42 protein-coding genes and 2 pseudogenes (2 of these 44 running past the window's edge) are annotated in these 57671 nt (G+C 70.7%); 15 read left to right on the forward strand and 29 right to left on the reverse strand.

All coding sequences use genetic code 11. The features are described from left to right. The 5 genes and pseudogenes from ACIRVF_RS05130 to ACIRVF_RS05150 all read right to left on the reverse strand — a co-directional run. A protein-coding gene (locus ACIRVF_RS05130; RefSeq protein ID WP_402813873.1) for a lanthionine synthetase C family protein crosses the window boundary here: on the reverse strand, positions 1–1340 show its 5' portion. 4 nt of this gene lie to the left of the window's left edge; the window shows 1340 of its 1344 coding nt (coding positions 1–1340); its start codon is at positions 1338–1340; its stop codon lies beyond the left edge, outside the window. 1102 nt (positions 1341–2442) lie between these two features. After that, a pseudogene (locus ACIRVF_RS05135) lies at positions 2443–2573 on the reverse strand (IS481 family transposase); the annotation flags it as partial. An 841-nt stretch (positions 2574–3414) separates the two neighbouring features. Beyond that, positions 3415–6546, reverse strand: a complete 3132-nt coding sequence (locus ACIRVF_RS05140) for a lantibiotic dehydratase (RefSeq protein WP_402813876.1) — start codon at positions 6544–6546, stop codon at positions 3415–3417. Then, a complete protein-coding gene (locus ACIRVF_RS05145) occupies positions 6543–7889 on the reverse strand; it encodes a lanthionine synthetase C family protein (protein ID WP_402813879.1) in 1347 nt (448 codons plus the stop codon). Before ACIRVF_RS05145 ends, ACIRVF_RS05140 begins: the two co-directional genes overlap by 4 nt. A 979-nt stretch (positions 7890–8868) precedes the next feature. Next, on the reverse strand, positions 8869–9147 hold the full coding sequence (locus ACIRVF_RS05150) for a hypothetical protein (RefSeq protein ID WP_402813881.1): 279 nt from the start codon (positions 9145–9147) through the stop codon (positions 8869–8871). A 316-nt stretch (positions 9148–9463) separates the two neighbouring features. Between ACIRVF_RS05150 and ACIRVF_RS05155 the strand changes: the two are divergent. From ACIRVF_RS05155 to ACIRVF_RS05170, 4 genes and pseudogenes are all read left to right on the forward strand, one after another. Beyond that, a pseudogene (locus tag ACIRVF_RS05155) lies at positions 9464–10727 on the forward strand (APC family permease). A 204-nt stretch (positions 10728–10931) separates the two neighbouring features. After that, the gene (ppsA, locus tag ACIRVF_RS05160) at positions 10932–13295 is read left to right on the forward strand and encodes a phosphoenolpyruvate synthase (RefSeq protein ID WP_402813883.1); all 2364 of its coding nucleotides are present in this window, start codon (positions 10932–10934) and stop codon (positions 13293–13295) included. Positions 13296–13552: 257 nt separating this feature from the next. Beyond that, positions 13553–13834: a dsRBD fold-containing protein gene (locus ACIRVF_RS05165; protein ID WP_402813886.1), complete on the forward strand. Its 282-nt coding sequence runs from the start codon at positions 13553–13555 to the stop codon at positions 13832–13834. Between the two features lie 200 nt (positions 13835–14034). Continuing rightward, entirely contained in the window at positions 14035–15075 is a 1041-nt protein-coding gene (locus ACIRVF_RS05170; RefSeq protein WP_402813888.1) for a zinc-dependent alcohol dehydrogenase family protein, read from the forward strand. A gap of 418 nt (positions 15076–15493) precedes the next feature. On the opposite strand, the gene ACIRVF_RS05175 is transcribed toward ACIRVF_RS05170, so the two are convergent. The 8 genes from ACIRVF_RS05175 to chvE all read right to left on the reverse strand — a co-directional run bounded on the left by ACIRVF_RS05175 (position 15494) and on the right by chvE (position 22919). Further along, positions 15494–16267 carry a hypothetical protein gene (locus tag ACIRVF_RS05175; RefSeq protein ID WP_402813890.1) on the reverse strand — a complete coding sequence of 258 codons (774 nt, stop codon included), beginning with the start codon at positions 16265–16267 and terminating at the stop codon, positions 15494–15496. Then, positions 16264–16806 (reverse strand): SigE family RNA polymerase sigma factor, encoded by a 543-nt coding sequence (locus ACIRVF_RS05180; protein WP_402813892.1) that lies wholly within the window; start codon positions 16804–16806, stop codon positions 16264–16266. The genes ACIRVF_RS05175 and ACIRVF_RS05180 overlap by 4 nt, the downstream gene beginning before the upstream one ends. Before the next feature lie 128 nt (positions 16807–16934). Further along, positions 16935–17876, reverse strand: coding sequence for an expansin EXLX1 family cellulose-binding protein (locus ACIRVF_RS05185; RefSeq protein WP_402813895.1), 942 nt, complete (start codon positions 17874–17876; stop codon positions 16935–16937). 165 nt (positions 17877–18041) lie between these two features. Continuing rightward, positions 18042–18188, reverse strand: coding sequence for a hypothetical protein (locus ACIRVF_RS05190; protein ID WP_402813896.1), 147 nt, complete (start codon positions 18186–18188; stop codon positions 18042–18044). Positions 18189–18369: 181 nt separating this feature from the next. Further along, the gene (locus tag ACIRVF_RS05195; protein WP_402813898.1) at positions 18370–18732 is read right to left on the reverse strand and encodes a DUF1304 domain-containing protein; all 363 of its coding nucleotides are present in this window, start codon (positions 18730–18732) and stop codon (positions 18370–18372) included. Between the two features lie 185 nt (positions 18733–18917). Continuing rightward, complete coding sequence (mmsB, locus tag ACIRVF_RS05200; RefSeq protein ID WP_402813901.1) at positions 18918–20153, reverse strand: multiple monosaccharide ABC transporter permease; 1236 nt, start codon at positions 20151–20153, stop codon at positions 18918–18920. Between the two features lie 3 nt (positions 20154–20156). Beyond that, positions 20157–21704, reverse strand: coding sequence for a multiple monosaccharide ABC transporter ATP-binding protein (gene mmsA, locus ACIRVF_RS05205; protein ID WP_402813903.1), 1548 nt, complete (start codon positions 21702–21704; stop codon positions 20157–20159). Positions 21705–21824: 120 nt separating this feature from the next. Next, complete coding sequence (gene chvE, locus ACIRVF_RS05210; protein ID WP_402813906.1) at positions 21825–22919, reverse strand: multiple monosaccharide ABC transporter substrate-binding protein; 1095 nt, start codon at positions 22917–22919, stop codon at positions 21825–21827. Positions 22920–23701: 782 nt separating this feature from the next. Between chvE and ACIRVF_RS05215 the strand changes: the two genes are divergently transcribed. From ACIRVF_RS05215 to ACIRVF_RS05240, 6 genes are all read left to right on the forward strand, one after another. Then, positions 23702–25186, forward strand: a complete 1485-nt coding sequence (locus ACIRVF_RS05215; protein ID WP_402813909.1) for an arabinofuranosidase catalytic domain-containing protein — start codon at positions 23702–23704, stop codon at positions 25184–25186. 417 nt (positions 25187–25603) lie between these two features. Then, on the forward strand, positions 25604–26635 hold the full coding sequence (locus ACIRVF_RS05220; protein WP_402813911.1) for a LacI family DNA-binding transcriptional regulator: 1032 nt from the start codon (positions 25604–25606) through the stop codon (positions 26633–26635). A 325-nt stretch (positions 26636–26960) separates the two neighbouring features. Then, positions 26961–28667, forward strand: coding sequence for a ribulokinase (locus tag ACIRVF_RS05225; RefSeq protein WP_402813914.1), 1707 nt, complete (start codon positions 26961–26963; stop codon positions 28665–28667). Beyond that, positions 28664–29332 (forward strand): L-ribulose-5-phosphate 4-epimerase, encoded by a 669-nt coding sequence (locus tag ACIRVF_RS05230; RefSeq protein WP_402813916.1) that lies wholly within the window; start codon positions 28664–28666, stop codon positions 29330–29332. The genes ACIRVF_RS05225 and ACIRVF_RS05230 overlap by 4 nt, the downstream gene beginning before the upstream one ends. Before the next feature lie 11 nt (positions 29333–29343). Next, a complete protein-coding gene (araA, locus tag ACIRVF_RS05235) occupies positions 29344–30852 on the forward strand; it encodes an L-arabinose isomerase (RefSeq protein WP_402813918.1) in 1509 nt (502 codons plus the stop codon). A 204-nt stretch (positions 30853–31056) separates the two neighbouring features. After that, positions 31057–32145: an aldose epimerase family protein gene (locus ACIRVF_RS05240; protein WP_402813921.1), complete on the forward strand. Its 1089-nt coding sequence runs from the start codon at positions 31057–31059 to the stop codon at positions 32143–32145. 231 nt (positions 32146–32376) lie between these two features. Here ACIRVF_RS05240 and ACIRVF_RS05245 read toward each other — a convergent pair whose 3' ends face one another. Next, entirely contained in the window at positions 32377–33405 is a 1029-nt protein-coding gene (locus ACIRVF_RS05245; protein WP_402813923.1) for a LacI family DNA-binding transcriptional regulator, read from the reverse strand. A gap of 627 nt (positions 33406–34032) precedes the next feature. Between ACIRVF_RS05245 and ACIRVF_RS05250 the strand changes: the two genes are divergently transcribed. From ACIRVF_RS05250 to ACIRVF_RS05260, 3 genes are all read left to right on the forward strand, one after another. Next, positions 34033–35457, forward strand: a complete 1425-nt coding sequence (locus ACIRVF_RS05250) for a GH1 family beta-glucosidase (RefSeq protein WP_402813926.1) — start codon at positions 34033–34035, stop codon at positions 35455–35457. A gap of 192 nt (positions 35458–35649) precedes the next feature. Beyond that, positions 35650–36639: a phosphotransferase family protein gene (locus ACIRVF_RS05255; protein ID WP_402813928.1), complete on the forward strand. Its 990-nt coding sequence runs from the start codon at positions 35650–35652 to the stop codon at positions 36637–36639. 66 nt (positions 36640–36705) lie between these two features. After that, positions 36706–38700, forward strand: coding sequence for a TIM-barrel domain-containing protein (locus tag ACIRVF_RS05260; protein WP_402813931.1), 1995 nt, complete (start codon positions 36706–36708; stop codon positions 38698–38700). Positions 38701–38808: 108 nt separating this feature from the next. Here ACIRVF_RS05260 and ACIRVF_RS05265 read toward each other — a convergent pair whose 3' ends face one another. Next, positions 38809–39117: a hypothetical protein gene (locus ACIRVF_RS05265; protein ID WP_402813934.1), complete on the reverse strand. Its 309-nt coding sequence runs from the start codon at positions 39115–39117 to the stop codon at positions 38809–38811. Then, positions 39114–39929: a phytanoyl-CoA dioxygenase family protein gene (locus ACIRVF_RS05270; RefSeq protein WP_402813937.1), complete on the reverse strand. Its 816-nt coding sequence runs from the start codon at positions 39927–39929 to the stop codon at positions 39114–39116. The genes ACIRVF_RS05265 and ACIRVF_RS05270 overlap by 4 nt, the downstream gene beginning before the upstream one ends. A gap of 143 nt (positions 39930–40072) precedes the next feature. On the opposite strand from ACIRVF_RS05270, the gene ACIRVF_RS05275 reads away from it, so the two are divergent. Further along, positions 40073–40855: a helix-turn-helix transcriptional regulator gene (locus ACIRVF_RS05275; RefSeq protein ID WP_402813940.1), complete on the forward strand. Its 783-nt coding sequence runs from the start codon at positions 40073–40075 to the stop codon at positions 40853–40855. A gap of 509 nt (positions 40856–41364) precedes the next feature. On the opposite strand, the gene ACIRVF_RS05280 is transcribed toward ACIRVF_RS05275, so the two are convergent. The 9 genes from ACIRVF_RS05280 to ACIRVF_RS05320 form a co-directional block, all read right to left on the reverse strand. Continuing rightward, positions 41365–41523 (reverse strand): hypothetical protein, encoded by a 159-nt coding sequence (locus tag ACIRVF_RS05280; RefSeq protein ID WP_402813943.1) that lies wholly within the window; start codon positions 41521–41523, stop codon positions 41365–41367. Beyond that, a complete protein-coding gene (locus ACIRVF_RS05285; protein WP_402813945.1) occupies positions 41520–42281 on the reverse strand; it encodes an SDR family oxidoreductase in 762 nt (253 codons plus the stop codon). The genes ACIRVF_RS05280 and ACIRVF_RS05285 overlap by 4 nt, the downstream gene beginning before the upstream one ends. Continuing rightward, complete coding sequence (locus ACIRVF_RS05290) at positions 42278–43321, reverse strand: zinc-binding dehydrogenase (protein WP_402813947.1); 1044 nt, start codon at positions 43319–43321, stop codon at positions 42278–42280. Before ACIRVF_RS05290 ends, ACIRVF_RS05285 begins: the two co-directional genes overlap by 4 nt. Further along, positions 43318–43755 carry an RbsD/FucU domain-containing protein gene (locus ACIRVF_RS05295; protein ID WP_402813950.1) on the reverse strand — a complete coding sequence of 146 codons (438 nt, stop codon included), beginning with the start codon at positions 43753–43755 and terminating at the stop codon, positions 43318–43320. Before ACIRVF_RS05295 ends, ACIRVF_RS05290 begins: the two co-directional genes overlap by 4 nt. Continuing rightward, the gene (locus ACIRVF_RS05300) at positions 43746–43907 is read right to left on the reverse strand and encodes a hypothetical protein (RefSeq protein WP_402813953.1); all 162 of its coding nucleotides are present in this window, start codon (positions 43905–43907) and stop codon (positions 43746–43748) included. The genes ACIRVF_RS05295 and ACIRVF_RS05300 overlap by 10 nt, the downstream gene beginning before the upstream one ends. Further along, a complete protein-coding gene (locus ACIRVF_RS05305; RefSeq protein ID WP_402813955.1) occupies positions 43900–45225 on the reverse strand; it encodes an enolase C-terminal domain-like protein in 1326 nt (441 codons plus the stop codon). The genes ACIRVF_RS05300 and ACIRVF_RS05305 overlap by 8 nt, the downstream gene beginning before the upstream one ends. 93 nt (positions 45226–45318) lie before the next feature. Next, positions 45319–46359, reverse strand: a complete 1041-nt coding sequence (locus ACIRVF_RS05310; RefSeq protein ID WP_402813958.1) for an ABC transporter permease — start codon at positions 46357–46359, stop codon at positions 45319–45321. Beyond that, complete coding sequence (locus ACIRVF_RS05315; protein ID WP_402813961.1) at positions 46352–47917, reverse strand: sugar ABC transporter ATP-binding protein; 1566 nt, start codon at positions 47915–47917, stop codon at positions 46352–46354. The genes ACIRVF_RS05310 and ACIRVF_RS05315 overlap by 8 nt, the downstream gene beginning before the upstream one ends. A 47-nt stretch (positions 47918–47964) precedes the next feature. Continuing rightward, on the reverse strand, positions 47965–49029 hold the full coding sequence (locus tag ACIRVF_RS05320) for a sugar ABC transporter substrate-binding protein (protein WP_402813964.1): 1065 nt from the start codon (positions 49027–49029) through the stop codon (positions 47965–47967). Between the two features lie 562 nt (positions 49030–49591). On the opposite strand from ACIRVF_RS05320, the gene ACIRVF_RS05325 reads away from it, so the two are divergent. Then, the gene (locus tag ACIRVF_RS05325; RefSeq protein WP_402813967.1) at positions 49592–51013 is read left to right on the forward strand and encodes a non-reducing end alpha-L-arabinofuranosidase family hydrolase; all 1422 of its coding nucleotides are present in this window, start codon (positions 49592–49594) and stop codon (positions 51011–51013) included. Between the two features lie 179 nt (positions 51014–51192). On the opposite strand, the gene ACIRVF_RS05330 is transcribed toward ACIRVF_RS05325, so the two are convergent. The 4 genes from ACIRVF_RS05330 to ACIRVF_RS05345 all read right to left on the reverse strand — a co-directional run. Then, the gene (locus ACIRVF_RS05330; protein WP_402813970.1) at positions 51193–52944 is read right to left on the reverse strand and encodes a cellulase family glycosylhydrolase; all 1752 of its coding nucleotides are present in this window, start codon (positions 52942–52944) and stop codon (positions 51193–51195) included. A 47-nt stretch (positions 52945–52991) separates the two neighbouring features. Next, on the reverse strand, positions 52992–54503 hold the full coding sequence (locus tag ACIRVF_RS05335; protein ID WP_402813973.1) for a glycoside hydrolase family 43 protein: 1512 nt from the start codon (positions 54501–54503) through the stop codon (positions 52992–52994). 91 nt (positions 54504–54594) lie between these two features. Continuing rightward, a complete protein-coding gene (locus ACIRVF_RS05340; RefSeq protein ID WP_402813976.1) occupies positions 54595–56358 on the reverse strand; it encodes a cellulose binding domain-containing protein in 1764 nt (587 codons plus the stop codon). A 171-nt stretch (positions 56359–56529) separates the two neighbouring features. Further along, a protein-coding gene (locus tag ACIRVF_RS05345) for a glycoside hydrolase family 36 protein (protein WP_402813979.1) crosses the window boundary here: on the reverse strand, positions 56530–57671 show its 3' portion. Its footprint extends 1003 nt past the window's final position; only the last 1142 of its 2145 coding nucleotides appear in the window; its start codon lies beyond the right edge, outside the window; it ends in the stop codon at positions 56530–56532.

Here is a 57671-nt window from a genome sequence, read left to right on the forward strand (position 1 = left end):
GACAGTGCCAACACCCTGTCCCACGCCGGTTCACGGTGCGTCGCGGCGGAGAGCAGGACGAGAGCGACTCCGGCCGCCCCGTCGAGGAGTCCCGGCTGGTCGACGAGGTTGCCCCCCGGCTCGACGGCCGCGATGCCCATCGGCCGGTTCGGGTCGACGTGTGCCAGGATCTGCTCGGTGAGGTCGACGGCGGCGTCCCTGAAGATCGCCAGACCCGTGTCGTGCGCGAAGCGGAGTGTGACCTGGAGGAGCCCGGCGACACCGTGGCAAAGGGTCGGTGATCCGATCCGGCGCTCGTGGACGGGCCGCCGGTAGACGGCTTCCAAGGTCCGCACCGCCGTGCGGCACCACTCGTCCTCGGAGAGCGCGCGACCAGCCAGCCACAGGGCCCGGGCGATCCCCGGGCTGCCGTAGCACCATGCGCTGCGGGTGCACTCGCCGGCTGGCCCTTCGGTCACCCCTTGCCCGTCATCGACCAGGGGGATGAGAGCGGGCCAGTTGGGCCCGGCGGCGTCGTCATGCCGGTGGGACAGCAGCCACCGGACCAGTGCCCGGATGGCCTGCGCCAGCCCCTCGACCTCGACACCCCGCGCGGACGACAGAGCCATGATCGCCAACGGCCCCGGGATGCCGTGCGCCAGTCCACAGTTGAGGTTGCCCAACGGGTAGATGCGTGCCTGCTCCTCGTCGTACATCAACGGGGGCGGGGTGTGCCAGGCTGGCGGCCGTCCCGGGGCCAGCACCAGACCGACCAGCGCTCGCAGGACGTACGGCAGAGCCGGGTGCACACGTCGCTCCGTAACGGAGGGGAGGAGGTAGGCAGCGACGCCGCTCAGACCCGAGATGAGGTCGAACGCCGACACTGGCACACCCCTGCGTCCGCGCACCGCCGCCGACTCGGTCAGGCACTCCAGCGCAATCCGTCCGTCCAGGGTCCGGCTCAGGCTCCGGTAGTGGCGGCCGCGTCCCAGCAGCTCTGCGGAGAGCGCCACTCCGCTCAACCCGGTGAAGATGCTCGGCGGAGCGCCTCCACGTCGCTCGATGGCCGCCACCGAGCGTGTCAGATGAGCGTGTCCGAGGCGGTCCCACCCCTCTTCGGGGAAGCAGTCGTGCAGCTGGGCGCAGAGGATCGCCTGGCCGGTGTTGCCCTGCGCGAGCGACATCGCGTCCCAGTGCACCGACTGAGGGAAGCGTGTCTGTCCGGCAGCCAGTACGACGGCGGCCTCGACCAGTCCGGGATCGGTCGCACGGGACGCGATGAGACGGGCCGCCTCCAGGGCCCGCGCCCCAAGGGCCGAGCCCAGTTGACGCGCCCACGGCCGTCCGCTTTCCGGTGTCATATCCGGCACAGCGGGTTGGCGGGTTGGCAGGTGGGGAATTGGGGGCCGCACGTCTCGCAGGTACGACACGTGTCGTTGCCGCAGGTGTTGCAAGTAGCACATGTGGCACATGTGGCACGAGCGTCACAGGTGTTGCAAGTAGCACATGTGGCACATGTGGCACCAGCATCACAGGTGTTGGCACACGTGTTGGCGCAGGTGTCGCGGCAGGTGTTGTGGCAGGTAGCGAGCGTAAGCGGACAACCACACGTGGCGGAGTGCAGTGTGTGGCAGTCGCTGTCAGTGTCGCACCCGTTGGCCAGCGTCCCGACCCCTCCGGGTATGGGGGACGGGCGACTCGATCCCAGTCTGAGGTCGAGATCGAAGGAGTCAACGGGCACGGCCGACTCAACGTGTGTGAAGCGCAGAGTCGCTTCACGTCTCAAAGTGACCTTCGTTGCCTCCAGGCCGACGAACGGCGGCTGGTCGGTGCCGACCGTGGCCACCGACAAGACATCCGCCGACGCGAACTCCGCGTAGTAGTCCAACTCTTTGCTGAAGTACAGCCGGCGGTGCCCCGGACGGTCACTGTCGCCCAGCAGGCCGTTAAGAGTGATGGTTCGGACCGGCTTTTCGGAAGGACCGGATAGGTGTTCTGATACGAACTCGTCTTGCGGGCGCCCTTCTATACCGCTCGTATCGCTGGAGCCCGCGCTACTGTCAGTCATGACAGGCTCGCAATTTCTCTCGTCGGGAAACTTTTTCAACGGCGCGAACTGGGCTGCACACGGGCTCTGAGTACCTTGCGGATAGCCACATGGCGGTCCCGGCATCGCTGATGGGGTCGGCTGACTCCTGCATGAGTCCTTTGAGTGTCTACAAATAGGATCCCTCGTTTTTCGGCCCGATGCACGCGCGACCGTCTCGGCCCGATCCCACGATGTCTCTCCGTAACGTGCTACGCCATCGCCCCTGCGGTCGCCACGGCGTCACGACGGTGCAGCAGCATGATGTGACGCCCCAGGGAACCTGATGCCGGTGCGAAGCCGCAGCGATAATCTGGGAACGGAGGTATCAGTTCGACATCTTCCGGTTCGATTAGGGGAGCGATGCCCTCGGCAATGAGGGCATCGCTTCTAGTGTGAGAGCGGTAGCAGCCGCTGTCGGTCAACACCGCGGGAACATGAACCCGGCCCGGACGAAGAATTCGTTCACCCGGGCCCAGAAAGCGGCTGCAGTCTCCTTGCGCTCATCAAACCCTTCTACTGGCAGACGAATTTGCGCCGCCGAACCGAAGAAGGTCCGCTGTTCGCTGATGCACGCCGCCGCCCGCACCACCCGCACAGCCCTCCGCCGGCACGTACGGATCGCCGCTACCTGTCCCTGGCACACGGACCTTGGGAACACCGGACACCGTGCCGGGCCCTCGGCATGCCTCGCGACCACACACGGCCAGCAACACCGCACCAACATGATCAAATCAGCTCAGCCGAACCCAACTCAAAGGCGGAGGCCAGGCCTCCTCTCAGGAGAGGGTCGGCCCGTCTACGATCTGCCCGAGCGTCAGGAGTTGGTTTCGCACAGCGCAACTGCTTGAATTTGGACGTGACTTCTAGTGCTCCAGGCGCTGACTGCCCAAGTGTTCTTTTGGCTGGTCGAGGGCGCGTTCGATACGACATGGTCTAGGATCGCGCCCGTCTCGTTGTCGAAGAGCGGGCTGCCCATGTTGTACCCACCCCCGATTAGATGGGTACCGGCCGGGCAGGTTGCCTTCGAATCGTCATTCGCCATGGGCCCCGCAACGACCGTGGTGGTCGCAGCCTCGGCTCCAGAAGCCGTTGCAATCGCGACCGGCACAGTGGCTAGCAGGGCGCCTGTCAAAGCGGCCCAGACGCGCGACGTCTTGCTGGTCAATCGAATCATGGGATCAACCTTCCTGGGAAATTTCCCCACATGGACCAAGGTAGGCTTGCTAGCACCTACTCGGATCTCGGGGATCACTCAGTGTGATGCCCCAGCCGGTGAACACCGCTGTTGGGATTCACGCTTGAGGACATGGCTGGGATCATCGTTCTGTCTATGGGCTGGACCAAAGCTAAGATGCCGGCCAAACCGCAGACGTAGTAGCCAGAGGGGCTCTGGCCAATCCGGCCCTTGTGCGTCGCAGCAGCTCCAGAGCCAACGACTCGGTCGAGGTATCGGTGCCGAGAAGGCGATTCAGATGCAGGTGCACATAAGTGCGGCACAGTTGGTCGCCGGAGCGCCAAAGAACCCCGTCACGGCGCAGTGAGTCGATCAGATTGACGGCTGGAGCAAGTGCCAGGCGCCGTTTGGTCAACAGGCAGTTCACTTCCCCTTCGAGGGTAAGGGCACCACCCAGGGCTTGACGCAGGGCTCGTTGATGCTTTCGGTATTCCGAGCCCCCGAGCCGTGGCGGTAGCGGCCTGCCATAGGAGAAAGCTGCTCTCTCCTCGGGGGACACGCCCAGACAGGCGAGCAGGTCGTCGATGCTGATCACGGCCAGCTCCAGAAGGTCGATGGGGGCAAGTCGGTTTAGGGTGCTTGCTCGCAGCATGTCGGCGACGCTCGGGCTGTCGGCCATGAAGAGGGCCTCGGCAGCCGCTGTTCCTTCCTCGCCTCCGTACCGTTCGACTTCACGCTCGTACGTGTCGAACGAGAATCTCGTACAGAAGCCGTCCGCTCGCAGCCTGGTTGCCCAGGCACAAGCGTGCTCCATCAGCGGTCCGATGAGCGTGGACGAGTCTCCATGGAAGCGGAGGCGTATGTGGCGCTCGGGGTCCGCGTAACGCAGGAAGAACCAACCGTCAGAGAGGCCGGACTGAGTGGCGTACTCGGCGAAACTGCGCAGTGGGCCGCCGATCAGGTCATCCTCGTTCCGAGTGGGGCAGTAGAGCTTCAGATACAGCCAGTCGCTGCCCGGTGGGCGCAGTCTCGCCTTTGACTCGACTACATGCACGGCGGCGGGCGAGTTCCCGCCGCCACGTTCGCCTTTCCGGCGGATAAGGGGTATGACGATCTCGCACATATGGCCACCGTCCGCTCCCGGCAACCAGGCGTGCTCCGGTCCCGGTAGGGCTTCCTGCAGCAGAGCGGACTGTCCGGCCGGGACCGTCTTGAGTTCCTCCCGGAGTAGCTCGATGTGCTCTGCGTCGTCGAGGTCAAGCAGAAGGCGGTTGTCGCTGACGGCCAGGTAAACGTGGCGTGGAACGTCCCAGCTTCTCCGCCACGTTGACAGTGCCAGCGGGAATCGGTCGTGGGAGCTGGGCCGGAGGTCGCCCGCGAGGTCGAGCCGCCACTGCGCAAGTGCGAGCACGGTCCGGCCCCTGTACACCCGGGGCAGGAACCCGAGGCCGGCCGCTGGCCCCCAGGAGAACGGGGTGAATTGGCGGCGACCGTCATGAGCGGCTTCGAGCAGAAACCTGGCGGGGGCGGGCGCCCTCGCGGCGTTGAGCATGTGGCCCTGAACCCCGACGACGTCGACTCCGCCCGCGGGCCAAGTGATCACGAAGCGACCGGATCTGAGACCGACGACGAGTTCGTTAACGGGTATGAGGTCCTGGGCCGGCACGCCAGGCCAGGCATTGATGAGAACCTCTTGAGCTCGGATCGCGGGCCTCAGCGCCACATTCGCGGATCTTGGCGGATTGGGTGCATAGACCACCTCGGCGATCAGCGCATCCTGTTCGTGCCCCTGTTCAGCATGTGCCAGCTCCATCAGTGCGTTGCGGGCGGGTGCCCCGAGGAGTCCGGCGAACCGGCCGAGATTGCGGCCAGCAGCGGGCGCGCCGAGATTGGGCCCGACAACGAGCTGGAAGTCTCCTCTGTCGATGGCCGCCGGGGACGTGGCCGCAAGGAGGAACGACAGGTCGAGTGAGCGCGGTGCGTTCTCTGCGGCAGGATCCGACGTTGAGAGCTGAGCGATGGTCTCGTCGCTGAGCTCCACTACCGTGCGGCGTTCGCGGTTCGCCTCCAGAGCGAGGTCGAGCAGAAGCTGGTCACGCTGGTGGTGACTGGTGGTTCCTTCGCCGTGTGCACCGTACGCAAAAGGTGCCCCCAGGCCCATCGAGGGATCGATGAGCTCCAGCAGAGGAACCCGACGGTGAGATCCGTAGCGGGTTTCGAAGGCACGGCGGTAGGCCTCCATGTGTGGCATTCCTGTCGGGAAGGCGCTCAGGCGCAGGAGCAGCTCAGCGGCCGAGGCGGCTTCGGCGGCCACCGAGTCGTGGAGAGCGGTAGCTCGGAGCGTGAGCGCTGTATCGATCTGAAGGTGCCTCGGGGTGCTCGCCGAGCCGGGGTGCAGGTCGCTCATGCGCTTGAGCAGGGTCGGCAAGCGCTCTGTCCTTTGGTGGAGAGGGAGCTGATCCCACTCGTTGAAGTCCTGGGTCAGCCGGGCCATCCCACGTGCCATGGCGTGAGCTCGGGGAGACGGAGTTGCCTCCAGACAGGTGCGCAAGCGGGTCATGGGCTCACCACCGGTCAGTGCCGGGTCGAACTCCGAGATCAGAAAGCCCTGGGCCCTCAGATCGTTCACCAGTCGTCCGGCCTTGTCCGGGGTTGCTCCGGGCACGTCCCGCACAGCCGCTTCCAGGTCGGCCCGAGTGGTGGGTACCCGTGTCAGGGCGAGTACGCGGCGTACGGCGGCGGTGGCTCGGACAGAGGTCTCCGCTCCCGTGCCGGCAGAGAGGACGGCACGGCTGCCCCAAAGGAAAACCGCGGGATTGGCCATGAGACGAATGTGTTGGCTGATGTCTGGATCGCTGTCCAGTTGTTCCGCGAGATCGTGCAGCCACCCCATGTCGGCCCGTGTGAGCGTGCGCGATGCGGCCGGGATGAGCGCGAGGTCAGTGACGGGAGCCCACCGCACCAGCCCGACCCCGGCGAACAGGCCAAAGGGTGTTGGTCTCGTGCTCATCCTGATCACGTACCGCCTGAGCTTGCGGATCAGTCGGGGTGCGGACCGGTCCTTGGAAGCGGTTCGGTCGAGTGCCGCGGCCAGATCAGGGCTCGCCACCTGCACTGCGAGGCATAGCAGTGGATCACGTGGCATCAGGGAGACGTCGGACTCGGTTGCCAGGGGCGCCAGTCGTGCGTCTGCAGGGAACAGCGGGGCCCGCACCATGGCCCATTCGAGCGGCTCGTAAAGCGGAGGGCGACCGCCAGGCTGTCCCGTGTGCAGGGGAAGAGGTCCGGCGTGAGGTCCGGTCATGACAGCAGGAACATCCGGTCCCAGGCCGGGTCCACTCCAGTGGCAGCGGCAAGGAGGGTCATGGCGACGCCGGACGCACCGTTGAGCAGCCCCGCCCGGTCCACCGCGGCATTCTCCGCCTCCAAAGATGCGAAGCCGAACGGCCGATCGGGCTCGTAGGCGGCCAGGAGCTGATCGACGAGGTCGGTCGAAGCCTTCATGAAACAGTCCGATGCGGTGTCGTAAGCGAATCGCAGAACGATGTGGAGTAGTCCGGCAATTCCATGGCAGAACGTGGGCGAGTCGATGTACCGCAGTTCCACGGGACGGCGCAGGACACTGGTCATCCCCTTGACCGCCGTGCGGCGAAGGTCCTCGTCGTTGAGAGCCTCGCCGGCGTGCCACAGGGAGCGGGCCACCCCCGGAGTGCCGTAACACCAGGCACTTCTGGTTGCGGCTGACGCCATTTGCGACGCCGGCTGGCCTGCTGGTGTCAGCGCGTCGGGCCATCCCACCCCCCATGCGTCGTCGACGCCATGTGATGCCAGCCAGTGAGCGAGGGCGTTCACCGCCTCCGCCTGCCCGGGGACTTCGTGGCCTGCGCGCAGTGCCAGAGATAGGAGGGCCAGCGGCCCGGGTATGCCATGGGCCAATCCACAGTTAAGATTTCCCGACGGATAGAGCTGACGCATCGACTCAGATGTCAGAAGCTCGGGCGGGGTCACCCAGCGTGGTATCCCATCTGTCGGCTCTACAAGGCGAACGAGTGCCGTAAGGATTCCCGGAAGCACTCCATGCGGATCGCGCTCCAGCAGGGATGCCGCTACTCCGCTCGCTCCGGACACGAGATCGAAAGCACTCACCGGAACACCGGGCGGGCCCGTGCCCAGCCGTGCCGCCGCCGCTGATGCTTGTGGTGCGAGCATCTCGTCGACACCCGTAAGTAGCCGCTGATAGCGGTTGCCGTCCCGGCTCAGTGATCCGAGGGCGAACGCAAAACCGCTGAATCCAGAGAAAAGGCCGGATTGTATGGGCCTGCTCGAATCTAAAGCGGTCACTCCCTCGGCGAGGAAACCGTGGCCGATCGCATCCCATCCCTCGCCTGGGAGGCACCGGTCGAAGTAGGAGCACATCACGGCAATCCCGGAATTCCCCTCGGCGAGTCCGTATGGGGTCCATTTGATGAACTCCGGATATCGCGTCTGTCGGCGTGCAAGTGGGAGGCACTGTCTGATGCGCGCCCGATCGGCGACGCGCACGGCCACGTCACGTGCGACGAACAGTGTCGTGCTCCGTCGGCTCGCGTCGAGGGCACTGGCCCACGGAGACGTAGGTTCGCGGTGACCCGTTGTGGACCCTGGCATCTGGCCTTCTCGGGGGTTCTGTGGCGTACGGGCAATCGTGATTTCAGGGGGTGGCAAATGGAAAAATCGCTAGCAGTTGCCGACGCATGCCGTTTCGATGCAGCTGGGGCTACAGGTTTGATCATCCGTTGGGCACGGGTGACTACAGGTGGGTTGGCCGCATGTCCAATCACCGCCACATGTCGGAATGTCACATTGGGTGTCATAGCACGTTTGGCAGGACATGCTTCCACAGGTGCAGGTGAACCAACCCTGTGTCCAGCACTGATCCTGGGTGTCGCACGGACCACCCTCGTAGGTTTCTGTGTCGTCCTCGTTCGCCGCCCCGCCGGCATCTCCAAATCGGGAGAATTTGCACGAGCCCAGTCGGAAATCAAGATCGAATTCATCCGGCGGGTGCGATTTCATGGCGTGAGTGTAGTCAATATCGGCACCCTTCCTCAGTGTGATCTGAGTAGTTTCTATCCCAGAGGGAACTGCCTTGCTGGAAGGAATCGGGCCGTAGATAATATCCGCGACAGGGAATTCAATGAAGTAGTCGAGTTCCTTTGTGAAGTAAAGGCGCTTGCAGTCAGGAAAGTCGCTGTTCCCGAGGATCCCGTTGAGGGTCAATCCGATAGCCGGCGACCGTGAGGGCTCAGAGCGTAGGCCATTGACGAGAGGATCTCGCGGGTCTCCCGCATCCCCAGAATTGCTCTTGCTCGTGGGGTCGGTCATTATGTTCTCCCCACAGGATTCGTACGGTCCAACGCCGACGACTGGCAGCTCCGCACTTGCTTCCATTCTTTCTCTGCGGAGGCAGACCTGCCAGTCGTCCGGCGTCAACCCGTTCCGGGTTCGGTATGGGCTTTCCCGCTATCGACCTCCACGCGTCGGGTCGGCGGTACGGGCGGCCAGCGGGGACATCCCGCCGACCGAGATCGCGTTTGAGATCTGAGGCTAGTACCAACGCCGTTCAGCTAGGGCGGTCTGGGCCGCGTCAAGGGTCGGTTGTGAGCATGTTGATGCTGACGGCGGCCTTGTAGGTGGCCCGGTTGATGACGGGCCCACGGGTGTTGTACTTGGAGATCGCTCGTTTGACGATGCGACCTTTGGTGCGTATCCGCCGTCGGGGCAGCAGCTCGGCCAGCACATGGCGGCCGATGACTCCGACCAGGTCGAGGACCGGGTCCGGGAAGCCGCCACGATGGTGCCCACCGACGATACCTTCGCCACCATCATCGGGGCCGTCGAGCAGGGGCGGCGGCCACGACAACATCCGCAAATTCACTGTCCCCTCACTGCCGTCTCCACCGTCTCCGCGGAGTCCGCACCATCCGCTGCCCGCCCTGCCCGCCCTGCCCGCCCTGCCCGCCCTGCCCGCCCGGCACGGCTGGAGCGCCCACCCGCTCACCCACGCCCTCGGGGTCGGCGAACACGCGGCCGCCGAGCTGGTCGCGCACGCCCACCGGATCTTCGCGGAGCACGGCCGCCGGACGCGGTGAGCGCCGCCCCCGGAGGCCGGTGGTCATCCCCGTGCAGTGACTCCAGTAGGGTGCGCGCCGACATCGAAGTGCGTCGAGAGGCACGGATCCATGACTTCGTCGGCACCGACGGCTGCCCCCGAGGAGCTGAGGCGGCACCTGGGCGTGTTCGACGCCGTGGTGATCGGCCTCGGTTCGATGATCGGCGCCGGGATCTTCGCCGCGCTCGCCCCGGCGGCCTCGGCGGCCGGCTCCGGGCTGCTGCTGGGCCTGGGGCTGGCCGCCGTGGTCGCGTACTGCAACGCGACCTCCTCCGCGCGCCTGGCCGCCCGCTACCCGCGGTCGGGCGGCACGTACGTGTACGGACGTGAGCGGCTCGGGACTTCTGGGGCTACCTGGCCGGGTGGGGCTTCGTGGTCGGGAAGACCGCGTCGTGCGGAGCGATGGCGCTGACCGTCGGCTCGTACGTGTGGCCGCAGCAGGCGCACGCCGTGGCGGTCGCGGCGGTCGTGGCGCTGACGGCGGTGAACTACCTCGGGGTGCAGAAGGCGGCCTGGCTCACCCGAGTGCTCGTCGCCGTCGTACTCGCCGTGCTCGCCGCCGTGGTCACCGCCTGTCTCACCGGCGACAACGTGAACACCGGCAACTGGGCGGTCGGTGCGGACGCCGGTTTCCACGGGGTGCTCCAGGCGGCGGGGTTCCTGTTCTTCGCCTTCGCCGGGTACGCACGCATCGCCACCCTCGGCGAGGAGGTCCGCGACCCGCAGCGGACCATCCCCCGCGCGATCCCGCTCGCGCTCGGCATCACCCTGGTGGTGTACGCCGCCGTCGCGCTCGCCGCCCTCGCCGTCCTCGGCCCCGACCGCCTGGCCCACACCGGCGAACCGCTGACGGAGGCGGTCCGCGCGGCCGGAGTGCCCGGCCTGGCCCCCGTGGTGCGGGCCTGCGCTGCGGTGGCGGCCCTCGGCTCCCTGCTCGCGCTGATCCTGGGCGTCTCCCGCACCACCCTGGCGATGGCCCGCGACCGGCACCTTCCGCACGTCCTGGCCGCCGTGCACCCGCGCTTCGCCGTGCCGCACCGGGCCGAACTCACCGTCGGCGCCGTGGTCGCCGTCCTGGCGGCCGTCGCGGTGTGCGCGGCGCGATCGGCTTCTCCTCCTTCGGCGTGCTCGCCTACTACGCCGTCGCCAACGCCTCCGCCTGGACCCTCACGCCCGCCGAGGGGCGCCCGCCGCGCGTGGTTCCGGTGTTCGGCCTGGCGGGGTGCGTGGTGTTGGCCTTCGCCCTCCCCGGCACCTCGGTGCTGTGGGGTGCTGTGGTGCTGGCCCTCGGCGCCGCCGCCTACGGCGTGCGCAAAGTCCTCTCCCGCACCTGACCGGCCGGCTGGGGCGGTCCAAGGGCGGCGGCCCCCTCCCGTGCCCGCCCGACGGGCCGATCGGCCCTCCCGGGACGACCGACCGGACCAGCGTCCGGAGACGTACGCCCCTGGGCTCGGCGGCGGGCGCCGACGGACAGTGGCAGGGACGGAGCCCCCGGTGCGTCCGGCGCCGGGTCACCGCGAACGCGCCTGGAGGCAGCCATGCGCCGTGTCATCCGCTTCCGCGACCTCGGCCGGGAGGACGTCGGCCTGGTCGGCGGCAAGAACGCCTCACTCGGCGAACTGATCAACGGCCTCGGCCCCGCCGGAGTACGGGTACCGGACGGTTTCGCCACCACCGCGGACGCCTACCGCGAACTGCTCGACACCGGTGGCCTGCGCGAGCGGATCGCCGAGCAGGTCGACCGGCTGCACGGGGGCGCCCCACTGGCCGAGGTCGGCGCCGCGATCCGCTCCGCCGTCCTGGCCACTCCGCTGCCCGCCGCACTGACCCGGGACGTCCTGGCGGCCTACGGGCACCTCGCCCGCGAAGCCGGGCGCACCGACCCCGACGTCGCCGTGCGCAGCAGTGCCACCGCGGAGGACCTGCCGGAGGCGAGTTTCGCCGGCCAGCAGGAGACCTTCCTCAACGTCCGGGGCACCGAGGCCCTGCTGGACGCCTGCCGGCGCTGCTACGCCTCCCTGTTCACCGACCGGGCGATCGACTACCGCGAGCGGATGGGCTTCGGCCACCTCTCCCTGGCCCTGTCGGTCGGGGTGCAGCTGATGGTTCGTTCCGACCTCGCGGGCGCGGGCGTGGTGTTCACCCTGGACACCGAGACCGGCTTCCCGGGCGTGGTCGTCATCAGTGCCGCGTGGGGGCTGGGCGAGACGGTGGTCAGCGGCCAGGTGGACCCGGACGAGTACACGGTGTTCAAGCCGGTGCTCAAGGACCACCACCTCGACCCCGTGGTCCAGGTGCAGCTGGGGGCGAAGCGCCGCAAGGCCGTGTACGGCGAGGACGGCTCGACCACGACCGTCGACACCGACGGGGCCGAGCGGGTCCGACCGGTCCTCGGCCAGGGCGACATCCGCACCCTCGCCGAGTGGGCGGTGGCGGTCGAGGAGCACTACGGCTGCCCGATGGACCTGGAGTGGGCCAAGGACGGCATCAGCGGTCTGCTCTTCCTCGTCCAGGCGCGGCCGGAGACCGTGCAGTCCCGCCGACGGGGTGAGGTGCTGCGCCGCTTCCGGCTGACCGGTACGGGCGAGCGCCTGGTGGACGGCATCGCGGTGGGCGAGGCGGTCGGCGTCGGGCCGGTGTGCGCGCTGGCCGAGCCGGTCGGGCTGGAGCGCTTCCCGCAGGGCGCCGTCCTGGTCACGGAGATCACCGACCCGGACTGGGAGCCGCTGATGAAGCGGGCCGCCGCGATCGTCACCGACCACGGCGGGCGCACCTCGCACGCCGCGATCGTCAGCCGGGAGCTGGGCGTGCCGGCGGTGGTCGGCACCGGTTCGGCGACCGCCCTGCTGACCGATGGGCGGGAGGTCACGGTCTCCTGCGCCGAGGGCGCGGAGGGCCACGTCTACGCGGGCCGGGTCTCCTACGAGGCGACCGAGACCGACCTCGGATCGCTGCCGGCCACCCGGACCAAGGTGATGCTCAACCTCGCCGACCCCGGCGCGGCCTTCCGCTGGTGGCGGCTGCCGGCGGACGGCGTGGGCCTGGCCCGCACCGAGTTCGTGGTCGCCCACCAGGTGCGCGTCCACCCGATGGCGCTGGTCCACCCCGAACGGATCTCCGGCGAGGACCGGCGGCTGGTGGACGAGCTGACGTACGGCTACCCGGACCGCACCGACTACTTCGTTGACCTGCTCGCCCAGGGCGTCGCCCGGATCGCCGCCTCCCGCTGGCCCGACCCGGTCGTGGTGCGCACCAGCGACTTCAAGACCAACGAGTACGCCCGGCTGGTCGGAGGCGCACCCTTCGAACCGGCCGAGGCCAATCCGATGATCGGCTGGCGCGGCGCGAGCCGTTACTACGACCCCGGCTACCGCGAGGGCTTCGCCCTGGAGTGCCGCGCGCTGCGCCGGGCCCGCGACGAACTCGGGCTCACCAACGTGGTCGTGATGATCCCGTTCTGCCGCACCCCGCAGGAGGCCGACCGGGTGCTGGCCGTGATGTCCGACAACGGCCTCGCCCGGGGCGCCAACGGCCTGCGGGTGTACGTCATGGCCGAGATCCCGGCCAACATCCTGCTCGCCGAGCAGTTCGCCGAACGCTTCGACGGCTTCTCGATCGGCAGCAACGACCTCACCCAGCTCACCCTCGGCGTCGACCGCGACTCCGGCCTGCTCGCCCACCTCTTCGACGAGCGCAACCCGGCGGTCACCCGCAGCATCGAATCCCTGATCGCCACCGCCCACGCGGCCGGCTGCCACGTCGGCCTCTGCGGACAACGGCCCAGCAACGACCCGGACTTCACCCGCTTCCTGGTCCAGGCCGGAATCGACTCGGTCTCCGTCACCCCGGACAGCTTCGCCGTGGTGAAGCGCGCCGTGGCCACGGCCGAGGAATCCTGCTGACATGCCGTCCACCCGGCGAGCCGTCCATGCCGGTACCGGGAACCGCCGCGGACGGCGAGCCGGTGACAACCCCGACAGGTCCTTTCCGATGGGGTCCACCGGTGGGCCGAACGGCCCTGCCGTCCGGAGCCCGGCGGCGGTCTCCTGGACGCAAGGGTCCGGTCGTCGCACCGGCCCGGCAGGCTCGGGAACGCCCCGGCAGTTGGAACCCCGTCCGGCCCGAACCACCTGTCCCACCCTGAGAAGACCAGGAGCCGATGATGGCCACGACAGCCCCGAACCCGATGCGCACCAAACGGTGGTCCCTGCGCCTCGACCTCTTCGAGGAGGGCGACACCACCAAGGTCCACGCCACCCTCGACACGGGCGACAACACCCTGGAGGTCCGCACCACCGCCCACCGCAACCCCCTCGACCCGCCCGTCCCGGAGATCGGCGACGAGTACGCCGCCGGCCGTGCCCTGATCGACCTCGGCCACCGGCTCCTGCGTGCGGGCCTCGCCGATGCGGCCGCCAACGACCGCTCCGCAGGTGCCTGAGGCGACCCGCGCCATTCGCCGTCGCCCCGGCGTTCACCGGCACCTACTCGCGTGACCTGTTCGACCCGGTCGTCGACCTCAGCCGCTGGGTCTTCCGGGGCACGCCCTACGCCGCTCCGATGACGCACGAGCGCCCGCCCCCCAGACTTCGACATGGGCGGCACCGACCCCACACGCCGAGGAGCGGACGGGAGACAGCCATGAGAGCGGCAGGAACAGTACCGGCGGACACCGAGGCGTGGGTGGTCGACCGTCCCGGTCCGGTGGGCGGGACGCGACCCGGGCCCCTGGCGTGGGAGCGGCGGCCGGTGGACGCACCGGGGTCGCAGGAGATCCTGGTGGAGGTGGAGGCCTGCGGGGTCTGCCGCACCGACCTGCACCTGGCGGAGGGTGACCTGGTACCGAAGAGGGCGCGGTGCACACCCGGGCACGAGGTCGTCGGGCAGGTCGTGGCGACCGGCTCGGCGGTCGAGGGGTTCGCCATCGGCGACCGGGCCGGGGTGGCCTGGCTCGCGCGGACCTGCGGTACCTGTACCTATTGCCGCAGCGGCTGCGAGAACCTCTGCCCCGACTCGCGCTACACCGGCTGGGACCGGCACGGCGGCTACGCCGGCCACCTGACCGCCGACGCCCGCTTCGCCTACCCCCTGCCCCAGAGCCCACCCGCCGAGGAACTCGCCCCCCTCCTGTGCGCAGGGATCATCGGCTACCGGGCTCTCGAACGGGCCGAACTCCCGGCGGGCGGCCTGCTCGGAATCTACGGCTTCGGCGCCTCCGCCCACCTGACCGCCCAACTCGCCCTCGCCCGGGGCGCCCGCGTGGCCGTGTTCACCCGGGCCCCCGCGGCGCGACAACTGGCCCTGGACCTCGGCGCCGCCTTCGCCGGCGACTCCTACGACCCGTCGCCCGAACCCCTGGACGCCGCCATCCTCTTCGCCCCGGTCGGAGAGATGGTGCCGCCCGCCCTGGCCGCCCTGGACCGCGGCGGCACCCTCGCCGTCGCCGGCATCCACCTCAGCGACATCCCGGCGCTCGACTACCAACGCCACCTCTTCCAGGAACGCACGCTGCGCAGCGTCACCGCCAACACCCGGGCCGACGGCCTGGCCTACCTCGCGGAGGCCGCCCGAACCCGCCCGGCCGTCCACGTGACCCGCTATCCCCTGCGACGGGCGGAGGAGGCGCTCGCGGACCTCGCCGCGGATCGGGTCAACGGCGTCGCCGTACTCCTCACGGAATAGGGGGAGCGAGCGGAAGGCCGGGACGGAACCGTGGTCCGGCGTACCGGACGGCCTGGGCGCCAGGCACCAGGACCTGATGCATCGTCAGGAAATCCGGCAAAGGGTCAGCATTCGTCCGAGCAATCCACCGACACGCGTCCTTGCAGTTCAGCGGCCACATCGCCGCCCACGAGGACCATGGCGTGGTGAGCTACCCCGACGTGGTCCGGCAGACGGACTCCGGCCTGCGGAGAAACCCGCGGGGCGTGCGGACGCTCGACACCTCGGTCACGGTCGGCCCGTCCGAGAGGAGTTGCGGGATCCGGCACTCACGCGGGGTGAGCTGACCGGGGTCCCCGGCGGTGCTGCGATGGTGCGGATCGGCGGGGGTCGGGCTCCGGCTCCGCCCGGCCTCTCCGTCGGGAGGCCGGGCGGAGCCCTACCGGGCGGGGGCGAAGCCGCCCGAGACGGACGCGGTGCCGCCGGTCGACTGGCTGTCGACGCGGTAGGCGTCGCCGCCGGCCGCGCGCACGCCGGTGGCGTGGTTGAACTGACTCGCGAACTCGTACTGTCCCGCCGGTACCGTGCGGCCCGGCTTGAGGACCCAGCGGTAGACCACTGCGCCGCCGGACTCCTGCACGGTGACGGTGAAGTCGTCGTTCGGCAGGGTCAGCCAGCTGCCCGTGCTCCGCACGTCCCCGGTCTGGGCGACGCGCATCTCCACGGTCAGCGAGGTGAGCGTCTGGCCGGTCCTGAGGAGGAGGTTGTCCTGGCCCCAGTAGACGGTGCTGTGCGAGTCGACCGATCCCTCCGACCAGAGCGGCCCGTTCTGGGTCCGTCCGGTGGCCGACGGCCTCGGGGTCGGCCTCGGGGTCGGGGTGGCCGGTGCCGGGGCCGGTGGCTGGGCGGTGCTGGCCGGGGGCTCCGACGGGGTCGGCGTCGGGGTCTCCGTGGGGGTGGTCGGCCCGGCGGTGGGTTGCGGCGAGGTCGGGAACGTGCCGATTCCCGCCATGGCGAGACCACCGGTGGCCAGGATGCCGGCTGCGGCCAGGGCGGCGATCGCGGCCTTGGGCCAGGACCGCAGGCCCGAACGCGTGCGGTGGCGGCCTGCGGGGCCGGCCATGCCGCGCTGGACACGGGCCAGCATCCTCGCGCGGTCGGGCTGGTGGGCCTCGGCGGCCTCGCGCAGTTGCTGGGAGATGTAGTCGTTCACCGGTTCCTCCTTCCTGTGATCAGTTCGCCGACCGATCGCACTCCGAGTGCGCGTTGCAACTCGGCCATCCCCTTCGAGGTCTGACTCTTCACCGTACCGACCGATATGCCGAGCGCCGCGGCGGTGTCCTTCTCCGACAGGTCGAAGGCGTGGCGCAGCAGCACGCAGGCCCGCTTGCGGAACGGCAGCCGGTCGAGCGCCGCGCGGACGTCGAGCACGGCCGCCGTGTCCGGTCCGGAGGTCTTCTCCGGGGTGCGGGACCAGAACAGCAGGACCCGGCGGCGCTCGCGGACCGCGCTTCGGATCCGGGCCCGGGCCATGTTGGCGACCACCCCGCGGGCGTAGGCCAGCGGGTGGTCGGCCGCACGGAGCCGGTCCCAGCGTTGCCACAGCGCGATCAGTGCGTCCGCGGCGATGTCGTCGGCCGCGTCCGCCTCGCCGGTCAAGAGGTAGGCGAGACGGGCGAGTTCGGCGTAGTGGCGTTCGAAGAAGTCGTGGAACTCCGCGGACGCATCATTGAACGCATCATCGAGGAGCATGCCTCCTGATCGCCCTCTCCCTGCAATGTGATCGTTAACAAGCGGCATGAGCCTAGCAGTGCTCCGATCCTCGGCGGGGTGGTGGTCAGCCCCGTCGGCGGCCACCCGCCGCCGGGCGAGCGGCGTGGTCAATGCCGGGCGAACTGGACGCGGGTCGGCTGGACGACGTCCGGTTCCACCGCGATCCCGTCGACGGTCACCTGCTCCCCGTAGATGTCGGTGATCCTGAGTGATCCGCCGCACCCGGTGCCGTCGGGGGAGAGGAAGTAGTTGTAGTCGGTGCGGGTCAACTGCCGCCAGCCGCCGCCGGTCCGGACCTCCAGGGCGGCCACCGGGTTCCGGTGACCGATCACCTGGATCCCGCACCACCACTGGGAGGAGCCGGCCTTGTACCGGACCGACATGGCGGCGGGCGCCGTGCCCGGGCTCAGCAGGCTCCAGGTGATGGGCAGGCGGCCCACCGAGAGGTCCGAGAGCTTGCTGAACGCCTCGTGGCTCAGGTCGAGTTGCCCGGGCGCGCAGGGCAGCGGGCACTCGTTGACGATCCGCACGGTGATGCTCGCCCCGTTGGCGGCGCGCACCAGTACGGAGGCCCCGCAGGCCCTGGACGTCTCGTAGTCGGTGAAGTTCATCGCCGCGATCATCATGTCGCCGGAAGGCCCGAACGAGCAGGCGCCGTTGCCGTCGGCGGCGTCGTAGGAGGTCGCGACGCCCTGGTAGCTCGCTCCGGGCCTGATCCGCCCGGCCGGCGGCGCCGTGGCCGGGGCACTGCGGGCACTGCTGGTGGCGGTGGACGGGGACGGGGCGGCCGTGGCCGGCTGCTTCGGAGCCGGCGTGGTGACCGACGGCGGGGGAGCCGCCGTGGGCGAGGCCGCGGGGGTGGTGGCCGACGGCGTCGAGGGCGCCGGGTCGGCCGAGGCGCTGACGGTGGGCGGTGCGCTCGGCTCGGTGGCGGCGACGGAGGCGGCGGCCGGCTCGGCGGCGACGGCGCCGCCCCCGCTGCTCGGCAGTAGTGCGAAGGCCAGGAAGACCAGCACACCGACCGCCACCAGCGCCAACGGTATGCCCATGATCAGCCCACGCCTGGGGTACGGCCGTGGGGCGGCATGCTTCGTTGCCTTCATTCCCGTCCGTTCGTTCGACTCGGTGTTGCGCTGGTCAGTGGTCGCCGGAGCGGGAAAGGTTGCCGCTGCGGCGAGAGTTTTTCGGGCCCCGCGGGCGCCTCGCCCTCGGTGTCACCCGTCAGTTGCCGCCGCCGGCGGAAGGGTTGCCGTGTTGCCGAAAGGTTTTTTGCCGAGGCCGAGCAGTGGCGACAGCCGGGGACGGTCGTCGCCCGGGCCGACGCCCTGGCTCAGGACGCCGAGGAAGATGCCCGGAGTCATCGGCATTTCGTCGGCGAGGAGTTCCTCCGCCGCGTCGACGACGACCGATGACTTCTCGGTGGGATCACAGGTCTCCGGAGGCGGGACGTCCTCCGGGCGGGGAGATGCGGGCGGGGAGACGCGGGAGGGGTGCCTCTCGGGAGAGAGACCCCTCGGCGGGTGGTTCCGGGCGGTTCCGGGCTCAGCGGGCCGGCAGCACCAGGACGAGTACGACCAGGGCCGGCACGGTCTGCACGAAGAGGATCTTCCGGGAGGAGGTCACCGCGCCGTACACCCCTGCGACGGCGACGCAGGACGTGAAGAAGACCCGCGTCCGGAACCCGACCGGATCGGCGGCGAACGCGCCCCAGAGCAGCCCGGCCGCCAGGAAGCCGTTGTACAGGCCCTGGTTGGCGGCCATCGCCTTGGTCGAGACCGCGAACTCCTCTGTCGTCCCGAAGGAGGCCCGGGCCTTGGGAGTGGTCCAGAGGAACATCTCCAGGACCAGGATGTGGACGTGCAGGAGGGCGAGCGCGACAACCGCAATCACGGCAACTGTGGACATAGCGGGCATACTGTGCGTCAGCACGGGCCCGGAACCGGGCACGATCGGAATCCGCCCGGAACCACTTCGCACCGGATCCCGTACGGCCGCGTTCCCGCCACGTTCACGCCGGGTCGAGGGAACGCGACGGGACGGGCGCGGTGTGGGAACACCGCGCCCGTCCGCTTCGCACTACCGGAGCCGGGTCAGGAACCGGCCCGGCGCTTGTTGTAGACGTCGAAGCCCACGGCCGCGAGCAGCACCAGGCCCTTGATCACCTGCTGGTAGTCGGTGCCGACGCCGACCAGCGACATGCCGTTGTTCAGCACGCCGAGCACCAGGCCGCCGATGATCGCGCCCATCACGGTGCCGACACCGCCGCTGGCGGAGGCACCGCCGATGAAGGCGGCCGCGATGGCCTCCAGCTCGAAGTTGATGCCGGCCTGGGGGGTGCCGGCGTTGAGCCGAGCCGCGAACACCAGACCGGCCAGCGCTGCGAGGACGCCCATGTTGGTGAAGGCGAGGAAGACCACCCGCTTGCTCTTCACGCCGGACAGCTTGGCCGCCGCCTCGTTGCCGCCGATGGCGTAGGTGTGCCGGCCGATGATCGAGTTGCGCATCAGGTAGCCGAAGCCGACCAGCAGGGCGCCGAGGATCAGCAGGACGATCGGCACGCCGTGGTAGCTGGCCAGCAGCAGGGTGAACACCAGCACGGCCGCGGTGATCACCGCGAGCTTGGCGACGAACAGCCCGAGCGGGAGCACCTCCATCCCGTACGAGGCGGTCTGCCGCCGTCCGCGCAGCTCCTGGACGACCGCGACGACCAGCACCGCGAGACCGATCAGCAAAGTGAGGTTGTGGTAGTCGGTGTGCGGGCCGACCTCGGGGAGGAAGCCGCTGCTGATGTTCTGGAAGCCCTTGGGGAACGGCGCCACCGACTGGCCCTGGAGCAGGATCTGGGTGCCGCCGCGGAACAGCAGCATGCCCGCCAGGGTGACGATGAAGGACGGGATCCCGAGGTAGGCGATGAAGAAGCCCTGCCAGGCGCCGGCGAGGGCGCCGATCACCAGCGCACCCAGTGCGGCCACCGGCCACGACACATGGTGCTCGACCATCATCACCGCGGCGGCGGCCCCGACGAAGGCGGCCAGCGACCCGACCGAGAGGTCGATGTGCCCGGCGATGATGACGATCATCATGCCGATCGCCAGGATCAGGATGTAGCTGTTCTGCTGGATCAGGTTGGTGATGTTGAGCGGCTGGAGCAGGATGCCGTCGGTCCAGATCTGGAACAGCACCACGATCAGCGCGAGGGCGACCAGCATGCCGTACTGGCGCACGTTGCCGCGCAGCGCGCGGGTCAGTACGGCGCCGATGGACGGACTGGAGGCGGACTCGGGCCCGTTCTGGGCGGAGTCCGGGATGATGTCGGTCTGGGCCATGCCTCACACCTGCTCGTTGCTGGATGCGGCGCTCATGGTCATGAGCCGCATGAGGGATTCCTGGGTGGCGTCGGCGCGGGCGACCTCGCCGGTGATCCGGCCTTCGGCCATGGTGTAGATCCGGTCGCACAGACCCAGGAGTTCGGGGAGTTCCGAAGAGATGACGAGCACGGCCTTGCCCTGGGCGGCCAGCTCGGCGATCACGGTGTAGATCTCCGCCTTGGCGCCGATGTCGATGCCCCGGGTGGGCTCGTCGAGGATCAGCACCTCGGGTTCGGCGAAGATCCACTTGCTGAGGACGACCTTCTGCTGGTTGCCGCCGCTGAGCGTGCCGGTCCGGGTGAACACCGTCGGGGCCTTGATGTTCATGGTCCGCCGGAACGATTCGGCGACCTTGCTCTCCTCGTGCCGGTCGACCTTGCCGAACCGGGCGACCTTGCCGAGCGCACTCAGCGAGATGTTCCGGCTGATGTCGTCGATCAGGTTGAGACCGAAGTGCTTGCGGTCCTCGGTGACGTAGGCGATGCCGTGCCCGATGGCCTCCGGCACCGTCCGGGTGCGGACCTCCTGGCCGTGCATCAGCACCCGTCCGCCGCTCCAACGCCCGTACGAGCGGCCGAAGACGCTCATCGCGAGCTCTGTGCGGCCGGCGCCCATCAGGCCGGCGACGCCGACGATCTCGCCGCGCCGTACGTTCAGCGAGGCGCCGTCCACGACGGTGCGCTGCTGGTCGATCGGGTGCCGGACGGTCCAGTCCTCGATCTCGAAGGCGACCTCGCCGATCTCGGGGGTGCGCTCGGGGTAGCGGTGCTCAAGGTCCCGGCCGACCATGCCGCGGATGATCCGGTCCTCGGAGATGCCCTCCGGGCCGATCGCGATGGTCTCGATGGTCTGCCCGTCGCGCAGGATGGTGACGGCGTCGGCGACCCGGGCGATCTCGTTGAGCTTGTGCGAGATGATGATGCAGGAGATGCCCTGCGCCTTGAGCTCCAGGATGAGGTCGAGGAGCTTGCGGCTGTCCTCGTCGTTGAGCGCGGCGGTCGGCTCGTCCAGGATGAGCAGCTTGACCTTCTTGGCCAGCGCCTTGGCGATCTCGACCAGTTGCTGCTTGCCCACGCCGAGGTCGGCGATCCTGGTGTGGGGGCTCTCCTCCAGGCCCACCTGCCGGAGCAGTTCGGAGGCGTGGGTGAGGGTCCTGTGCCAGCTGATGATGCCCCGGGAGGCGTGCTCGTTGCCGAGGAAGACGTTCTCGGCGATGGAGAGGTAGGGCACCAGGGCGAGTTCCTGGTGGATGATGACGATGCCGCGCTGTTCGCTGGCGCGGATGTCCTTGAAGCGGCAGGGCTCGCCCTCGAAGAGGATCTCGCCCTCGTAGCTTCCGTGCGGGTAGACCCCGCTGAGCACCTTCATCAAGGTGGACTTGCCGGCGCCGTTCTCACCGCAGATGGCGTGCACCTCACCGGCCGCCACGGTCAGGTTGACCTCGGAGAGCGCCTTGACGCCGGGGAACGACTTGCTGATAGACCGCATTTCGAGAACGGGTCCAGCCATGGTTCTGGTCCGTATCGTTCGGGGCGGTGCGTTGGGGAACCCGTCGGGCGCCCGGGGGTTCGTCCGGGCGCCCGGCACACCGCCGGTTCGGCTCGGGGCCCGTCGGGCGGGCCCCACGGGCTACTTGAGCTGGTCCGCGGTGTACTGACCGCTGTCGACCAGGATCTTCTGGTAGTTGTCCTTGTCGACGCTGACCGGCTGGAGCAGCTGGGCCGGGACCACCTTCACGCCGTTGTTGTACTGGGTGGTGTCGTTCACCTCGGGCTTGCCGCCGGTCAGCAGCGCGTCACCCATCTGGACGGTGACCTTGGAGAGCTGGCGGGTGTCCTTGTAGACGGTCTGGGTCTGCTCGCCCGCGATGATCGACTTCACCGAGGCCAGCTCGGCGTCCTGGCCGGTGACGATGGGAAGGGACTTGGCGGAGCCGTAGCCGACGCCCTTGAGCGAGGAGAGGATGCCGATCGAGATGCCGTCGTACGGCGAGAGCACGGCGTCGACGTGGGCGTTGGTGTAGGCCTTGCTCAGCAGGTTGTCCATCCGGGACTGGGCGACGCCGCCGTCCCAGCGCAGCGTGGCGACCTGGTTGAAGTCGGTCTGCCCGCTCTGCACGACCAGCTTCTTCTGGTCGATGTACGGCTTGAGGACGCTCATCGCGCCGTTGAAGAAGAAGCCCGCGTTGTTGTCGTCCGGCGAGCCGGCGAACAGCTCGATGTTGAACGGGCCCTTGCCGTCCTTGAGGCCGAGCTTGTCGGCGATGTACTGGCCCTGGAGGACGCCGACCTTGAAGTTGTCGAAGGTCGCGTAGTAGTCGACGTTCTGGGTGCCGCGGATCAGCCGGTCGTAGGAGATGACCGGGATGTGGGCGTCGGCCGCCTTCTGCAGCACGTTCGTGAGGGAGGAGCCGTCGATCGCGGCGATCACCAGCAGCTTGGCGCCCTTGGTGATCATGTTCTCGACCTGGGAGACCTGGTTCTCCACGACGTTGTCGCCGTACTGGAGATCGGTCTTGTAGCCCTTGGCCTGGAAGTCCTTGACGATGTTGTTGCCGTCGTCGATCCACCGTGCCGACGACTTGGTTGGCATCGCGATGCCGATGAGTCCGCCCTTGGCGTCGCCCTTGGCGGCCCCGTCGCCGACTCCGTTGGAGCTCTGGCCGCAGGCCGCCAACGAGAGCGTCAGGCCCACCGCGACGAGACCCGCTGAAAGCTTCCGCACGTGATTCCTCCATGGTGATGATCCGCGACCGGGACAGCGCACCCCTGACTGGGCGACTGGGAGTGGTCGGGCAGGGCCGGTCGGAGCGGTCTCCTCACGCTGTTGGGCGTCGGGGTGGAGGTACCTCTGACCTGGCGTGAAATGAAGTGTTAACGCTCACAAGACCGGCGTCAAGGGCCCTTGGGTCACCGTTGGATCGCGATGTACCGACAGCCGGTCAATCGGGGTGCGTGCGCCGGCTCCGCCGGGTGCTCCGGAGCGGCCCGGGGTGAACGTTCTGTGAACGGCGCTTGAGGATCGAGGCCGAGATGGCGAGGCGCCCGCCTCCCGCTGAGCTCGGGGAGCGGGCGCCTGCCGGCCCGGGGGGCAGCCGGTGGCGAGGGTCGGGCCGTAGGCGTCGAGGGTCGGGTTGACGGGTCGGAAGTGGCCGGTGCCGCCGGAGGCGCGGTCGCCGGAGCCGCCGGAGGTGACGCCCTGAGCCTTGGCTGCCCGAGATGAAGCCGCGCTGTCGGGACGGTGGGGCGCCGGTCCTGGTCGTCCTCAAGCGCCTTGTCCGCAGCGGTACATGACGGAAGATCGGATCTCGGATCCCGGAGCGCGGCCTTCCGGGGGGCGGCGTCCGGCGCGAGATGTCGAAGGTCTTGACGGGGCGCGGTCCGGGCGGGCACTGTCACCGGCCAGGAACCTCCACCTCCCGCCACGGCCGCCACCCGCTGCCGCGGTGCGGATTGTTAGCGCTCACCTTCCCTTCGGCCGCGTTCGACGATGAGCAGGGAGACACCATGAGTGAGAACAACGGGACGACCCGGAGGCGCGGCGCGCTGCGCAGCCTCGCCCGGGCCGGGGCGGCGCTGGCCGTCCTCGTCGGCGCCCTGGCCGGCGCCACCGCTACGAGCGGCGTGGCCCAGGCGGCCGCCCAGGGGCCGTGCGACCTCTATGCCGCCGGCGGCACGCCCTGTGTGGCCGCGCACAGCACCACCCGCGCGCTGTACGGCGGTTACAGCGGGGCTCTGTACCAGGTCCGGCGTGCGTCGGACCAGGCGCTGCGGGACATCGGGCCGCTGAGTGCCGGCGGCTACGCCGACGCCGCCGCCCAGGACTCGTTCTGCGCCGGCACCAGCTGCGTGATCACCGTCATCTACGACCAGAGCGGGCGGGGCAACCACCTCACCCAGGCCCCCGGCGGCGGGGCCGCGGGCGGCCCGGACAACCTCGCCGACGCGACCCTGGCGCCCACCACGCTGAACGGCCACCGCGCCTACGGCGTGTACGTCGCACCGGGCACCGGCTACCGCAACAACCACACCTCGGGCGTCGCCACCGGGGACCAGCCCGAGGGGATGTACGCGATCCTCGACGGCACCCACTACAACGGCGGTTGCTGCTTCGACTACGGCAATGCCGAGACCAGCAGCAACGACACCGGCAACGGCCACATGGAGGCGATCTACTTCGGCAACATCAAGGTCTGGGGCTACGGCTCCGGACCCGGCCCCTGGGTGATGGCCGACCTGGAGAACGGCCTGTTCTCCGGGGCCGACCCGCACTACAACGCCAACGACCCGACGGTGAACCACCGCTACCTGACGGCCATGGTCAAGGGTGCGCCCAACCAGTGGGCGATCCGGGCCGGCGACGCCCAGTCCGGCGGACTGTCGACCTTCTACTCCGGGCCGCGCCCGAACGCCTCGGGCTACAACCCGATGCACAAGGAGGGTGCGATCATCCTCGGCATCGGCGGTGACAACAGCAAGGGCGCCCGCGGCACCTTCTACGAGGGCGTGATGACCTCCGGCTATCCGACGGAGGCCACCGAGAACGCCGTCCAGGCCAACGTCGTCGCCGCCGGGTACGCCAACGCCCCGGCGATCGGCACGGGGGCACTGCGGGGCACCGGGTCGGGCAAGTGCCTGGACGTCCCGGGCGCCTCCACCACGCCCGGGGTGCAGGCGCAGATCTACGGCTGCTCCGGCGGGGCGAACCAGACCTGGACCCGCACCGCCGCCGGACAGCTCACGGTGAACATCTCCGGCACCACGCTGTGCCTGGACGCCTACGGCGGGGGGACGGCGGACGGCACCAAGGTGGTCACCTGGCCGTGCAACGGCGGCGCCAACCAGCAGTGGCAGATCAACTCGGACGGCAGCGTCACCGGCGTCCAGTCCGGCCGCTGCCTGGACGTCGCCGGTGCGCTCACCGCCGACGCCACGCCCGTCCAGCTGTGGAGCTGCTGGGGCGGCGACAACCAGAAGTGGACCCTCGGCTAGAACACATCAGAGCCGGCCCGGCCCGGCCACGGCCCTGCCCCGGCCCCGCGAGCGCGCGGAGCCGGGGCAGGGCCCGTCCTCGAACTCCCGCCTGCGGGGCGACGCCGTCCGGCCTCCGGCAGGGACCTGTCCCCACCGCATGGACTTCCTCCTCCGCCTTGCGATGGGCGGCCCTCACCGACCCGCTCCTCCTCGACCCGCGCCCGTGAACCGTGTGCACCGAGTGTGCTGCGTACCGGGCCGAAGGCCCGGACATGCACCCCCGCGGATGAGCTGGAAGCGTCGACTTGGCGATATTGGCACATGTCACCGCCCTGAGAGACTGGTATGAAGAGAAACCGCAGGTTGAACCGAGGGTGACGGATTGGCCCGGACCTGGTCGCGTACTGTGGTCAACAGCCTAGGAGGGGACGACGAGTGGGAACCGAAAGCACCGGGGCGGAACAGCGCCAGCCCGTGATGGCGGACGTGGCGAAACTGGCGGGTGTATCCCACCAGACGGTGTCCCGGGTGCTCAACGGCGCCCCGCACGTCCGGCCGGACACCCGGGACCGGGTACTGGCCGCCATACGGGAACTGGACTACCGGCCCAACTCCGCGGCCCGGGCCCTGGTCACCCGCCGGTCGCAGACCCTCGGGGTGATCAGCTTCGACTCGACCCTCTACGGTCCCGCCTCGATGCTGGACGGCATCGAGCGGGCCGCGCGCAGCGCCGGGTACTTCGTGAGCGTGAGCAGTCTGCGCTCCCTGGACGGCCGTTCGGTCCAGGAGGCCGTCGACCGGCTGCGCGACCAGGGGGTGGAGGGCGTCGTGGTGATCGCCCCGCAGATCTCGTCGGTCAGCGCGGTGGCCCGGCTCTCCAGTTCGGTGCCGATCGTCGCGGTCGGTTCGGGCGACCAGACCCGGGTGCCCATGGTCTCGGTGAGCAACCGGTACGGCGCGGGAGAGGCCACCAGGTACCTGCTGGACCTGGGCCACCGCACCGTGCACCACCTGGCGGGGCCGGCCAACTGGCTGGAGAGCCAGGACCGGGAGGAGGGCTGGCGCCTCACGCTGCAGGCGGCCGGAGCCCCCGTACCCGAGGTGGAACGGGGTGACTGGAGCGCCCGCTCGGGTTACCAGGCGGGGCTGCGGATCGCGCGGCTGCGCGACGTCACCGCCGTCTTCTGCGCCAACGACCACATGGCGCTCGGCCTGCTGCGGGCCTTCCACGAGGCCGGACGGCACGTCCCGCAGGAGATCAGTGTGATCGGCTTCGACGACATTCCGGAAGCCGCCTACTTCACCCCGCCACTGACCACGGTGCGGCAGGACTTCGGCGAACTCGGCAGACGGGCCTTGGAGCTGCTCGTCGGAGAGCTGGAGGGTGCCGCGTCCTCTCCGGCCCAGGTGCAGGTCTCCCCGGAGCTGGTGCTGCGGCGCAGTGTGGGGCCGGCCGTCCGTCGTTGAGCCGGCGGCCGGCGGCCGCGTGCACCGGACGGGCACCGGCCGGCCGGTGCCCGTCCAGCTCTTCGGTTCCGCCCCGTCCACATCCCTTGACATGCAGATTGTTAGCGTTAACAATCTCCGTGAGCGCTAATAACAGCGCTCTTTCCACTCCGCCGGCCGGGCCACCCATCCCGCTTCCGGGTGCCCGGCCGACGGCCCCCGTTCCGCTACCCCTTGAGGGTGGGGTAGCGGAATGAAGCCTGTCGCCGGTGCGGTGCGCCCTGCCCCGGTCGAGGACCGCGCCGGCGACAGCCCAACGCAGGCCTCCCGTACGAAGGATGAGCACGTGACCGTGACCCCTGCCGCCCACGACGCCGACCGGGACGACCGCTACGTCGTCGGTGTCGACTTCGGTACCCTCTCCGGCCGCGCGGTCGTCGTCCGGGTCCGCGACGGGGAGGAGCTGGGCACCGCCGTCCACGACTACCCGCACGCGGTCATCGAGCAGGAGCTGCCCGGTACCGGCCACCGGCTCCCGCCGGACTGGGCGCTGCAGCACCCGGAGGACTGGCGCGAGGTGCTGCGCACCGCCGTCCCGGCCGCGCTCGCCGACGCCGGCGTGGACCCCGCCCTGGTCATCGGCATCGCGACCGACTTCACCGCCTGCACCGTCCTGCCGGTGCTCGCCGACGGCACGCCGCTGGCCGAGACGCCCGAGTGGGCCGCCCGCCCGCACGCCTGGCCCAAGCTCTGGAAGCACCACTCCGCCCAGCCCCAGGCCGACCGCATCAACGAACTGGCCCACGCCCGCGGCGAGAAGTGGATCTCCCGCTACGGCGGCAAGATCTCCGCCGAGTGGCAGTACGCCAAGGCACTGCAGGTGCTGGAGGAGGACCCGGCCGTCTACGGCGCCTGCGAGCGCTGGATCGAGGCCGCCGACTGGATCGTCTGGCAGCTCACCGGCGCCGAGAGCCGCAACACCTGCACCGCCGGCTACAAGGGAATCTTCCAGGACGGGACCTACCCGAGCGAGGACTACCTCGCCGCGCTCCACCCGGACTTCGCCGACTTCGCCCGCACCCGCCTGGAGCACCCGCTCTCCCCGCTGGGCACCCGGGTGGGGTCGCTCACCGCCCAGGCGGCCGAGTGGACCGGACTCCCGGTCGGCACCGCCGTCGCCGCAGGCAACGTCGACGCCCACGTGGCCGCCCCGGCCGCCCGCGCCGTCGAGGACGGCCGGCTCCTCGCCATCATGGGCACCTCCACCTGCCACGTGGTCAACGGGGCGACGCTTGCCGACGTCCCCGGCATCTGCGGCGTGGTCCAGGACGGCATCGTCACCGGCTCCTACGGCTACGAGGCCGGCCAGAGCGCCGTCGGCGACATCTTCGCCTGGTGGCTGCGCCAGGGCCTGCCCGCCGACTACCTGGCCGAGGCCGAGGCCAACGGTGAGAACGCCCACCAGCTCCTCACCCGCAAGGCTGCCGCCCAACCCGTCGGCGGACACGGCCTGGTGGCGCTCGACTGGATGAACGGCAACCGCTCCACCCTGGTCGACCACCACCTGTCCGGGGTGATCGCCGGGCTCACCCTGGCCACCCGCCCCGAGGAGGTCTACCGGGCGCTCCTGGAGGCGACCGCCTTCGGCACCCGGGTCATCGTCGAGGCCCTGGAACAGGGCGGCGTCCCGGTGACCGAGTTCATCGTCACCGGCGGCCTCAAGAAGAACGCCCTGCTGATGCAGATCTACGCCGATGTGCTGCGCCGCCCGGTCTCGGTGGCCGACTCGGAGCAGGGCCCGGCGCTCGGCTCGGCGATCCACGCCGCCGTCGCCGCCGGGGCCTACCCGGACGTGCGGACCGCGTCCGCCGCGATGGGCCGGGTGCAGAAGGACGCCTACCGCCCCGACCGGGCCGCCGCCGACGCCTACGACCGCCTCTTCGCCGAATACCGCGCCCTGCACGACCACTTCGGCCTCGGCGCCGACAAGCTGCTGCACCGCCTGCGCGACATCCGCAACGCCGCCCTCACCACTCCGAGCGAGGACCTGTGAACGCGACCATCGACCTCATCCGCCGCCAGGTCAGCGACCTGCACGGCGAACTGGTCCGCTACAACCTGGTGGTCTGGACCGCCGGAAACGTGTCCGCCCGCGTCCCCGGGGAGGACCTGCTGGTCATCAAGCCCAGCGGCGTCTCCTACGACGACCTGTCGCCCGAGAACATGATCCTCTGCGACCTGGACGGCAACGTCGTCGAGGGCGAGCACGCGCCCTCCTCCGACACCGCCGCGCACGCCTACGTCTACCGCCACATGCCCGAGGTCGGCGGAGTGGTCCACACCCACTCCACCTTCGCCTGCGCCTGGGCGGCCCGCGGCGAGGCCGTCCCCTGCGTCCTCACCGCGATGGCCGACGAGTTCGGCGCGGAGATCCCGGTCGGCCCGTTCGCCCTGATCGGCGACGACTCGATCGGCCGCGGCATCGTGGACACCCTCAAGGGCCACCGCTCACCCGCAGTCCTGATGCAGAACCACGGTGTCTTCACCATCGGCAAGGACGCCAAGGCCGCCGTCAAGGCCGCCGTGATGTGCGAGGACGTCGCCCGCACCGTCCACCTCTCCCGCCAGCTCGGCGAACCCCTGCCGATCGCCCAGGCCGACATCGACAGCCTCAACTACCGCTACCAGAACGTCTACGGCCAGCCCCAGGCCCGGTAAGGAGCCACCCCGTGAAGAAGTCATCGGACGGACGCCAGGTCTGGTTCCTGACCGGCAGCCAAGGGCTCTACGGCGAGGACACGCTGCGCCAGGTCGCGGAGCAGTCCCAGCGGATCGCCGAAGCCCTGAACCGAGAGTCGGCAGTGCCGGTCGAGGTGGTCTGGAAGCCCGTCCTCACGGACGCGAGCGCCATCCGCCGGATCTGCCTGGAGGTCAACTCCGCGGACGACTGCATCGGCCTGATCGCCTGGATGCACACCTTCTCCCCGGCGAAGATGTGGATCGCGGGGCTCGACGCCCTGCAGAAGCCGCTGCTCCACCTGCACACCCAGGCCAACGTCGACCTGCCCTGGCAGTCCATCGACATGGACTTCATGAACCTCAACCAGGCCGCCCACGGCGACCGCGAGTTCGGCTTCGTCCAGTCCCGCCTCGGCGTCGCCCGCAAGACCGTCGCCGGGCACGTCAGTGACCCCGCCGTCTCCGCCCGGGTCGGCTCCTGGGCCCGCGCCGCCGCCGGCCGCGCCGAGCTGCGCAGCCTCAAGCTCGCCCGCTTCGGCGACAACATGCGCGACGTCGCCGTCACCGAGGGCGACAAGGTCGAGGCCCAGCTCCGCTTCGGCGTCTCCGTCAACACCTACGGCGTCAACGACCTCGTCGCCGCCGTGGAGGCCGCGGACGAGAACGACGTCACCGCCCTGGTCAAGGAGTACGAGGACAGCTACCGCCTCGCCCGGGCGCTGCGGGCCGGTGGGGAGCAGCACGAGTCGCTGCGCTACGCGGCCCGGATCGAACTCGGTCTGCGCGGCTTCCTGGAGCAGGGCGGCTTCAAGGCCTTCACCACCAACTTCGAGGACCTCGGCGGGCTCCGCCAGCTCCCCGGCCTCGCGGTGCAGCGGCTGATGGCCGACGGCTACGGCTTCGGCGGCGAGGGCGACTGGAAGACCTCGACCCTGCTGCGCACCCTCAAGGTGACCTCCGCCGGGCTCGCCGGCGGCACCTCCTTCATGGAGGACTACACCTACCACCTGGAGCCCGGCCGTGAGCTGATCCTCGGCGCGCACATGCTGGAGGTCTGCCCGAGCATCGCCGCCGACATCCCGTCCTGCGAGATCCACCCGCTGTCCATCGGCGGGCGCGAGGACCCGGTCCGCCTGGTCTTCGACGCCGAGCCCGGTCCGGCGGTCGTGGTCGGCCTCGCGGACCTCGGCGACCGGTTCCGGCTGGTCGCCAACGAGGTGGAGGTCGTCGCGCCGCCGGAGCCGCTGCCCCACCTGCCGGTCGCCCGCGCGGTCTGGAAGCCGCGCCCGGACCTGCGCACCTCCACCGAGGCGTGGCTGACGGCCGGTGCTCCGCACCACACCGTGCTCTCCAGCGCGGTGGGCGCCGAGGAACTGGAGGACCTCGCCGAGATGCTCGCCGTGGAGCTGCTGGTGATCGACGACGACACCGACATCCGCCGGTTCACCAAGGAACTGCGCTGGAACCAGGCCTACCACCGCCTGGCCCAGGGGTTCTGAGCCCCACGGCGAGCGCCATCCGCACCACCTGAACCACCCCGCACCACCTGAACCACCCCGCACCACCCGCACCACCCCGCACCACCCGCACCACCCGCACCACCCGCACCACCCGCACCACTCGCACCACCGGACGTCCGACGCCCGCCCGCACGGGCGGGCGTCGCCGCTCTCCCGCAGTCCGGGAAGAAACGGAGCAACCCCGTGCCGAACGACGCACTCGTGTCCCCGGGCGAACTGACGGTCTCCCAAGGGGTGGCCGGTACCCTGCCGGACGGTCGGTCCGTCATCCGCTGGACGATCGGCTCGCCGTCGGGCGTGCGGGCGGAGGTGCTCAGCCTGGGCGCCCGCCTCCAGGCCCTGCACGTGCCGGACCGGGAAGGGCGGCGGTCCAACGTCGTCCTCGGCTGCGAGCGCTTCGGCGACCTGCTGGGGGAGGGCGCCTACTTCGGAGCGACGGTCGGCCGCTACGCCAACCGGATCGCCGGCGGCGTGCTGCCGCTCGACGGCAAGACGCACCGGCTCAGCACCCAGGAGACCGGCCACACCCTGCACGGCGGGCGGGACGGCTTCGCCACCCGGCTCTGGGAGGGCGTGCCGGTCCGCGAGGGCCGACGGGCCGGAGTCCGCCTGCGTCTGCACAGCCCCGACGGCGACCAGGGGTTTCCGGGGGCGCTCACCGTCGAGGTGACCTACCTGCTCGACCCGGCCGGGCAGCTGCGGATCGGCTACCGGGCGACCACGGACGCCCCGACGGTGGTCAACCTCACCAACCACGCGTACTTCAACCTGGCCGGCGAGGGCAACGGCACGGTGCTCGACCACCTGCTGAGTGTCGACGCCCGCGGCTACCTCCCGGTGGACGCGGAGCTGATCCCGGCCGGGCCCGCGGCACGCCTCCTGGGCACGCCCTTCGACCTGCGCGAGGCCCGGCGCATCGGGGACCTCGTCACCGATCCGGACCAGCAGATCCGCCGGGCCGGCGCCGGCTTCGACCACAACTTCGTCCTGAACGGGAGCGGCCTGCGGCGGGTCGCCGTCCTGAGCCACCCGGCCAGCGGGCGACGGGTCGAGTGCCTGACCACGGAGCCGGGACTGCAGGTCTACACCGGCAACCACTTCGACGGCGCGCTGAGCGGTCCGTCCGGCCGCCCTTACCGCAGGTACGCGGGCATCGCGCTGGAGACCCAGCACTACCCGGACTCGCCGAACCGCCCCGAGTACCCCTCCACCGTTCTGCGCCCGGGGGAGGAGTTCCGCTCGATGACGGTGTACCGCTTCTCGGCCGAGTAGCCGAGTAGCCGGGAGGCCGAGCAGCCGGGAGGCCGAGTCACCGGGCAGCGGACGGCAGGTGAGGGGGCGGTGGGCCCGGTGGGCCCACCGCCCCCTCGGCGTTCACTGCGCGGCGAGGCCCCGTACGCCCCAGGCGCCGACGGAGGGTGGCCGGTCGGCGGGTACCGGGGGGTCGTCCAGGACGTCGGTCAGGGCCCCGATCATCGTTCGCGGCACCTCCCTGAGTCGGTGTCAGGCGTGCTGCGGGGCCGGGGCGGTGCTTTCGCGGATGATCAGTTCCGGTGCCATGAGGTGGAGCTGGTCCTCGGGTCGGTTGCCGGTCGCGGTCGCGGTGATCCGTGCCATGACCTGTTCGACGGCGATCTGTCCGAGGTCCTTCCGGGGGCCGGTGACGGAGGTGAGACGGGGGGAGTGCTGTTCGGCCAGCGGGTCGGGGCAGATCGCGATGACGGAGGTGTCCTCCGGTACGGTCCGTCCGCTGGCGCGCAGGAGGCTGAGGAGGGGGCCGATGGCGGTTTCGTTCTGGACGACGAAGGCGGTGGTGTCGGGGCGGTCGGCGAGGATGCGGGCGAGGGTGCCGGCGGTGCTCTCGTAGGTGCCCTCGCAAGGGCGGTGAACGGTGCGGAGCCGGCGCTGTCGGGCGCGGGTGCGGAAGCCGTCGAGGGTGCGCTGGGCATAGCCGGCGTGGCGTTGGTAGACGGTGTTGCTGTAGCCGATGAAGGCGATGTCGCGGTGGCCGAGGTCGGCGAGATGATCGGCGCACATGGCGCCGGCGGTGGCGAAGTCGTGGTCGACGCAGGACAGTCCCGCGGGGTCGTCGGGCAGGCCGATGAGTGCGGCGGGAATGTTCTGGCTGTGGAGGACGGGGATGCGGTCGTCGTCGAGGCGGACGTCCATGAGGATGACGCCGTCGGCGAGTCCGGTGGCGGTGACGCGGCGGAGGCCCTCGGGGCCTTCGTCGTTGGTGAGCAGGAGGACGTCGTAGCCGTGTTCGCGGGCGGTGACCGTGGCGGCGATGGCGATCTCCATCATGGTGGGCACGTGCACCTCGGGGTTGAGCGGCACGACCAGCGCGATGATGTGGGAACGCTTGCCGGCGAGGGCGCGGGCACCCGCGTTGGGGTGGTAGCCGAGGTCGGTGACGGCCTGCTCGATGCGGAGCCGGGTCTCGTCGGAGATGGGGCGTTTGCCGCTGAGGGCGTAGCTGACCGTGCTGGACGAGACGCCGGCGTGCCTGGCCACATCGGCGAGTGTCACCATGGGTGTGCTTCCTTCGTGTCGGTTCGGGTGGGGCGCGTTCCCGTTCGTGCGGTGGAGGAGGCCCGAGGAGGGACGGCTCCGGTGCGTGGGGCCCGTGGGGCCTGGTGCGGACTGCTCAGCCCTTGATCGCGCCGGTGCGGACGCCGGTGCGCAGGTGCTTCCGTACGAACGGGTACACGATCACCAGTGGTACCAGGGTGAGGGGCACGACCGCCATCCAGTGGCCGACCGGGCAGGAGAGCGCCGTGACGGCGGTGGCGGCGGTGACAGCAGAGCGCGCTGACGTCGGCCGTGCAGTCCCGGCGGTGATGCCGCGGGGATCGCCGATCCTGCGGTTCGACCCGGATCCGCATAGTGGTGCGGCCCCTCCTCGCCGAAGTGTCGAAGCGCTTGAATGTTCCGGCGAGACTAACGACGCGTCAGCAGTTGGGCAAGGGGCTGGACACGACGGAATCCGCTGCTTCCCGGAGTGGTTGACAGGTCCGTACGGGTCGTGTCAGCGTCGAGGCGCTTCGACTGCACCCCGCCCGTCCAACTGGCCCGGCTGCGCGAGCGCGGGCTGACGGCGACGTGGTGACCGCACCGCCGCGACCCGTACCCGAACTCCCAGCGACCCCATGAGGTGACGTGACTACCCAGGCCTTCCCGGAACTGCCGCCCGGCTTCCGGTTCGGCGCGGCCACCGCCGCCTACCAGGTCGAGGGCGCCCACGACGAGGACGGCCGGGGCCCGTCCATCTGGGACACCTTCAGCCACACCCCGGGCCGCACCCTCGGCGGTGCCACCGGTGACACCGCCTGCGACCACTACCACCGCTACCCCGAGGACGTCGCCCTGCTGCGCGAGCTCGGCGTCGACGGCTACCGCTTCTCGATCTCCTGGTCGCGTCTGCTGCCGCAGGGCACCGGCCCGCTCAACCCGAAGGGCCTGGACTTCTACGACCGGCTGATCGACGAACTGCTGGCCGCCGGGATCGCGCCCGCCGCCACCCTCTACCACTGGGACCTGCCGCAGGCCCTGGAGACCCCGTCGAACAGCGGCTCCGCCGCGGGCGGCGGCTGGCGGCTGCGGTCCACCGCCGAGGCCTTCGCCGAGTACGCCAACGTCGCCGCCGACCGCTACGGCGACCGGGTCGAGCGCTGGATCACCCTCAACGAGCCGTTCTGCTCCGCCTTCGTCGGCTACGCCGAGGGCCGGCACGCGCCCGGCGCCCGGGAGGGCCGGGGCGCCCTGGCGGCCGCCCACCACCTGCTGGTCGGCCACGGGCTGGCCGTGCGGGAGCTGCGCGCCGCCGGTGCCCGCGAGGTGGGCATCACCCTCAACCTCGATCGCCTGCACGCCGCCTCCGACCGGCCCGAGGACCTGGCCGCGCTGCGCCGGGCCGAGGTGCTGCACAACGAGGTCTGGACCGAGCCGCTGTTCGCGGGGCGCTACCCCGAGTACGAGGCCGAGACCTGGGAGGGCCTGGCCGACGGCCCATGGCGTCGCCCGGGGGACCTCGAACTCATCGGCGCGCCAATGGACTTCGTCGGCATCAACTTCTACCGGCCGGTCACCGTCGGGGCCGCCCCGCATCGCGCGGAGAACCTCGAACTGCGCACCGCCACGGACATCGGCGTCGCCGAGACCGATCCGTACGGCACCCGGCTCACCACCATGGGCTGGCCCGTCGTGCCGTCCGCGTTCACCGAACTGCTCCGCGACCTCGACGCCCGCTACCCGCGGCTCCCGCCGGTCTGGATCACCGAGAACGGCTCCGCCGAGGCCGACAGCCTCACCCCGGACGGCCTGGTGCACGACGGGGAGCGGATCGACTACCTGGCCGGCCACCTCGCCGCCGTCGCCGACGCGGTCGCCGCCGGCGTCGACGTGCGCGGCTACTACGTCTGGTCCCTGCTGGACAACTTCGAGTGGGCCCGCGGCTACGAGCAGCGTTTCGGCCTGGTCCGCGTGGACTACGACACCCTGAGCCGAACCCCCAAGGACAGCTACCACTGGTACCGGCGCCTGATCGCCGCGCACCGTGCGCGGACGGAGGGCACCGCCCGGTGACGTTCACCGACGGCCACCGACGGCGCCCTGCACGTCGGTCCGGCCGGCACCCCTGAGGCCGAGCTGCCCTACCCGGCCTGAGGCAGCTGCCCTACCCGGTCTGAGGCCGGCCCCGTACGCGGGGCCCCGGCAGGCCACCCCAAGGGGTACGGGCCCCGCTCCCCCTTCCGAACCCGGCGCCCGGAGGTGCCCGTGCGGAGCCGCACCAAACGCCACCTGACGCCCGACGCGCTCGACGCCCTGCTGCGGGCCTCCGCCGGGACGGGGTGCCGGCTCGAACAGGAACTCACCGACGGCTGGTTCAACAGCGCCTACCGCGTCCGGCTGGACGACGGGCGGCCCGCCGTCGTCAAGATCGCCCCGCGGCCCGGCGCACCCGTCCTCCGCTACGAGCGGGGCATCCTCGGAACGGAGGCCATGGTCTACCGGCGGATCGCCGCACTCCCGCCCGGCGCCGTCCCGGCACCCGAACTGATCCACGCGGACGAGGAGTTCATCGTCCTGTCCGCACTGGAGGGAACACCGTGGGACAAGGCGGACGAGCACCTGGCGCCCGGCACCGCGCAGGCCCTGCGCCACGAGCTGGGCCGCATCACCGCCCGACTGCACTCCCTGGCCCCGGCGGACGGCCGCTTCGGCTACCCGGCCGCGGCGTCCGGCCTGTCCGCCGCCGACTGGCGCACGGCCTTCACCGCCATGGTCGAGGCGCTGCTGGAGGACGCCGACCGCTGGCACTCGCCACTGGCCGTACCGGCCCGGGACATCCGCGCGCTGGTGCACGAGGGCGGGTACGCGCTGGACGAGGTCACCGAAGCACGGCTGGTGCACTTCGACCTCTGGCCGGGCAACATCTTCGTCCGGCCCGGTGACGCCGGGCAGGCCCGGATCACCGGTCTCATCGACCACGAGCGGGCGTTCTGGGGCGACCCGGCGGCAGAACTGGTCTCCCTCGCCTTCGGAGGCGGTACCGGCCCGGACAGCCCGCTCCTGGCCGGCTACGCCGAAGCCGGCGGAAGCCTCGGACCCGAGTCGACCCGCCGTCACCGAGAGGCCCTCTACCGGCTCTACCTGGGCCTGCTGCTGGTCGTGGAATGCGCCCCGCGCGGCTTCGGCGAGGACCACCTCGGGTTCTGCCGCCGAATGCTCTCCGAGGCGGTCGCCGGGCTCCGGTCGCTGGGGTAGCCGCCGCTCCACAAGCACCCGGGCATCCGCCCGCACCCGTTGGCCACGTGAACGGAGGAACCACCCTTGTCCTACAGCATCCGCGCGGGCGGCCTGGAACGGCACACCGGCGCAGAAGTCCTCCGCATCGAGCCCTGGGGACCGGACGCCCTGCGGGTGCGTGCCGCGTCCGGGACGATCGACCCCGCCGCCCCCGGCGCCCTGGAGGCCCCCTCGCCCTGCCCGCACGCCGAACCGTCCGTCACGGACGACGGAAGCGCCCGCCTGGTCAACGGCCGCATCGCCGTCGAGGCCTCGGCGGACGGCCGGCTGAGGTTCCGCGACGCCGCGTCGGGCCGCGAACTCCTCGCCGAGCGGAAGCCGGACACGCACCACGCCGGCCCCCGCGTGCACGCGCCGGGCGGCAGGACGGAACAGTCCTTCGAGGCGTACGACGGCGAACGGCTGCACGGCCTGGGGCAGCACCTGCACGGGCGCCTGGACCAGAAGGGCTGCGTGATCGACCTCGTCCAGTCCAACACCGTCGCCGCCGTCCCCTTCCTGCACTCATCGCGCGGCTACGGACTGCTGTGGAACAACCCCGCCACCGGCCGGGTCGAACTGGGCGCCGACGCCACCCGGTGGACCGCCGACGCGGGCGGGCGCATCGACTACTGGATCACCGCCGGCGACACCCCGGCCCGGATCCTGGACTCCTACACCCGGGCCACCGGACGGCCGCCCCTGCTCCCCGCATGGGCCTCGGGCTTCTGGCAGTCGAGGCTGCGCTACCGCACCCAGGACGAACTCCTTGCGGTGGCACGCGAGTACAAGGAACGTGGACTGCCGCTGTCCGTCATCGTCTGCGACTTCTTCCACTGGCCGAGGATGGGTGACTGGCGTTTCGAGGCGAGCGAGTGGCCCGATCCCGCCGCCATGGCCAAGGAGTTGTCGGACCTCGGGGTGAAGCTCGCCGTCTCGGTGTGGCCCACCGTCGAGCCCGGCAGCGACGCGTACGACGGGATGCGCTCGTCCGGACACCTGGTGCGGGACGCGGGCGGCGGCCTGCTCACCTTCCCGTGGCCGTCCCGGTACAGCGGCGAGGCGCTGATCCGCCCGATGGCGTACTACGACGCCACCCACCCCGGAGCCCGCGCCGCGCTGTGGCAGCGGCTGAACGACAACTACCGTTCGCTGGGCGTGGCCTGCTTCTGGTTGGACGCCTGCGAGCCCGACATCCCCCCGGGCATCGCCGAGCGCGCCGTCTACGCGGCCGGGCCGGCCGCCGAGGCCGCGAACCTCTACCCGCTGGAGCACGTCCGCGGCGTGGCCGAGGGTCTGCGCGCGGCGGGCGAGGACCGGCCGCTGTCGCTGGTCCGCTCCGCCTGGGCGGGCAGCCAGCGGCACGGGGCCCTGCTGTGGTCCGGCGACATCCCCACCACCTTCGACTCCCTCGGGCGCCAGATCAGGGCGGGACTGAACGTCGCGATGAGCGGCATCCCCTGGTGGAACACCGACATCGGCGGCTTCTTCGGCGGCGACCCGGACGACCCCGGGTACCGGGAGCTGCTGATCCGGTGGTTCCAGTACGGCACCTTCTGCCCCGTCATGCGGCTGCACGGCGACCGCGAGCCCCACTTCCCGGCCTTCTCCACCGACATGACCGGCGGGCCCAACGAGGTCTGGTCGTACGGCGAGGAGGCGTACGGCATCCTCCGCGACCACCTGTCGCTGCGCGAGCGCCTGCGCCCGTACCTGCACGGCCTGTCCGAGGAGGCCCACCGCACCGGCGCCCCGCCCATGCGACCGCTGTTCTTCGGCTTCCCCGAGGACGAGCGCGCCTGGGAGGTGGACGACCAGTTCCTGCTCGGCCCCGATCTGGTGGTGGCACCCGTGTACGAGGCTGGCGTCCGGTCCCGCCGGGTGTACCTGCCCTCCGGCACCCGCTGGCTCGACCCGGCCACCGGCGGTGTGCTGGAGGGCGGCACGACGCTCGACGCCGAAGCCCCGCTGGAGCACATCCCGGTCTTCGTACGGGAAGGCGCCGACGTCGCGGCCCGGTTGACCTCCTCTGCGGCCTGAGCAGGAAGGAACGGTCGGCTGTCGGGCGGTGGGCCGGCCGTCGGGCGCCGTGCGGGCGAGCTGTTCACGGCAGGGACGGGACCCACAGCGCCGCGCCCGGGGAGCGCGTCATGGCGCCGGAGCGTCGACGATCCGTTCGAAGAAGAACTCGTGCTTGAGGAAGGACACGTCGTACTCGTGGCCGGGGTACGGCGGGATCAGCTGGGCGGCCTGGAACAGTCGCCAGCCGTCCCGGAGCGCCGCCACTCCCGTCCCGTACGGCGGCTCGTCGCTGTCGCCGGTGGTGGGAGAGGTGCGGCCGGTGCCGTCGTACCTCGCCCAGCCGACGACGGAGGAGTCCAGTGCGGAACTGGACAGGTAGAGCACCAGTACCTGCTGCCGGGCCGAGTCGGTCGTGGTCGTCGTGCCGGTCGTCATGACGCCTTCCCCTCGGGGCGGTTGGAGACCCTGGTCACCCAGTGGTCGAGGTCGTAGCCGTCGTCGCCGGTCAGCGCCCGCCACAGCAGGATGCGGTTGTACCGCTCCAGGCGACCGGTCGCCCCCTCGTACCACGGGAACATCACGTCCAACTCCGCGTTGACCCGCGGATCGTGGAGGTCCGAGGTGTCCCACAGCCGCTGCTGGCGTACCGTCGGATTGAAGCGGATCTTGAACATGTAGCGCAGCGTGTCGCTGTCGTTGCGCCTGCCCCCGTGCCAGAGGCCGTGGTGCAGAAACACCACCGTCCCGGCCGGGCAGACCAGCCGGTCCTGGCCGCGCAGGTTCTGGTACCGGCCGGTGTCCGACTCGTTGGTCCGGCGCAGATGGCTTCCCGGCACGCTCAGGGTGCCGCCCATCTCCAGCGTCACCGCCTGCGGGTAGTACATCAGTTGCACGTCGAACGCGTCCTGCCGGACGTCGATGATGGCATCCCCGTGCAACGCCTGGGCGTCGCCGCCGCGCGGTTCGCGCGTGTGCACGAAGTGGTGGTCCACCCACGGCTCGGGGCCGACCAGGCTGCGGAGCGCCCCGGCGACCCGCGGCAGTTCGAGCATCCTGCGGACGAACGAGCCTTCGGGGTAGGCCGCGGACAGTGGCGTCCCGTACGGCACCGGCGGCATGCCGTCGGCCAGCACCTTCAGACCCTCGGCGTTCAGCTCCGCCGGTACCACCGCGTCCAGCCGCAGCGATCCGCGCGCGACGAAGCGCGCCATCTGTACTGAGCTGAGCAGTTCCTGTTCGTTCTCCATGCCGGCCACGCTAGGCCTGCCCGCAGCCCCGCCGCGTGGGCCGGGTTCACCCTGTTGTGGTCGATTCTCACCATGCAGCCCTGTGGTGAACGAGGTTCACGACCCTGGATCGGGCTGCGGACGCCGTGGTAGAACACGGGACCATGCGTACGGCCATCGCCCATCTCGACGAGCCGCCGGAACTCGCCGCCGTCGGCATCGCCGTGCACGGGCCGGCCGGCCACGTGGACGTGTTCTCGCTGCCGGACCTGTGGCAGCTCCATCTGTACGGCTACGAGGCCGGCTTGACGGTCGACGGTACCGAGCACTCGATCCGTCCCGGCCGGGTCAGCCTCGTACCGCCCGGGACCGAGGTCCGCTACCGCTACCGGGGCCGCTCCGAGCACCTCTACGTCCACCTCCGGCTGGGACGCGGGGGAGCCGCCACGAGCATCCCGGTGATCCAGCAGGCCGGTCCGGAACTGGATCTGCTCACCGTGCAGCTGCAACAGGCGTTGGCCGCTTGGCCGCACACGCCGTCGCGGGCGGTCGCCGAGGTGTGGGGTGCCTTGTGGCGAATCGCCACGCTCACCCCGCCACGGGAGCGGAGCGCGCAGACCGTCCACCCCGCGGTGGCAGCCGCGGTGGCCCTGATCGAGGCGCGGCTGAGCGGTCCCCTGACGGTGCCGGAGATCGCGCAGGCGGTCGGTGTCTCCCACAACCACCTGACGCGGCTGTTCCGGGGCGCCACGGGGGAGACGGTGGTCGGCTACATCCGGGCCCGGCGGATGGAGCGGGCGCGGCACTTCCTGCGCGCCACCACGCTCTCCATTCCCGCCGTCGCCGCCTCGGTCGGCATTCCCGACCTGCAGGCGTTCAACAAGACCTGCCGTCGTGAACTCGGGATGTCCCCCCGCGGCATCCGTGCCGCCCGTCCCCTCCCGTAGGGCAGGGCGGACCGCGCGCCGGGGCAGGTGCTCACACGGGCCGGTGCCGGGCCCTGCGGCGGTGCCGAGGAGCGCGGTGGGCCGTCTGCTCCGCCCCGCAGGGCCGGCGCTGCCCGCCCGCCCCCGGCCCTCGTGTCCAGGGGAGGGCGGAGATCGTCCCGGAGAGCCTCGGGGAGGTGCTGACGGCGGAGTCCCGCGTTCCGTTCGACCTGTTCCGCAGTCCGCGTGCCGAGGGCGACGCTGATGACACCGGGACAGCTGTACGGGAACGCGACCGCTGCCGCGGGCGACGTCGTCCCGTGCGCCGCGCCGACCCCGGCGACCGGCCGGGCGCGCAGAACCACGGCCGGGGGAGCCCTCCTGGTGGTCGTACTTCGACCCGCGACGCCCCCGGATACGCCCCGGCCAGGCCCAGGGCGCCGACCATGACGTCGGCGTGCCGGGCCAGTCGCAGGTCCGTCTCCCGGGCCCGAGGCGCAGCATCACCTCGCCGAGGGCCACCAGCTCGGTCACGGGGCACCCACCGCCGTGGCTCTGTTGGTCAGGCGCCGGATCTGCGGGTGGCCCCCGCGTTCCGGGTGTGTGGGTGTGGCCGGCCGGCTGCCGCCGACGGCGAGGACGGCGGGGTGGGTGAGGTGGGCGGCGACGGTGGCCGGGTCGGTGGTCATCGGCCCAGCCAGCCGCCGTCGACGGGCAGGACGGTGCCGTGGACGTAGGCCGCGGCGTCCGAGGCGAGGAACACGGTGGCCCCGGCCAGGTCCTCGGCCCGGCCCCAGCGCCCGGCCGGGATCCGCTCCAGGATCGCCCTGCTGCGCTGCGGGTCGTCCTGGAGGGCCCGGGTGTTGTCGGTGGCGATGTAGCCGGGGGCGATCGCGTTGACGTTCACGCCACGCCCGGCCCACTCGTTGGCGAGCGCTTTGGTGAGGCCGGCGATGCCGTGCTTGGCGGCGGTGTAACCGGGCACGGTGATACCGCCCTGGAAGCTGAGCAGCGACGCCGTGAAGATGACCTTCCCCCGGCCGCGGGCGAGCATCGCGGCGCCCACCGCGCGGGTGAGGGCGAACTGTGCGCTGAGGTTGACCTGGAGCACCAGGTCCCAGTCGGCGTCGCCGTGTTCGGCCGCGGGTGCGCGGCGGATGGTGCCGGCGTTGTTGACCAGGATGTCCACCGGCCGCTCGCGCCCGGCGAGGTCCGCGCCCAGGGCCCGCACCGCGTCCGGGTCGGCGAAGTCGGCGCGGACCGCCTCGAAGGCGCGGCCCGCGGCCGCGACGTCCTTGCCGACCTCGCTGCCGCTCTCCTCCAGGTTGGCGCTGACACCGATGACGTCCGCGCCGGCCTCGGCCAGGGCGCGGGCCATCGCCCGGCCGATGCCCCGGCGCGCTCCCGTGACCACCGCGAGCCGGCCGGTCAGGTCGAAGGCGTTCACGCGGTGCCCCCCTCGGTGTCGGCGGCGCAGTCCACCAGGATCTTCATCACGTCGCCGCCGCCCTCCAGGGCCTCGAAGGCTGCGGCTGCCTCGGCCAGCGGCACGACGCTGCTGATCAGCCGCTCGGCCGGGACCGTGCCCTCGGCGACCAGCTCCACCGCCCGCTCGAAGTCGCCGCGGTCGTACAACCGAGCGCCCACCAGGGTGAGTTCGCGCCAGAAGAAGCGGTGCAGGTTGACCTCGCGGGGCCGGGGGTGGATCGCCACCAGGCACAGCCGGCCCCGCACCGCCAGCACCTCCACCGCGGTCTCCACCCCGCCGGCCGCACCGGACACCTCGAAGGCGACGTCCGCGCCCGCGCCCCCGGTCCACTCCCGCACCGCCTCGACGACCTCCCCGGCCGCCGGGTCCCAGCTGGGCAGTCCCAACCCCTCGGCCAGCTTCCGCCGGTGGGCGCTCGGCTCCACCACCCGCACCTCGGCCCCGGCCGCCCGCGCCACCAGTGCGATCAGGATCCCGACCGGACCGCCGCCCACCACGACGACCCGCTCACCCGCCTTCACCCGGGCCCGCCCCACATCGTGCACCGCCACCGCCGTGGGCTCCACCAGCGCCGCCCGCTCCAGCGCGAGCGAGCCCGGCAGCCGCACCAGCGTGGAAGCGGGCACCGTCCACCGCTGCTGCATCGCCCCCGGCGAGTCGATCCCGATGAAGTCCAGGTTCTGGCACACATGCCGGTTGCCCTTCACACAGGCCGGACAGGTGCCGTCCCAGCGCAACGGCATCACCGTCACCGCGTCCCCGGGCCGCCAGCCCTCCACCCCGGCACCGACCGCCACCACCCGGCCGGACATCTCATGCCCCAGCACGGTCGGAGCGGCGACCCGGGCATCCATGTCCCCGTGGAAGATGTGCAGGTCCGTGCCGCAGATCCCGACGAACGCGGGAGCCAGCAGCACCTCCCCGGGACCGGGCTCGAAGAGCTCGGCCGGAGCCGTGTCCAGCGTCCGGGCAGCCGTGTATCGCACAGCAAGTGTCATCGTCGGTCCAGAGTCTCTTGAGCGCGGACACCAATGGTCAGCAGCAGGTTGGCGTAGGTGCGGGTGTCGGCGGTGACGACGGCGAGGGCCAGGTCCGGTGAGCGTGCGGCGTCGTAGAACTCGAAGCGGCCGAGCGTCTCGACGGGGACGGGCGCCAGCACCGAGCGGTACCCGGCGACGGCCGGCGGCTCCGGTTCGCCCTCGGGCGGCACCATCACGTGCGCCGCCTCGACGGGCAGGGCCCGCAGCAGCACGTCGAGCACGGTGGTGACGTCCAGCAGGCCCGGCGCCAGGTTGAGATGGACGGTCCGGGCTCGCGGGCCGGTGGCCGTACTCGCCGGATAGTGGCCGTCGGCGAGCAGGACCCGGGCTCCGTGCCCGGCACCCGCCAGGGCTTCGAGGATGCCCGGGTGCAGCAGTTCGGTCAGTAGCACGAGGTGCCCTCCTTCCTTCGAACGGGGTCGAGGCGGTGGAACGCGGTGGTGGTGCCCACGAGGACGCGGACCGGCCGGTCGGGGCCGGAAGCCGGGAGCAGGACGTCCCGTACGTGGTGGCGCGCGTCGACGAGGACCCGGGCGTCAGGCACGAGCCGTCCAGACCGGGCCGTCGGGGTAGGTGTACGCCTTGAGCGAGCCCGGGTGCATCTGTGCGCTCAGCCCGGGCAGGGCCGGCGCGAGATAGCGGCCGTCGGAGATGCGGACAGGGTCGACGAAGTGCTCGTGCAGGTGGTCGACGTACTCGATGACCCGGTCCTCGGTGGTGCCCGAGACGGCGACGTAGTCGAACATCGACAGGTGCTGGACCATCTCGCACAGCCCCACACCCCCGGCGTGCGGGCAGACCGGAACCCCGAACTTCGCGGCCAGCAGGAGGATGGCGAGGTTCTCGTTGACGCCGCCGACCCGGGCGGAGTCGATCTGCACGATGTCCACCGCGCCGGCCTGCAGCAGCTGCTTGAAGACGACCCGGTTGGCGACGTGCTCACCGGTGGCGACCTTGATGGGGCCGACGGCCCGGCGGACGGCGGCGTGGCCGAGGATGTCGTCGGGAAAGGTGGGCTCCTCGATCCAGTACGGGTCGTAGGGGGCGAGGGCACGCATCCAGTCGATCGCGGGTGCCACGTCCCACCGCTGGTTGGCGTCGACGGCGATGCGGATGTCCGGACCGACCGCATCGCGGGCGACGCGCATGCGCCGTACGTCGTCCTCCAGGGACGCGCCGACCTTCAGCTTGATCTGGGTGAAGCCGTCGGCGACGGCCGCGCGGGCCAGGCGGGCCAGCTTCTCGTCGGAGTAGCCCAGCCAGCCTGGCGTGGTGGTGTAGGCGGGGTAGCCGTCCGCCAGGAGACGGGCGGTGCGCTCCTGGCGGCCCGGTTCGGCACGGCGCAGGATCTCCAGGGCCTCTTCGGGGGTGAGCGCGTCGCTGAGCCAGCGGAAGTCGACCTGGGCGACCAGCTCCTCGGGGGCCATCTCGCCGAGGAACCGCCAGACGGGCTTGCCCGCACGCTTGGCGGCGAGGTCCCAGGCGGCGTTGACGACGGCCCCGGTGGCCATGTGGATGGCGCCCTTCTCCGGGCCCAGCCAGCGCAGTTGCGGATCGTGCACGAGCGCGCGGGAGAAGGAGCCGAGGTCGCCGCAGACGTCCTCGACGGACAGGCCGACCACGTGCGGGGCGAGGGCCGCGATGGCGGCGGCCTGTACGTCGTTGCCGCGTCCGGTGGTGAAGGCGAGAGCGTGGCCCTCCAGTCCGTCGCCGGCGTCGGTGCGCAGCACCACGTACGCGGCGGAGTAGTCGGGCTCCGGATTCATGGCGTCCGAGCCGTCGAGATGTTCGGAGGTGGGGAACCGCACGTCCAGGACGTCCAGGGCGGTGATGCGGGCGGACGCGGGCACGGGGGATGGCATGACGGCGACTCCTGTGAGGAACACGGGGGAGATCCCCCCGCGACGGGACGTGAACGTGGCGGAGGACGGGCGGCGGGCCGCGGCCCGCCCGGGTCACTCCTGGACCTTGCCGCCGGTGATGCGGGAGATGGCGAGGGCGACCAGGATGATCAGGCCGTTGAGAGCACCGATCCACTGGGCGGGGACACCCGCCAGCGTGAGCACGTTCTGGATCATGAAGAGCAGGAGGACGCCGCAGAACGCGCCGAACATGGTCCCCCTGCCGCCGTTCAGACTGATCCCGCCGATGACGGCGGCGGCGAAGACGGTGAAGATGTAGCCGTTGCCCTGCGCGGAGGCGACCGAGGCCAGGCGCCCGGACAGCATCAGGCCGGCGAGGGAGGCGAGCACGCTGCCCGTCACGATGACAGTCCACAGCACCCGGCCGGTACGGATGCCGGCCGCCTTCGCCGCGTCGGCGTTGCCGCCGACGGCGTAGAGCGAGCGGCCGAAGTTGGTCCAGCCGAGGACCACGATCGCGATCGCGAACAGGACCAGGCAGGTCCAGATGGAGGCGGGCACCCCGAACCACTCGGCGGTGCCGAGGTAGAGCATCGAGTCCGGCAGCTGGAAGAAGGTCTGCCCGCCGGAGATACCGGTGAGGATGCCGCGCAGGACGATGAGCATGCCGAGGGTGACGATGAAGCCGTTGAGGCCGAAGCGAATGATCATCAGAGAGTTGATCACGCCGACGAGTACGCCCACGGCGAGGGTGACCGGGATCGCCCAGGCGCCGGGGAGCAGGCCGAGCCCGTGTCCCGCGCCGGCGGGCACGACCAGCCAGGCCGCGACGCCGGGCGCGAGGCCCATCGTGGACTCCAGGGACAGGTCCATCTTCCTGACGATGAGGATCATCGTCTGGGCGAGGACCAGCAGGGCCATCTCGGACATGGTCTGCAGGACGTTGATGAGGTTGTCGGCCTGCAGGAAGACGGGGTTGACGACCTGTCCGACGATCGCGATGACGACGATCGCGGGGACGAGGGCGAGGTCTCGCAGCCGGGCCAGGGGTATCCGGCCGCCGAGCAGCGCCGTGCGCGGGGGCTTGGGCTCCGTGGCCTTGGCGGCCGCGCCCGCGAGGACGGTTTCAGGCATCGAGGTCCACTCCTTCCATCGCGGCCACGAGCTCGTGGTCGTGCCAGCCGCGGGCCAACTCCGATGTCACCCGGCCCTGGAACATCACCAGGACCCGGTCGCACATGCGCAGGTCGTCGAGTTCGTCGGAGGCGATGAGCACTCCCGTGCCGGTCCGCGCCGTCTCCTCGACCTTGCCGAGGAGGAACTCCTTGGAGCGCACGTCCACGCCCGCGGTCGGGTTGATCAGCACCAGAAGGCGGGGGTCGTCCGCCAGCGCCCGGGCCATGACGACCTTCTGCTGGTTGCCGCCCGAGAGCGCGGAGACGGGCAGCTCGGGTCCCGGCGTCTTGATCGCGAGCTTCTCGATCATGATGCCGGCGAGCCGGTCCCGTCGGCCACGGCTGAGGAAACCGTTCCTGCCGATCCGGTGGGGAACGGACAGCGTGGCGTTGTCGGCGATCGACATCTCGGGCACGAATCCCTGATGGTGCCGGTCCTGCGGGACGAAGCCGGCACCCGCGCCGAGGGCGGCGGGAACGCTGCCGGGCCGAGGCCGCCGTCCGGCGATCGTCACCTCGCCCGCCCGGGCCGCCCGCAGCCCCACCACGGTCTCGGCGACCTCGGTGCGACCGCTCCCGGCGGCACCCGCGAGTCCGACGACCTCCCCGGCGCCCACCTCGAAAGTGACGTCACCGTAGGCGGCACCGCCGCTCAGTGCCTGCACCGAGAGCGCCGGCGTGGCGGTGCGGTCGAGGCTGCTCGATCGCACCTGCGCCCGGTCGAGGGCCGCCTCGCCGGTCATCGCGGCGACCAGTTCGGTGCGGGGGAGTTCCGCGACCGGAGCGGTCACGACGTGCCGGGCGTCGCGGAACACCGTCACCATGTCGCAGATGTCGTAGATCTCCTGCAGGTGGTGGCTGATGAACATGAAGGTCACGCCCTGCTGCTGCAGGTCGCGGATGCGCGCGAAGAGGCGGGTGATGGCGGCTCCGTCGAGCTGGGCGGTCGGCTCGTCGAGGATGATGAACCGGGCACCGAAGGACAGCGCCCTGGCGATCTCCACGAACTGCCGCTGCTCCACGCTCAGATCGCCGGCCGAGGTCTGCGGGTCGACGTCGACGGACCACGCCGCCAGCAGCTCCCGCGCCTGCCGACGAACAGCCGGCCAGCTGATGAGCCGGCCGCGGCCGCGGCCGTGCCGGTTCAGGAACAGGTTCTCGGCCACGGTCAGGGTGGGGATGATCGTGGACTTCTGGTAGACGCAGGCCACGCGCTGTCGCCAGGCGTCGCGATCCGCCAGCCGTGGCGCTGGGCTGCCGCCGAAGGCGACCGTTCCCTCGTCGGGGGCCTGCAGGCCGGTGAGGACCGACACGAGCGTCGACTTGCCGGCCCCGTTGCGGCCGACGAGTGCGTGGGTCTCGCCGGGCCTGATGGTGATCCGGGCGCCGTCGAGGGCCACCGTCGGACCGAATCGCTTGACTATGCCCGTCGCCTCGACGACGGGCGGGCCTGCCTGGGACCGTCCGTCGTCCGCCGGGGCGGGGCCGGGGCTGACTGATCGCTCCCCGTCGCTCATCACAACCGCCTTGTCCTCGTTCGCCGTTGGGTTCCTGACCGGGCAGGTCAGCCCAGGTTGTTGCCCCACAGGGAGGTGTCGTCGCTCCTGACGCTGGGCACATCGCCGTACGTGCCGCCGTCGCGGGTGACCAGGGGCGCGGGGAGCTGGTCCTCGCGCAGACCGGGACGGACCTGGATGATGGTGCTGTCGTGGTCGGTCCTGCCCGGTGCGAACGTCTTCCCGCCGATCGCCGCCTGCAGGTAGTACAGGGCGTACTTGGCGTACAGGTCGGCCGGCTGGGAGACGGTGGCGTCGATCTTGCCCGCCGCGATGGACTTGAGCTCCTCGGGGATGCCGTCGTTGGACACGACGAAGACGTGCTTCTTGTCCGCCGGGTCGACCAGCAGGCCCCTCTGCTTGAGGACCTGGAGGGTGCCGGCCAGCGCGAAGCTGGACTCCATGTAGACCCCCTTGATGTCCGGGTTGGCGGTCAGGTCGGTCTGGAGCTTCTGTGCGGCGACCGCACCGTCCCAGTTGGTGGCCTCACCGAACACCTTGATGCCGGGGTAGTCCTTCTTCATGCAGTCGTTGAACGCCTCGGTGCGGTCGCGGCCGTTGATGGAGTCCAGGCCGCCCTCCAGCATGACGACCTTGCCCACGCCGCCCAGCTTCGTGCCGAGGTACTGGCAGGCCTTCTCGCCGTAGGCGCGGTTGTCGGCCCGCACCACCATGAACACGTTTCCGTTGTCGGGGCGGGTGTCGATGGTGACGACGGGGATCTTCTTCGCATCCAACTGCGCCAGCGTCGGCGCGATGGCGGCGGTGTCCTGCGGCGCCATCGCGATCCCCTTCACACCCTGGCTGATGAAGGTCTGTGCGTTGGCGGTCAGCTTGGCGACGTCGTTCTGCGAGTTCGTCGTCTTGAGCGACAGGCCCAGCTGTCCGGCGTATCCGGGCGTGTACTTGATGTACGAGTTCCAGAAGTCGGTGTCGGAACGCGGGTAGTCGACGCCGACCAGCGGCGCGTCGCCCGACGCGGCTTTGGTGCCCGAGCCGCCGCTGCAGGCGCTGAGCAGCACCAGGGCGGACAGGGCCGAGGCGGTGGAGCAGAGTGCGGTCCTGAGTCTCATCGGTACTTCCTCGCGCTGGTCCCGTGAGCGGGAGAGAGTGGTGCCGGGCGGCAGTTGGTGGGGTGACCGCCACACCGGAGAGATGGGATGTATGTATAGGCGGCGGTCGGGGTGATGTCCAGGCATCGCGCAGAATTGCTGGATGAAGAGTCTGTTCCGGCGACGCGGGATGGACGGGGGAGACGGAGAAGTCCCATCAATCTGTCGGCTCGTGACGCACCGGCGGCCCGCGCGCGGGGTCCGGGCGGCGCGTTCCTGCTCGCGCCCTCGGCGGTCGAGTGCGACGAGTCGCCACTGGGGTAGGTGCCCGGGGAGCGCCCGGGGCGGCGGCGGTGGGCGGGGCGCGGGAGTGGGCCGCCCCGGTTGCGAGAGTCGTTGCAGACATCTTGACGTGCTCGGGCGGGCGGGTATTGACTCCGCTCACATCGAAGATCCCGGCTGCCTCCAGGCAAGGAGGGCGCTCGCTCCGACCCTGGATTGTTAGCGCTAACATTCCGCGCCGCACGCATGTGAACGACAACGAGCCGTGTGACAGTTCCACGCCTCAGACAAGGAGATCCCCGTGCACAGACAAGGTTCCACCCGCAGGCCCCTGTCCTTGGTGCTCACAACCGTCGTCGCGGCCGTCGTGGCGTTGGCGTCGACGCTCGTCGCCGCCCCGGCGCAGGCGGCCACCAGCGGCGCCTTGCGCGGTACGGGTTCCGGCCGGTGCCTCGACGTGCCGAACGCCGGCCAGACCGACGGAACGCTCCTGCAGATCTGGGACTGCTCGGGCGGGACCAACCAGCAGTGGACGGTGACGTCCGCCAACCAGCTGACCGTGTACGGCAACAAGTGCCTGGACGTTCCGGGCCACGCCACCGCGGCCGGCACCCGGGTGGAGATCTGGTCCTGTACCGGCGGTGCGAACCAGCAGTGGCGGGTGAACGCCGACGGCACGGTCGTCGGTGTGGAGTCCGGGCTGTGCCTGGACGTGTCGGGAGCCGGTACGGCCAACGGCACGGCGGTGCAGCTGTGGAACTGCAGCGGCACCAGCAACCAGCAGTGGACCGGACTGTCCGGAACGGGCACCACCTGTGCTCTTCCGTCGACGTACCGGTGGACCTCGACCGGTCCGCTGGCGCAGCCGGTGAACGGGGGAGCCGCGCTGAAGGACTTCACCGACGTGGTCTACAACGGCAAGCACCTGGTCTACGCGACCTACTCCGACGGAACGTCGTGGAAGTCGATGGGATTCGCTCCCTTCACGAACTGGTCGGACATGGCCTCGGCCACCCAGACCGTCATGTCCTCGTCCGCGGTGGCGCCCCAGCTGTTCTACTTCGCGCCCAAGAACACCTGGGTGCTGGCCTCGCTGGGGTGGGGGACCGCCTGGCCCTTCACGTACCGCACGTCGAGCGACCCCACCAACCCCAACGGCTGGTCCGCGCCGCAGGCGCTGTTCACCGGCAGCCTCCCCACCGGCGGCCCGATCGACCCGACCCTGATCGCCGACGACCAGAACATGTACCTCTTCTTCGCCGGTGACAACGGCAGCATCTACCGCGCGAGCATGCCGATCGGGAACTTCCCCGCCGGCTTCGGCTCCTCGTACACCACGGTCATGAGCGACACGGTGCAGAACCTGTTCGAGGCGCCCCAGGTCTACAAGGTCCAGGGCCAGAACCAGTACCTGATGATCGTCGAGGCCCGGGACGCGAACGAGCACCGCTACTTCCGCTCGTTCACCGCCACCAGCCTGAACGGCTCCTGGACCCCGCAGGCCGCCACCGCGAGCAACCCCTTCGCCGGCCTGGTCAACAGCGGTGCCACCTGGACCAACGACATCAGCCACGGTGACCTGGTCCGCAACAACCCCGACCAGACCATGACCGTCGACCCCTGCAACCTCCAGCTCCTCTACCAGGGCAGGAGCCCCTCCTCGGACGGCACGTCCTACATCCAACTGCCGTACCGGCCGGGCGTGCTCACCCTGCAGCGCTGACCCGCCCGCTCCAGCCGGGAACCGGTGCCCGACGCCTTGAGGAACCTCGGCCGCGCGGCGGTCGGGGTTCGGCGCGGTGCCGGACAGGACGCGCGGGGGCAGCGGGAACACGGGTGCACCTCGGGACGTGTGGGAGCCCCGGCTGCCGGGAGACAGCCGGGGCGGGGAGGAACAAGGGGTCAGGAGGCGGTGCCCGTCACGGTGTTGCCGGACCTGGTGACGGTGTAGGTGACGGTGTCACCGGTCCAGAAGCGGAAGGTGAACGTCGCCGGGGCGCCGTCCTTGAGGGACTTGACGTAGTCGGGCTTGAGGGTGGTGGTGTCGGCGCCGTAGTCGGCACGCAGGTTGTCGAACGACTGGTAGGTGGTCCAGGAGGCGGGGCCCGCCGCGGTGCCGTCGGCGTAGGTGGACTGGACGTTGGCCATCAGGGCACCGTTGAACCGGGTGGGGATGGTGAGCCCGTCGAGGGTTCCGGTGGCGTTGGCCATCGTCGGCTTGTCGTAGGAGCGCACGAAGAGCTTCCACGGGACGCCGTCGGAGTAGCGGACCTCAAGGGTGGCGTTGATCCCGGCGGCGCGGTCGCCCGCGAGGCGGGTGAGGGCGTCGCCGGTCAGGGTGAGCTGGTCGCCGTCGAGGGTGTAGTCGAGGTAGGGGATCAGCGGGACGTCGCCCTGCCAGAGCCCGGCGAACCACTGGCCGTTGCGGTTGAGGGTGATGGTCTGAGCGGCGACGGGGCCGGACTTCGGCAGGAAGATGTTGTCGGTGGAGGCGGTGCCCGAGCGGGTCCGCCAGGAGGTCTGGATCAGGTCCTTCATCTCGGGGACCATCCACTGCATGGTGGAACGGTTCAGGAAGTCGTTGGAGGCGTCCCAGACGGCGGAGGTCATGCCGTTGCGCCGCGCCTCGTAGTTGACCTGCTCGAAGTACTTGAGCATCTCGCCGCGCTCGACCACGCCGGAGTACGGGGAGGTGAGCAGGCCGTACTCGCCGAGGTAGACGGGGATGCCCTTCTTGACGAAGGTGTCGTGCACGCGGGCGAAGCCCTCGGTGAGGTCCGACTGGGCCTTGGCGTCGTAGGTCGGGCCGTTGGCGATGTTCACGCTGAACGGGTACCAGCTGTAGTAGTGCACGGTGGCGACCAGGTTGCGGTCGTGCAGCGAGCTCATCGTGGTGGACAGGTCGTCGAGCCAGTGCTGGGCGTTGTTGGTCTCCTCCGAGGGAAGGACGAGCAGGCGGTCCTTGTTCCTGCCGCCGGAGTTGCGCACGATGTCGTGGAACGAGGTGTTGAGTTCCCGCAGGTACTGGGTCTTCTGGGCGTCGGTGGCGTTGTCGAACTGCGGTTCGTTGATGCTCTCCATGAGCAGCGTGCGCGGCTCGTCCTTGAAGACGGTGGCGATCTGCTGCCAGGTGGAGTCGAACCGGGCCACGATGTTGTCGTGGTCGGTGGACATGTACTTGATCCACTGCCACGAGTCGTGGTGGACGTTGATCTCGACGTAGAGGCCGTCCTCCAGGGCGAGGTCGACCACCTGCTTGACCCGCTTCATCCACACCGGGTCGATGGTGTACGGGGCGGTGGTGGACTGGTGCGGGTACCACGTGACGGGGATCCGGACGCTGCGGAAGCCCTGGGCCTTGAGGCCGTCGAAGGTGGCCTTGGTGGTGAGCGGGTTGCCCCAGGACGTCTCGTCGGGGATGGCGTCGAGGGTGTTGCCGAGGTTCCAGCTGGGCTGCATCCGCGCCACGGCGGCCATCGGGTCGCCCGGGACCCTCGCTCCGGCTGCCTCGGCCGCCGACGGGGCCCTGTCGGCGGGGGCGGCGATCGCCGTGCCGCCGCAGAGGGCGCCGGTGGTGACCAGGGCCACCAGGAGGCCGGACGTCCGGTGGAGGTGGCGGTTGCGGGTGCGTGCGCTCTGCTGTGCGTCGTTCACGGGTCGTCCCTTTCGGGTGAACGGGTGGGGAAATCCCTGGCGGTTGCTCAGGGAAGCGGAAGGGGCTCGTAGTCGAACCGGTCGAAGTGGACCGTTCCGGCCGCGGCGTACATGCCGATGACCCGGCCGGTGAAGCCGCCGGTCACTTCCGTGGAGAGGTAGCGGCCGTCGAGGCCCGCGAGCACGGTGAAGGTGCCGTCGGGCTCCTCGACGCCGAGGACGACGTCGTCGGGGCCGGTGCGCGGGCCGCGCGTCGGCCGCGGGACGACGTCGACACCGAGCACCACGGCTCCGGCGGGCACCGGACGGGAGGCGACCTCGGTGCGCAGCGAGCCGATCCGGGCGAAGACCTTCACCTCGCCTTCGGCGGCCTCGATCTCGTAGTGGTGGTCCTCGTCCATGCGGACGGCGAGCCCGCCGCGGCCCCCGGCGGGGTCGATCAGGGTGCGGGCCCGGCAGCCGGGGTGCTGCTGGCGCCGGCCGACGAAGACCGCGTCGTTCTCGTCCAGCGAGGCCCCGGCGGCGCGCAGGGTGAGCCACCCGGAACGTTCCTTCAAGGAGCACAGGTTCTCCGGGCGCTCACGCAGCGAGATCCACTGGGGGTGCAGCTCGGCCTGGTCGAAGTCGTCCCGGGCCGGTACGGCGGGCACGGGGTGCAGCGGCCAGGCCGGAGTGGGCAGTTCGGGGGTGACCCGGCCGACCACCGGCCAGCCGTCCACCCACTCGACCGGGGCGAGGAAGGTCTCCCGGCCGAGCACGTACCAGGCGGGGGTGCCGCCGCGCGGCCGAACGGCGAGCAGCACCATCCACCAGGAGCCGTCGGGCGCCTGGACGAGGTCGGCGTGCCCGGTGTTCTGGATCGGGCTGTCGGTGCCGCGGTGGGTCAGCACCGGGTTGGCCGGGCACGGCTCGAACGGGCCGGAGGGCGACGGGCCGCGGGCGATGGAGACGGCGTGGCCGCGCTCGGTGCCGCCCTCGGCGATCATCAGGTACCAGTACGCGCCGATCCGGTACAGGTGCGGGGCCTCGGGGGCCATGGCGCCGGGCGCGCCGGACCAGATCCGCTGCGGCTCACCGATGGTCTCGCCGGTGGTCGGGTCGAGGCGGACCTGGGAGACGCCGGCGACGGTGCACCAGCAGGTGCCGTCCTCGTCCCAGGCGAGGTCCGGGTCGATGCCGTGGACGCCGGGCAGCCGGACCGGGTCGGACCAGGGGCCGGCCGGGTCGGTGGCGGTGAAGAGCAGGTTGCCGTCGCCGCTGACGTTGGTGACGATCAGCCAGAAGCGGCCGTCGTGGTGGCGCAGCGTCGGGGCGTAGATCCCGCCGGAGGACGGCGAGTCGAGGGGCAGGCGCAGTTGGCTCGGCCGGTCCAGGGCGTTGCCGATCTGCGTCCAGTTCACCAGGTCGCGGCTGTGGAAGACCGGGACGCCGGGGAAGTACTCGAAGCTGGAGCAGGCGAGGTAGTAGTCGTCGCCCACGCGGCAGACACTGGGATCGGGGTGGAAGCCGGGGATCACCGGGTTGGTGACGGTGCCGCGGGGAGGGAACTGCTCTGACACGTGGGTCGGTTCCTTTCGGTGCTTCGGTTCGGGAGGGGGGTGGTGCCCCGGGCCCTGGGGAAGCCCGGGGCACCACCGGCTCGGGGCCGGTTCAGCCGATCGCGCAGGAGGCGCCGTTGAACCGGAAGGCGGACGGGTCGGCGTCGCTGCTGGACCAGGTCGCCCGGAAGCCCCACTGGACGCTGCCGCCCTGCGGGACGGTGGCGTCGTAGGACACGTTCTGGGCGTTGACGCTCCGGCCGCTCTGCGTCACCGAGGCGTTCCAGGTGTTGGTGACGGTGTTGTCGCCGGGGAAGGTGAAGCCGAGGTTCCAGCCGTTGACCTGGCCGAGGCCGTTGTTGACGACGGTGACGTTGCCGACCATGACGCCGGACCACTCGTCCTTGTTGTAGACGACCCGGCAGGGCGCGCTGGTCGGGTGCATCTGGACGACCGTGATGCCGTAGGCGGGCACGGTCTGGGCGGTCGGGCTGCCGGACTGGGCCGTGCCGATCCCGTGGGCGTTCCTGAGGTAGGAGTGGACGGTCGGGGTGGCGGAGGAGGGGGTGAACCCGGTGTAGGAGAGGTTCACCGTGGCGTCGTTGTTCGGGTCCTTGTTGATCAGCATGACGTCCACGTCGCCGTTGGCGCGGCGGACGGCGTGCGCGGTGAGCAGCGAGGACGAGCTGGCGGCCTTGACGAGCGTGTCGCCGGGCGCACCAAGCCTGCTGATCATCTGGATGCCGTAGTAGGCGGGGAAGGGCGTGTTGACGGCCGGCTCGCAGGGGGAGCCGCTGGAGACCGTGCCGCCGTCGTTGTAGTCGGTGGCGCCCTCGACGGTGGTCACCTTGGTGCAGTCGGTGCCGTTGCGCAGGTCCCACCAGTCGACGTTGAACGCGCCGTTCTCCAGCCAGGTGAGGTAGTTGTCCGGCGCGAACAGTCCGTTGGGGGAGGTGTCGAGGTAGGCCTGGGCGTTCGCCTCGGTCACCGCGATGCCGACGTCGGGGGCGTGGGATCCGGCGTACTGGTTGATCAGCGAGCGCACGGCGCCGGTGATGGCGGCGTTCTGGGCCTGCGGCTTGGTGAGCAGGTCGGCCGGGCTGGTGCTGGTGGGGTAGGCGTGCACGATGGCGAAGTCGATCTTCGAGCCGGCGATCGACAGGACGGTGTGGTTCCAGTCCATGGTGTCGCCCGGGCCGACGAGGCCGTCCGGCCAGTAGCCGGGGGTGGTCAGCACGGCGCCGATCTTGACGCTCGGGTCGGCCGCCTTCATCGCCGAGATGTACTGGAGCACGTTGTTGGCGTAGGTCGTGGCGCTCTTGCTGCTGTGGGTGTCGTACTCCCAGGTGGCGTTGTACTCGCCGTTGCCGTAGACCTCGTTGCCGATCTCCCAGTACTTGACCCCGTAGCCCTTGGTGACGTTGGCGTACTGGACCCAGGCGGCGGCCTCCTGCGGGGTGCCGGAGCCGTAGTTGGCGGTGATGATCGGCTGCGCTCCGGCGGCGCGCACGGTGCCCATGAAGGCGTCGAAGCCGGTGTTCGGGGCGACGTACTGGCCGTCCTCGGCGGTGCCGGTCTGCCAGTGGTAGACGTCGGAGTGGCTGCCGCCGGGGTAGCGGACGGTGTTGATGCCGGCCGTGCTGAGCAGGCCGGGGGTGGCGGCGGCGTTCATGTCGGCGTCGTAGACCGGGATGTTCACGCCGACGCCGGTGGCGGGGACGGTGGCGAGCTGCAGGGCGGCGTCGACCGACACCGACACGGAGCTCGCGGCGGCCGCGGGCGGCGCGACGGCGGCGATCGCGCCGGTGACCGCGAGCGACATGGCCGCCGCGACTGCTATGACGCGTTCACGACAGGGCTGGACGGGTGACTTCACTGCGTCCCTCCAGGGGGTGGGGGTGCGTGGTGTTCGGGTGGGGGATCGAACTCCCGCGTTCTGGACGGTGGGGCCCGGAGCGGCTGCTCGGGGTCGGGCCCGGACGCTGAGCGTTGTTCCGTACGGATGCGGGCCGGCGCGGTGGAGCGCGCGCGGTCGTCGGCCGCATGGTCAACTTCCTTCGGAGGGCTGCTGGGTGAGACGGAGAAGGACGGCCGACGGGTTCGCCGGCAGGGTGAGGGTGAGTTCGGCGGTGTCCGGGTGCCAGACCGCGGTGGCCCGGCTGGACGACGGGTAGAGCACCTCGACGCGGACCTCGGCACCGGCCAGGTGGGGCAGGTCGAGATCCCTGACGGCCTCCCCGCCGGAGCGGCGCCAGGCGGTGACGTAGGTGATGTCCGGGGTGCGCAGCGCCAGGGCGGTCCACGGGTCCTCCCAGCCCGGGAGCCCGAGCGGCCATGCGGGCAGTGCCCCGGGCAGGTCGGCCCGGACGGACTTGTACAGGGCCACCGCCTCGTGGACCAGGTCCCGTTTCTCCGGCGACAGTTCGTCGATCCGGCCGGACAGGTGGATGCGGCCGAGGAGCGCGTTGGCCATGGTGACGGCGACCTCGTCGGGGGAGTCCTCGGGCAGCGGGTAGGCCCAGACGGCGCCCTGCTCGGGCGTGACGGCGGTGGGGGCCGAGGCCGCGATGGGCACGTAGCGCAGCAGGTCCTGTTGGTCGCTGGTGGACTGGAGCTGGAGGCGGGACAGCAGGGCGTGGTCCATCCGCATGCCGCCGGAGGCGCAGTTCTCGATCACCAGGCCCGGGTGCCGGTCCAGGATGCCGTCCAGCCAGTCCAGTTGGGCCCTGTTGTGGCCGAGCAGGCCGGCCGCGGGGGCCTCTCCCGGGTGGCTGCTGGTGCCGGAGCCAGGGTCGGTGTTGTGTTCGAGCTTGAGGTAGCCGACGCCCCACTCGCCGACCAGGCGGTCCACCACTGCGTCCAGATGGGCGCGGGCGGCGGGGTGGCGCAGGTCCAGGTGGTAGCGGCCGCCGCCCTCCTCGACCCGCAGGCCGTCGCGGCGGAAGAACGCCTCCTCCGGCAGGGAGTCGGCGACCGGACTGTTCACCCCGACGGCCTCCGGCTCCAGCCACAGGCCGGGAACCATGCCCCGTTCCCGGATGCGGTCCAGAACCTCGTGGATCCCCTTCGGTCCGGGGAAGCGGGACACCGACGGCTCCCAGGCCCCGACCGAACTCCACCAGTTGTCGCCGTCGTCGTACCAGCCGGCGTCGATGACGAAGTACTCCGCGCCGGCCTCGGCGGCGGCGT

Source organism: Kitasatospora sp. NPDC101157, assembly GCF_044768255.1.
In the GTDB taxonomy this organism is placed as follows: domain Bacteria; phylum Actinomycetota; class Actinomycetes; order Streptomycetales; family Streptomycetaceae; genus Kitasatospora.

Excerpts from the sequence above, each read along its gene's own strand:
- ACIRVF_RS05140 (WP_402813876.1), bottom strand. The coding sequence starts at position 6,546 with ATGACCGGACCTCACGCCGGACCTCTTCCCCTGCACACGGGACAGCCT.
- ACIRVF_RS05145 (WP_402813879.1), bottom strand. The coding sequence starts at position 7,889 with ATGCCAGGGTCCACAACGGGTCACCGCGAACCTACGTCTCCGTGGGCC.
- ACIRVF_RS05150 (WP_402813881.1), bottom strand. The coding sequence starts at position 9,147 with ATGTTGTCGTGGCCGCCGCCCCTGCTCGACGGCCCCGATGATGGTGGC.
- ppsA (WP_402813883.1), top strand. The coding sequence starts at position 10,932 with ATGCGCCGTGTCATCCGCTTCCGCGACCTCGGCCGGGAGGACGTCGGC.
- ACIRVF_RS05165 (WP_402813886.1), top strand. The coding sequence starts at position 13,553 with ATGATGGCCACGACAGCCCCGAACCCGATGCGCACCAAACGGTGGTCC.
- ACIRVF_RS05170 (WP_402813888.1), top strand. The coding sequence starts at position 14,035 with ATGAGAGCGGCAGGAACAGTACCGGCGGACACCGAGGCGTGGGTGGTC.
- ACIRVF_RS05180 (WP_402813892.1), bottom strand. The coding sequence starts at position 16,806 with ATGCTCCTCGATGATGCGTTCAATGATGCGTCCGCGGAGTTCCACGAC.
- ACIRVF_RS05185 (WP_402813895.1), bottom strand. The coding sequence starts at position 17,876 with ATGGGCATACCGTTGGCGCTGGTGGCGGTCGGTGTGCTGGTCTTCCTG.
- ACIRVF_RS05190 (WP_402813896.1), bottom strand. The coding sequence starts at position 18,188 with ATGACTCCGGGCATCTTCCTCGGCGTCCTGAGCCAGGGCGTCGGCCCG.
- ACIRVF_RS05195 (WP_402813898.1), bottom strand. The coding sequence starts at position 18,732 with ATGTCCACAGTTGCCGTGATTGCGGTTGTCGCGCTCGCCCTCCTGCAC.
- mmsB (WP_402813901.1), bottom strand. The coding sequence starts at position 20,153 with ATGGCCCAGACCGACATCATCCCGGACTCCGCCCAGAACGGGCCCGAG.
- mmsA (WP_402813903.1), bottom strand. The coding sequence starts at position 21,704 with ATGGCTGGACCCGTTCTCGAAATGCGGTCTATCAGCAAGTCGTTCCCC.
- ACIRVF_RS05215 (WP_402813909.1), top strand. The coding sequence starts at position 23,702 with ATGAGTGAGAACAACGGGACGACCCGGAGGCGCGGCGCGCTGCGCAGC.
- ACIRVF_RS05245 (WP_402813923.1), bottom strand. The coding sequence starts at position 33,405 with ATGGTGACACTCGCCGATGTGGCCAGGCACGCCGGCGTCTCGTCCAGC.
- ACIRVF_RS05265 (WP_402813934.1), bottom strand. The coding sequence starts at position 39,117 with ATGACGACCGGCACGACGACCACGACCGACTCGGCCCGGCAGCAGGTA.
- ACIRVF_RS05270 (WP_402813937.1), bottom strand. The coding sequence starts at position 39,929 with ATGGAGAACGAACAGGAACTGCTCAGCTCAGTACAGATGGCGCGCTTC.
- ACIRVF_RS05275 (WP_402813940.1), top strand. The coding sequence starts at position 40,073 with ATGCGTACGGCCATCGCCCATCTCGACGAGCCGCCGGAACTCGCCGCC.
- ACIRVF_RS05280 (WP_402813943.1), bottom strand. The coding sequence starts at position 41,523 with ATGACCACCGACCCGGCCACCGTCGCCGCCCACCTCACCCACCCCGCC.
- ACIRVF_RS05290 (WP_402813947.1), bottom strand. The coding sequence starts at position 43,321 with ATGACACTTGCTGTGCGATACACGGCTGCCCGGACGCTGGACACGGCT.
- ACIRVF_RS05305 (WP_402813955.1), bottom strand. The coding sequence starts at position 45,225 with ATGCCATCCCCCGTGCCCGCGTCCGCCCGCATCACCGCCCTGGACGTC.
- ACIRVF_RS05310 (WP_402813958.1), bottom strand. The coding sequence starts at position 46,359 with ATGCCTGAAACCGTCCTCGCGGGCGCGGCCGCCAAGGCCACGGAGCCC.
- ACIRVF_RS05315 (WP_402813961.1), bottom strand. The coding sequence starts at position 47,917 with ATGAGCGACGGGGAGCGATCAGTCAGCCCCGGCCCCGCCCCGGCGGAC.
- ACIRVF_RS05320 (WP_402813964.1), bottom strand. The coding sequence starts at position 49,029 with ATGAGACTCAGGACCGCACTCTGCTCCACCGCCTCGGCCCTGTCCGCC.